The following is a 54,617-nucleotide window of genomic DNA, read 5'->3' as shown; positions in this document are numbered from 1 at the left end:
ACCAATGCAGTCGTCGAACTCCTCGCGAAGGAGCTCAACCACCAGGGCGGCGTGTTCTGCCCCAGCCCCAAGGCCGACATGAAGCTCTGGAACAGCCACCCGAAGGTCTACCTCGACGTGGCGCGCACCGGCGAAGCCAAGTGCCCGTACTGCGGCACGGTGTACCGCCTGAAGGCGGGCGAGACCGTGTCCAGCCGTCACTGAGCGGCCAGGCGGAAAAAAGAAACCGGCCCGGCCCTTGCGGCCGGTTTTTTCGTTTCAGCTTGGCCGGGCCCTCGGCCACAGGCCGCGCCACGGATCGGGGTCCTGCGATTCCTGCGCCAGCCGCAGGTAGACCATCGCGATCCACAGCACCGCCAGCCCGATCTGCGCGTCGCGCATCGCCGAGTTCACGCTCGACGCGATGAGCGCGATGAGCGTCGCGGCCAGCGCGTAGCGCCCGGCGATGTCGGGCCGGCGCCAGGCCTGCCAGACGGCGACCAGCATGATCGCCAGCAGGCTCAGGATGCCCGGGATGCCGCTTTGCGCGCCCACCCAGAGGAAGTCGTTGTGCGGCATGTTGGAGTCGGCGAACAGCGCCGGGCCGCGCTTGTGCCATTGGTCGGTCCAGCCGCCGATGCCCCAGCCCGCGACGGGCTGGTCGGCGATCATGGCGCCGGTGTCGCGGTACATGTAGTAGCGGATGATCCAGCTGCCGTGGAACACGGCGCCGGTCTGCGCCTTCTCGAGCTCCTCGATGCCGGTCTCGACCTTCTGCTGCAGCTGCGGCAACTGGTACAGGCTTGCGCCGATCACCACCGCGCCCAGGATCAGCGCCGCCGACAGCGCTTTCAGGTGGTTCTTCCACTGGTGCAGGCAGACCACCGGAATCACCAGCAGCAGCGCGAGCACCGAGGTGCGCGACGTGAGCGGCAGCGCGACGACGGCGCCCAGCCCGAGCACGAGCGCGAAGGCCGCCAGTGCGCGCAGGGGCCGGTGCCCCGTGATCTGCGACAGCCCATAGACCGCGGCGCTGGCTGCGACGATGCTGAAGAGCAGCGCGTTGCTGATCGACTTGTTGCCCACTTCCATCACCACGCCGCGCAGCGCGCCCGGCACCGGAAAGCCCAGGCTGTAGTGCAGCACGATGAGCACGATGTTGAGCGCCGCGATCAAGAGGAAGCCGCGCAGCGCCCACAGCGCCTCTTCGCGCGTGAGCGCCATCGCCATCAGGAAGGTGAAGGCGATGCGCAGCCCGTGGAACAGGTTGGAGGGGGTCTCGGGGTAGTGCGGCCGCACGGCCAGCACGATGAAGGTCCACGCCACGTAGGCGACCACCGGCCACCACAGCGGGTTGGCGCGCAGCCGCGCATAGCGCTCGCGCAAGCCGCCGCCCACCAGCAGGGCAAGCAGCAGCACGATGGCCGACAGGTAGGTGACGCCGACCGGCATGAACACCACCAGCCCCCAGAACATGGCCGCGGGCCGAACGATGTGCGATCTCTGCATAGGGGCGGGATTTTAGGTGCGGCCCCTCGGCCGAACCTGACTTGCCCCTGCGCACCCGAAGGCGCTCAGTGCGCTGCGGCGGCAGGGCCTTTGGCCGGCAGGCGGATCACGAAGCTAGCGCCCCCGCCCGGCCGGTCTTCGCACTGCACCGATCCGCCGTGGCGCTCGGCGATCGACTTCACCAGCGCCAGCCCCAGGCCGACGCCGCCGTTGCGCTCGCTGGCGCCCGGCAGGCGGTAGAAGGGTTCGAAGATGCGTTCGCGCAGCGTTGCCGGCACGCCCGGCCCGCGGTCGTTGACGCGCACCGTGGCGTAGCCGCCGGCGCTGCCGAGTTCGACGCTGATCTCGCCGGCGCCGTAGCGGCGGGCGTTCTCGAGCAGGTTGCGGATCGCGCGGCGCAGCAGGCGCGACACGCCTGGCACGGTGAGTGTGGCGTTGTCGGTGCCTTCGGCCAGGTCGAGCTCGGCGTTCACCTGCGCGCATTCTTCGGCGGCCAGGCCGGTCAGATCGACGGCTTCGATGGTGCCCATGTCGGCCTCGCTGGCGTCGAGCCGGCTGGCCAAGAGGATCTCGTCGATGAGCTGGTCGAGTTCGCCGATGTTGCGCGAGATTTCCTCGCGCGCCGCCGGGCTGGGCTGGTCGCCCATGAGTTCCAGGCCCATGCGGATGCGGGTGAGCGGCGAGCGCAGCTCGTGCGAGGCGTTCGCCAGCAGCGACTTGTGGGAACGCACGAGCTGCTCGATGCGTTCGGCGGAGGCATTGAATCGCTTGGAGAGATCGGCCACTTCGTCTTGTCCTTCCTCGATCACGCGCGCCGAGAGGTCGCCCTCGCCCCAGCGCTGCACGCCGCGCTGCAGGGTCTCGAGCCGCTGGGTGATGCGCCGCACGATCGGGTAGACGCCCAGCGCCACCGCCACGCCCACCAGCGCAATCATCCAGCCCAGCCCGAACGGGGTGCGCCAGGGCGCGAAGCCGCCGGTGCCGGTGGGGCGCTCGCGCGGCGCCACGCGCAATGTCATGTCGCGGCCGTCGCTCAGCTGCACGTCGAACTCCAGGCCCTGGCCGGGCACGCGCATGGCCTTGCCGGTGCCGATGGTGCGGTCTTCGTTGTCGAGCACGACCACCTCGCGCGGCACGGGCGCCAGGCGCTCGCGCTCGGCCTCGGCGGCCACGCGCACGATCCAGTTGGCCATCAGCGTGAGGATGACCACGCCGCCGACCACCGCGAGCCAGATGCGGACGTAGAGGTGGCGGCGGTAGAGGCTGCGCAGCATCGCGGGGCGGTCCGGGTCAGTCTTGCTGCTTGGCGAACACGTAGCCCACGCCGCGCACGGTGAGGATGCGCTTGGGGTTCTTCGCGTCGACCTCGATGGCGGCGCGGATGCGGCCCATGTGCACGTCGATCGAGCGGTCGAAGGCCTCGAGCTCGCGGCCGCGCACGGCTTCCATGATCTGGTCGCGCGTGAGCACGCGGCCCGCGCGCTCGGCCATCGCCACCAGCAGGTCGAACTGGTAGGAGGTGAGGTCGGCCAGCGTGCCGGCCACCGACACGGTGCGCGCGTTGCGGTCGATCTCCAGCGTGCCGAAGCGCATCACCGTGGAGGCTTCGGCCTCGGTGGCGTTCTCGCTTCGCCGGCGCAGCACGGCGCGGATGCGCGCCAGCAGCTCGCGCGGCTCGAAGGGCTTGGGCAGGTAGTCGTCGGCGCCGATCTCCAGGCCGATGATGCGGTCCATCGGGTCGCCCTTGGCCGTGAGCATCAGCACCGACACCTTGGCCAGCGGGCCGGGCAGGGCGCGGATGCGGCGGCAGACCTCGAGCCCGTCGGTGTCGGGCAGCATCAGGTCGAGGATCACCAGGTCGGGCGCGTGCTGCTGCAGCTGCTCCAGGCCGGTGGCGCCGTCGCCGGCGTGGTTGAAGGCGAAACCCGACTGCGTCAGGTACTCGCCCACCATCTGCGCCAGGCGGGCGTCGTCTTCGATCATCAGGAGTTGGGGGGTGCTCATGCGCTTCATGGTCGTTCACCGGGAGCAAGCGGGCTTGAACGCTCCGTAAAGTTGGGTAAACGCAGCATCGCCCTGTCAACCTGGATCGCTGCGAAAAACATAGCGCCTCGCCCAGGTTGCGTGGGCGCCATGCGGCAATGATGACGTACCGGGGCGCGGTTGCGTGTGTCAACACGCACCGCCGCCCCCGGGCGCAGGCCGGTCAGCCCGCGGCCTGCAGGCGCAGCCGCAGGGCCAGCGCGGCCGACAGCGGCAGGTCGATGGGCGCGTCGGCGCTGCCCGGGGCCTGGGCCAGCGCCTCGAACAGGGGCAGGGCGTCGGCCATCGGGTTGATGTCGTTCAGCGTGGCGGCGGCGGCCGAGCGCGGCGCGGTCGCCGTGCCGGCGGCATCGCCGACCAGCGACCAGTCGAGGCTGGCCACCGTGCGGGCCGTGCGTTCGGGCGCGATCACCAGCGCCACGGCCAGCAGGCCGCGGCTGTCGGTCACCGAGGCCAGCGCGCCGACCGTGGGGGCGTCGTAGCCCACCAGCAGCACCGGCGTCTGGTCGGCCGCGCACTGCACGGCCGCTTCGAGCAGGCCGGCGGCAAAGCTGTGGCCGTAGGCCGAGACGGCGTTGCTGGCCGCCATGCAGCCGGTGCCGATGGTCCAGTAGCCCACGGCCGCGTTGTGCACCGAGTTGTGGAACTTGGTGGGCGACAGCATCTTCGGGTCGCCCGCGAGCGTGCTGCACATGTAGTCGTTGATCGACAGGTCGCCGTGCGCCGACGTGAACACGCAGGGCACGTCGGCCGCGGGCCGGTCGGCGCCCGCGATGGCCGCGGCGGCCACTTCGAGCGCCAGTGCCACGGTGTCGGGTGCGCGGCGGCGCTCGGCCGGGGCCAGCACCTGCGGCGAGGGCCGCTTGGCGGGCGGATCGGCCAGCGCGCCTTCGCCGCGGAAGGCCGCGCGCGCGGCGTCCCAGCCGGGCAGCGTGGGGGTCCAGAAGGCGGGGCCTTCGATGTAGAGCGTCGGAGGCGTGTTCATGCGGTCACCGCCTTGCCGAAGACCAGCGCGCAGTTGTTGCCGCCGAAGCCGAAGGAGTTGGACAGCGCGTAGCGCACCTCGCCCTTCGCAGGTTCGAGCTTGATCTGCGGGCCGAAGCCTTCGTCCAGCGTGCGTGTGTTGACCGTGCCCGGCATCAGGCCGCGCTCGATTGCCAGCAGACAGACCACGGCCTCGACGATGCCCGCGGCGCCCAGCGTGTGGCCCATGAAGCCCTTGGTCGAGCTGGCGTGCGTGCGCGCCGGGAAGCGGCGCGCCACCAGCGCGCCCTCGACCTCGTCGTTCTTCTGGCTCGCCGTGCCGTGCATGTTGATGTAGTCGATGGCGTCGGCCGACAGGCCCGCGCGCGCCAGCGCGTCGTCGAGTGCGCGCTCGGCGCCCAGGCCCTCGGGGTGTGGCGTCGACATGTGGTGTGCGTCGCTCGCCTCGCCGTAGCCCAGCAGCTGCGTGGCGCTTTCGCCCGCCTGCACGCGCTCGACCAGCGCGAAGCCGGCTGCCTCACCCAGGCTGATGCCCTTGCGTTCGGCGTCGAAGGGCCGGCAGGGCTCGGTGGAGACCAGCTCCAGCGAGTTGAAACCGAACAGCACGCTGCCGCACAGCGTGTCGGCGCCGCCGACCACGGCCGCGTCGGCCAGGCCCAGGCGGATCAGGCGCTCGGCCGAGGCGAACACCTTGGCGCTGGACGAGCAGGCGGTGGAAATCGTCTCGCTCGGGCCGTCGATGCCCAGCACCTGCTGCACGAACATGGCCAGCGAATGCGGCGTGTGGACGGCCGCGCGGCGCTGGTCCGGCGGAAAGTTGCCGTCGGCGTCGAGCTGCGTGTAGGCCAGCTCGGTCTCGCCGATGCTGGCCGTGGAGGTGCCGAGCACCAGCGCGATGCGCGTGGCACCGTACTTCTGGCGCGCGGCGGCTACGGCCTCGAGGAAGCCGTCGGCCTGCAGGCCCAGCCAGGCCAGCCGGTTGTTGCGGCAGTCCCAGAACGCGGCCGATTCGGGCAGGCGGACGTCTTCCAGGCCGTCGACACGGCCGATCCAGGTCGGCAGCGGCGCCTCGCCGAAATCGTTGGCGCGCAGGCCGCTGCGCGAGTGCGCGAGTGCGTCGGCGTGCGCTTCCTTGCCGACGCCGACGGCCGAGGTGGCCGTGTAGGCACTGATTTGAAGGGGAGAAATTCGGGACGGCACGATGGATGTGGGGGCAGGCGACAGGCGAAAGGGCGTCGGCGACAGAAGAAAAAGCGGGAAAGCGCAATTTTCACGCAATGAATGTCGCAGCCTACCAGCGTTGCGTATCAGGTTGCGTCGGCTGTTTCCTATAGATGACAGCTCCGGCGCAGGCCCTATTGACGCTCGCCGTCGCCTGTGCGGGCCGCCATGCGCGAGGCCAGCGCCACCAGCAGCAGCACCGGCACGCCCAGCAGCGCGGTGGCGGTGAAGAAGGTGCTGTAGCCGTAGGCGTCGACAAACGCGCCCGAATAACCGGCGATGAACTTCGGCAGCAGCAGCATCAGCGAGCTGAACAGCGCGTACTGCGTGGCCGAGTAGCTGATGTTGGTCAGGCTCGACAGGTAGGCGATGAAGGCCGCCGAGGCGATGCCGCCGGCCAGGTTGTCGGCCGAGACCACCGCGATCAGCGCCGTCAGGTCGTGCCCGCGCGTGGCCAGCCAGGCGAACAGCAGGTTGCTCGCGGCGCTCAGCACGGCGCCCAGCATCAGCACCCGCATCACGCCCAGGCGCATCGACAGCACGCCGCCCACGAAGGCGCCCACCAGCGTCATGATCACGCCGTAGATCTTGCTGACCGTGGCCACCTGGTCCTTGGTGAAGCCCATGTCCACATAGAAGGGGTTGGCCATGATGCCCATCACCACGTCGCTGATGCGGTAGATGGCGATCAGCGCGAGGATCAGCGCGGCTTGCCACTTGTAGCGGCGGATGAAGTCGGCAAAAGGCTCGATCAGCACGCTTCGCAGCCATTCGCCCGCGTTCTTCGCCTTCGGCAGCACGCGCCGCACCGGTTCGGGCGACAGCAGCACCGTGAGCACGCCGACCGCCATCGAGGCCGCCATGACGAGGTAGGCCGTCTTCCAGGCGCCGTTCTGGTAGGCCGCCGCGCCGGTGACGGCCACGGCGGGCGCCACCTCGGCCCAGGCCGCGACCCACAGCACGCCGGCGCCGGCCCAGATCATCGCGAGCCGGTAGCCCGTTTGATAAGCGGCGGCCAGCGCGGCCTGCTTGCGCGTCTCGGCCGATTCGATGCGGAAGGCGTCCAGCGCGATGTCCTGCGTGGCCGAGCCGAAGGCCACCAGCAGCGCGCACCAGATCAGCGGCTGCAGCCCCAGGCGCGGGTCGTTCATCGCCATGCCGATCAGCCCGACGATCACCATGCCCTGCGCCAGCAGCAGCCAGCCGCGCCGGCGCCCGAGCAGCGTGGTCAGCGGCGGCAGCGGCAGCCGGTCGACCAGCGGCGCCCAGACCCACTTGAAGCCATAGGCCAGCCCGACCCAGCTCAGGTAGCCGATGGTGGTGCGGTCGATGCCCGCCTCGCGCAGCCGGAAACTCAGCGTGCCCAGCACCAGCAGCAGCGGCAGGCCGGCCGAGAAGCCCAGCGCGAGCATGCGCAGGGTGGCGGGTTCGAGGTAGACCTTGAGCGCGTCGCGCCAGGGCAGCGCGGCGCTCGCGGGGGCTTGGGTGGGTTCGGCGGGCGGTGCGGACATGAGTGGGGGATTGTCCATGAGCTATGGAGGACATCGGCGCGCCCGCTCGTCTCCATTTGTTCCTATCATCCGGGCACCTATGTGCACACGATGCGAACGCCCCCTTTCCGCCCTCTCCGAAGCCTCGGCCTGGAACCCGCGCCGGGCCTTCCTGCTGGCCGCCGCCGGTGCGGCGCTGAGCGCGCCGGCGCTGGCGCAGGTCAATGTCGGCAATGCCTCGGTGGCGCGCAACCTCGTGCCCGCCGACCAGATCGAGGCGGCCGGCGTGCAGCAGTACGGCCAGCTGCTCGAACAGGCGCGCGCCAAGGGCGCACTGGCCGGTGACGGCAACCCGCAGCTGCAGCGCCTGCGCACCATCGCGCAGCGGCTCATTCCCTTCGCCCTGCCGTGGAACACCCGCGCCCGCGAGTGGAAGTGGGAGGTGAACCTCATCGGCAGCAAGCAGATCAACGCCTTCTGCATGCCCGGCGGCAAGATCGCCTTCTTCACCGGCATCCTCGAGCAGCTCAAGCTGAGCGACGACGAGGTCGCGATGGTCATGGGCCATGAAATGGCGCACGCGCTGCGCGAACACGCCCGCGCGCGCATGGCCAAGAGCGTCGGTACCGGCGCGGCGCTGTCCATCGGCGCGCAGCTGCTGGGGCTCGGCCAGGTCGGCGACCTCGCGGCGCGCGCCGGCACCCAGCTCATCACCCTGAAGTTCAGCCGCAGCGACGAGACCGACGCCGACCTCGTGGGCCTGGAGCTCGCTGCGCGCGCGGGCTACGACCCGCAGGCCTCGGTGTCGCTGTGGAAGAAGATGGCCACCGCCTCCAAGAACCAGGGCGGCCTGAGCTTCTTGTCGACCCACCCGAGCGGGCCGGACCGCATCGCCAAGCTCGAGGCGAACGTGCCGAAGGTCGAAAACCTGTACCGGGCGGCTGCGCGCAAGTAGCCGGCTGCTCGCCCCCGGCTCCGCTCAGTCGGCGGTGATGTTTCCCTTCTTCACCACCGTCGCCCAGCGCTGCGCATCCTTCTGGATCAGCGCGCCGAACGCCGTCGGCGTCGAGCTGGCGGGCACCATGCCCTGCGACTCGAAGGACTTCGCCACCTCGGGCGACTTCAGCACCGCGGCGATCTCCGTGTTCAGCCGCGCCACCACGTTGGCCGGCGTGCCCTTGGGCGCGAGCACGCCGTACCACATGTCGACGTTGTCGGCGGTCACGCCGGCCTCGGCCAGGGTGGGCACGTCGGGCAGCTGCGGCAGGCGGTGGCTGCTGCCGGTGGCGAGCGCCTTGAGCTTGCCGGCCTGGATGTGCTGCAGCGCCACGTGCACCGGCAGGAACATCGCGTCGATGCGCCCGCCGAGCAGGTCGGTGACGGCGCCGGCCGTGCCCTTGTAGGGCACGTGCAGCAGGTCGGTGCCGGTGCCCTGCATCAGCAGCGCCATCGACAGGTGGTGCGGCGTGCCGACACCGGGCGTGGCGTAGGTCAGCTTGCCGGGGTTGGCCTTGGCGGTGGCCACCAGCTGCGCGAGCGAGCCGGCCTTCTGCGTGGCCGGGTTGGTCACCAGCAGCAGCGTGCCCCACGAGGTCTGCGACACCGGCGTGAAGTCGGCCACCGGGTCGTAGGCGAGCGACTTGTACAGGCCCTTGTTCATCACCAGCGTGTTGACCTGCACCAGCAGCGTGTAGCCGTCGGGCTTGGCGCGCGCCACCTTCTCGCTGCCGATGTTGCCGCTCGCGCCGGCCAGGTTCTCCACGATCACCGGCTGCCCGAGCACGGCGGGCAGACGGGCCGAGAGCTGGCGTGCGATCAGGTCGATGCCGGTGCCGGGCGTGTAGGGCACCACCAGCGTCACCGGCTGGTCGGGCCAGGCATGGGCCGCGGCGGCGCTGGCCGCAACCAGCAGGGCGGCGAAGGTCCGGGTCAGAAATTTCATCGTGTCTTGTCTCCGTCTTGATCTGTGAATTGGCCGGCGCTCAGAGGTACGACGCGCGCGCCTTCAGCGCCGCCGGGTCGTAGCCGGCCACGCGCTTGTAGTGGTCGGAGATCGCCTGCAGCTCCTGCTGCGTGACGATCTCGTCGAGGTTCTCGACGCGCTGGCCGCCCGAACGCTCGAACACCTCGCGCAGGATGGTGTCGGGCGGGTTGCTGCGGTTGGTCAGCACCACGTCGGTGGTGGCCTTCACGCGCACGCGGTCGTAGGCCTCGAGCGCCGCGATGCCCACGCCTTCGCGCTTCATCGCACCGGCGAGAAAGCGTGCGTCGATGATCGCCTGGCCCGCGCCGTTGGAGCCGCGCGGCACCATCGGGTGCGCGGCATCGCCCAGCAGCGTGAGGCGTCCGTGGCTCCAGCGCGGCAGCGGGTCCTGGTCGACCATCGGGTACTCCAGGATGGTGTCGGAGGCCAGGATCAGCGCGGGCACGTCGAGCCAGTCGAAGTGCCAGTCGGCGAAGGCGGGCAGGAAGTCCTCTAGGCGGCCGGCGCGGCTCCAGTCGCGCATCGCGGGCTGGGGCGCGTGGATCTCGGCCACCCAGTTCACGAGCTGGCGGCCCTGGTCGTCGATGTCGTTGCGGATCGGGTAGATCACCATCTTGCCGACGGTGAGCCAGCCCGCGCGCACCATGCTGCCGCCCGAGAGAAAGGGCTTCCAGGCCGCCGTGCCTCGCCACATGTTGATGCCCGAATAGCGCGGCGCACCTTCGTTCGGATACAGCTGCTTGCGCAGTGCCGAGTGGATGCCGTCGCAGCCCACCGCGACCGCGCCGCGCACCGGCGTGCGGCCGTCGGCAAAGTGCACCGTCACGCCGTCGGCATCCTGTTCGACGCCGGTGCAGCGGTGGCCGCACTGCACGCTGTCGGGCCCCAGGCGCTTGCGCGTTTCGTTCAGCAGCACGGTCTGCAGGTCGCCGCGGTGGATCGAGTACTGCGGCCAGTCGTAGCCCGCGTGCTGGCCGGCGGGCTCGCGGAATACCAGCTGGCCGTGCTCGGTGAAGAAGACCGCCTCCTGCGTGCGCACGCCCACCGCGTCGAGCGCGTCGAGCAGGCCCAGCTCGGAGAGCTCGCGCACCGCATGCGGCAGCAGGTTGATGCCCACGCCGAGCGGGCGCAGCGCGGGCACGGCCTCGTACACGCGGCAGGCGATGCCGGCTTGGTGCAGGCTCAGGGCGAGGGTCAGGCCGCCGATGCCGGCGCCGAGAATGATGACTTCGTTAGGTGCGGTGCTCATGGGGTCCGTATTGGGACCGCAAACGAGACATATGGGAAATTTAGATGTGATATGGATTTATCATGAATCCTTATGAACCTGACCACGCGCCAGATGCGCGCCTTCCTGCAGGTGGCGCGCATCGGCAACTTCACCCGCGCGGCGGAGCAGGCGCACATCACCCAGGCCGGCCTGAGCATCCTGATCCGCGAGATGGAGAAGCAGCTCGGCTGCCGCCTGTTCGACCGCACCACGCGCATGGTGAGCCTCACGCCGGCCGGCCGGCGGCTGCTGCCGGTGGTGGAGCGGCTCGTCACCGACCTCGATGACGTGGCCGCCGAACTCGGCGCCGAGGGCGATGCGGCGCGCCAGACGCTGCGCATCGCGGCCACGCCGCTGGTGTCCTCGCACCTGCTGCCCTGGGTGTTCGCGAGCTTTCGCCAGGCGCATCCGCAGGTCGTGCTGCGCCTCTTCGACGCCGACCTGCGCGATGTGGAAGCGATGGTGGCCGCGGGCGAGGCCGACCTCGGCCTGGGCTTCTTCTTCAAGGCCGCGGCGGGGCTCGACCGCACGCCCGTGGGGCGCTTCGAGCTGATGCGCGTCACGCAGGCCGTGGCCGACGGCGAACCGGTCGGCACCGCGCCCTGGTCCGCGCTGCGCGGCGCCACGCTGATCGGCCTGCCGCCCGGCAACCCGATCCAGAAGGTCATCGAGCGCCAGCTCGGCGAGATCGGACTGGCCGACGCGCAACGGCCCGCCTTCAACTTCTTCGGCACGCTGATCTCGATGGTCGAGGCCGGCTTCGGCACCGCCGTGATGCCCACCTTCGCGCTCGCGGCCTGCCGCCGTCACCGCGTGAAGACCGACGTGCTGCTGAAGCCGCGCGTGGGCATGGACTTCTTTCGCCTGACCAAGCGCGGCACGCACGAGACCGAGGCGATGCGCGCCTTCAGCGAGACGCTGGCGAAGGCCTTGCCGGCGCTTTCTCGGTAGCCCTCAGACCATCGCGTTGTCGCCGCCCGGGATCTCGTGCGCCTTGATCTGGCGGCGCGTGAGCTTGTAGAGCGTGGACGACAGGAAGCCGTCCTGGTGGGTGTTCTTGGTCACGTTCACCACGAACTCGTCCTCGGGCGCCACGGCCTGCGCGCCCATGATCCAGCGCACGCTCTCGCGGTAGTTGTAGAGCACCTTGTCGCTGGCGTCGGCCAGCAGGGTCGACAGCGTGGCCATGGCGATGGCGTCGCCGTTGGTCGCGTGCTCGCGCACGAAGTCCAGGTGGCGGTGGCGCACGGGGATGTCGGACAGGTCGCTGATGAACATCAACGCGCCCTCGGTGGCGTCGTCGTGGCCCAGTTCGCGGGCCTTCAGCATGGCCTCGACCGCCTGCGCCTGCAGCGCGGGGCGCTGCGCCGCGGGCGTGGCGTCTTCCCAGGCCATGTCGTGGCAGAGGTAGCCCAGCTTGTAGGCCGCGACGCTGTTGCCGGCTTCGGCCGCCTGGCCGTAGCAGTGCATCGCCTGCTGCCGGTCCTTGGTGCCGTGCTCGCCGCCCGCGTGGAAGATGCCGAGCGTGAGCAGGCATGAGGTGTCGCCGGCGGCCAGCCCCATCTCCAGGATCTCGAAGGCTTCCTGGTTGCGAGGCACGCGCCACAGCGCGCGGGCCAGGTCGTCCCAGTTCTCGGTGCCGGCGTTGCGTTCGCGCGCGGCCGCCAGCCAGGCGTTGCCGGTCGCCGCGTTGGGCACGAAGCCGAAGGCGCCCTTCAGGCTGCAGTAGCCGTGCAGGATCAGCGCGGTGTTGCATTCGTAGGCGTTGGCACTGTTGCAGATGGCCTGGCCCAGCCAGTGGCCGCCGGGGTCCTGCTCCAGGGCGACGTGCACGGCCATGTTCATGGCGTAGTCGTCGTCGATGGGATGGTGGCTCTCGGCCTCGCGCAGGCAGGCCAGCGCTTCGGCGTGCTGGTCGAGCATGTAGTGGCTCACGGCCAGCCAGCGCAGGGTTTCCCAGCGGTGGTAAGGGTAGAGCGCCTCCTGGGCGCGCTGGCGCGTGGCGGCCATGCGCTGCTGGGCTTCGGCCGGGTCCTCGTCCTTGTCGACGCTGTTGCCCTGGTAGTCGTCGCGCCAGATCTCGTGGCGCAGCCGGTCTTTCTCGACCTCGCTCAGGTGGGCGCAGGCGGGCGAGGCGATGAAGGCGCGCACGCGCTCGTGGCTGCCGCCCCAGCGCGGCTGCTGGAACCAGACGCACTGGCGCATGAAGAAGAACAGCCGCGGGTGCACGTGCAGCGTGGCGTGGATCCAGTAGGACGTGCCGCTGATCACCTTGCGGCCCTGCACGGGCGAGGGCAGGGCGGTGGGCGCGGCCTCGGGGCAGGCGACGCGCTCGTCGTGCGCGAGGCCGGAGCGCGCGAGCTGCGTCAGCAGTTCTTCGCGTGTGGCCGCATCGTCGTCCAGCGAAAAGTCGTGCTGCAGCGGCTTGTCGGGCCAGCGGCCGCTGCGCACCAGCTCGGTCAGCCAGTCGGGTTCGTTGAAGGCCGAGGTGCTCTGCAGCAGCAGGGCGCAGGCGGTCCACATCGTGGGCGCGAGCGTGAGGGCCCGCAGGGCGGCCGCGGCGCAGCGCGTGGCGCAGGCATGGGCGCATTCCCAGCCGAGCGCCGTGACCGTGCTGGCCCAGCCCGAGCCGCGGTACTCGTAGGCCCAGTGGTACCAGTAGTGCGCTTCGCACAGCCAGGCGTGGGCCGATTGCGGGTTGGCGGCCTGCCACGCGGCCAGGCGGGCCAGCCCTTCGGCGCCGTCGGCGGTGCAGCCGGCCAGGTCGTCGGGCAAGGCGCCGTAGTAGCGCTCTTCCTCGTCGCGGTCTTGAAAGCTGGCGGCCAGCGCGTCGTCGAGCCGCTGGTCGAGTGCGGCGTAATCGCCGGCGCGCAGCAGGGCGTCGATGTCGCAGAGCTTCCAGCGCGCGGGCGCGGGAGGAATCACGGTCGCTGCGGCGGGGGGCGTGTGTGTGGTCATGGGCGGGGCTCGCGCGTCAGGCCGACGCGGCAGGGGCGAGAGTGACGGGTTGGGGATCGAAGATGCGGTAGCGCTTCCAGGGCAGCGTGAGCCAGTTGCCCTGGGTGTTCTGCAGGTGCTCCTGCACTTCCAGCGTGGCGCGCGACGAGGCGGGGCCGTCCTGGCTGCTGATGCGCAGCCAGTGCAGCCGGGCCCGCGCATAGGCGTGGCCGAAGTCTTCCCAGCTCTCGAAGCTGTCCTGCGCGCGCTGCGCATTGAGGAACAGCACCAGCCAGGCCTGCGACTCGGGCACCCAGCCCAGCAGCGCGATGCAGCGCACCAGGAAGGCGGTGCGCGCGCAGTCGAAGGCCAGCGCGTCGCGCACCTGGCCTTCGGCCGCGAGCTGTTCGTAGAAATTGGCGTGGGTGCGGCCGAGCCCGCCGACCCAGCCGACCAGCGCGGCCTGCATCTGCGTGGCGATGTCGCGCTCGGGCAGGTCGGCGGCCATGTTCATTTCGCGCAGCACCTGCTTGGCCAGCCGCTGGCGCTGCTCGGCGGGCACCTCGAGCGCCAGCGTGTCGCTGTCGCAGCGCAGGCCGTTGCGCAGCAGCAGGATGTCGCCGAGCGCCAGCGCCCAGCGGCGGCGGTTGGGCACCACCTTGCCGGCGTCGGCCTTGGCCTGCGCCGCGCGCACTGCAAGGTCGGCGTTGGCCTTTTCCATGTGGCCGATCGCCGTGCCCGAGCCGCGCACGACGATGCGGAATGCCGTGCGCACGACGAACCACGCGATGCGCACCGCCAGGTACAGCAGGCCCAGGAACACAACGATGACGATGGCCTGCGTCATGGCAATGCCGCTCCCAGCGGCGGCGCGCACACGGCGGCGCTCAGCGAGATGCCTTCGATCTCCAGCATCGCGGCGGGCGCCTGCGTGGGGGCCGCCTGCAGCGACGGCGGCAGCCGGTTCGCGGGCAGCGTCAGCCGGGCGGCGGCAGCCACCGCCACGTCCATCTGGCGCAGCCGCGCCAGCTCGTGCGGCGCGATGCGCAGCAGCAGCCATTGCAGCGCCGGCGGCGGCTGCTCGAAGTGCTCGATCAGGTGGAAGTTGCCACTCATCACGCTGAGCAGGAAGTCGGGGCTCTGAACGTCGGTGACGAACTTCCATTCGCCCCGGGCGGCGTCCGAGGCCTCGGGCTCGAACACCAGGCCCATGCCCTCGCAGTCGCTGTGGCGCTCGCCGCGCGGCGGCAGCGTGCGCAGGAACTGCAGCACGTCGTCCGCGTACTTGCGGATCGGGTGGCGGTTCTGCTTGCCCTTGATCTGGTCGACGCGCAGCCCGTCGGCGTGCACTTCGAGGCTGATGGTCACGTGCGGCAGGTTGCCCGCGCTGCGCAGCGTGAACAGGCGCAGCCGGCCGCTCTGCGCGGCGCTGGCGTACTGCTCGCCATAGCCGCCATTGAGCTTCTTGATGTTGGCGAACTGGCCCAGGCAGTGCTGCATGTGGAACGACTCGTAGGCCATCTCCTCGCGCAACGCCGCATGGCTGCCGATGAATTCGAAGATCACGCCGTTGGGCGTGCGCAGCACTTCCTTCAGCGCCAGGCCGCTGCTGGGCACCCAGCCCTTGTTGCGCTTGGCCTGCATGCGCTGGTGCTCCTGCTCCCACAGGGCCATGGCCATGAAGCAGGTGATGCGCTGCAGCTTCTGTTCGAGCCGCGTGCCGCGCCGCGAACGCAGGAACTCGACCAGCATGCGTTCGCGGTCGACCAGCAGCAGGTGGTCGGGATCGAGGTAGTAGAAAGTTTTCGGAGCGGCTTCGGCGGCGGGCGATTCGGCCTTGTTGCCCTTGGACTTTTCCTTGTCCTGTGCGGGCGCCGCGTTCACCGCGGCAGGCGCACGCGGCTGCAGCTGCTTCGCCAGCCACTCGGGCAGCGGCTTGTCGGGCCCGGCCGCGGCCAGGTAGTCGGCGGGCGACTGCACCGGCAGCACGTTGCCGAAGCTGCCGATGGCCCAGCGGAAGAAGTGGTTCAGCAGCCAGGCCGCCATGTCGGCGTCGTCGCCGCGCTCGGCGCTGCGGCGCGCGATCGCGGCCTTCACCTCGGGCGCGTTCACCACGTCGCGCGGCAGGTACACCGCCGTCGCCGCGGCCGTGGGCGGCGAGGACGGGTTCGTGGACGGAGACGGAGACGGGATCGGCATCGACGGGCGGGCGACTTACAGCGTGAAGTCGTACTCCACCGTGATCGGCGCGTGGTCGCTGAACTTGACCGTCTTGTAGATCGCCTCGGTGCGCGCCAGTGCGCCCATGGCCGGGGTCGCGAGGTGGTAGTCCAGCCGCCACCCCACGTTGTTCGCGTAGGCCTGGCCGCGGTTGCTCCACCAGGTGTAGGCGTCGCCTGTGGTGTCGGGCTTGAGGCGGCGGTACACGTCCACCAGGCCGGCGCCTTCGGTGCCGGCGTCGAGCAGGCGCGTCATCCAGGCGCGTTCCTCGGGCAGGAAGCCGCTGTTCTTCTGGTTGCCGCGCCAGTTCTTCAGGTCGATTTCCTGGTGCGCAATGTTGATGTCGCCGCACAGGATGAACTCGCGCTCTTTCTTCAGCGCCAGCAGGTGCGGGAAGAAGCCCTTCAGGAAGCGGAACTTGGCGGCCTGGCGCTCCTCGCCCGAGCTGCCGCTCGGGAAGTAGCAGCTGATGACCGAGAACTTGCGCTTGGGCGTGTCGAAGCGCAGCTCGAGGTAGCGGCCTTCGGCGTCGAATTCGGGATCACCCCAGCCCACCACCACGGCGCTGGGCGCATGCTTCGTGTAGATGGCGGTGCCCGCGTAGCCTTTTTTCTCGGCAAAGTGGAAGTGGCCCTGCAGGCCCGCCATCTGCTCGAAGCGGCCCTCGACATCGCTGGCCTGGACGCGGATCTCCTGCATGCAAATACAATCCGGCGCGAGTTCGGCCACCCAGTCGGCGACGCCCTTGGTGGCCGCCGAGCGCAGGCCATTGAGATTGAGACTGGTCAGTTTGAACACAAGGAATTTCCAATGGCTGTAGACGGTCAGACAAGCAGCGCGGTGGCACAGGACTTCGTCCAGTTCGCGCTCGACGCCGGCGTGCTTCGCTTCGGCGAATTCAAGACCAAGGCCGGTCGCATGAGCCCGTATTTCTTCAATTCGGGCCTCTTCGACGACGGCGCCAAGATCGCGCGGCTCGCCGGATTCTATGCAGACCGCCTGGTCGAAAGCGGCCTCGAGTTCGACATGATCTTCGGCCCCGCCTACAAGGGCATCCCGCTGGGCGCCACCGTGGCTGCCGAGCTGGCCCGGCGTGGGCGCAACTACCCCTTCGCCTACAACCGCAAGGAAGCCAAGGCGCACGGCGAAGGCGGCAATTTGGTGGGCGCGCCGCTGAAGGGCCGCGTGCTGATCGTCGACGACGTGATGTCGGCCGGCACCGCGGTGCGCGAATCGATCGCCGCGATCCAGGCCGCGGGCGCCACGCCGCATGCCGTGGCCATCGCCCTGGACCGGCAGGAAAAAGCCACCGAGAACGGCGTCGACGTGGACCACAGCGCCGTGCAGTACGTGCGCAACCAGCTCGGCCTCGCAGTGGTGCCCATCGCCACGCTGGACGACCTGCTGAGCTACCTCTCGGGCAACGCCGCCGCCGACCTCGGCGCGCACCGCGAGCGCGTGCTGGCCTACCGCACGCGCTACGGCGCCTGAGACGCAGCGCCGATGCGACGCCCCGCGCGCGAACCCTCTTCTGCTGCCGCCGTGGCGTCGCTGTGGCTGGGCCTGGCGGCCCTGTCGTCGTGCGCAACGGCGCTGGCCCAGCCCGCCAAGACGGACGGGCCCGGTGTCGGCATCTACACCTGCGTCGACGCGCGCGGGCGCACGCTCACGGCCGACCGGCCGATCGCCGAGTGCAGCGACCGCGAGCAGCGCGAACTGGGCCCGAGCGGCACGGTGCGCCGCAAGCTGGAGCCGACCTACACGGCGCGCGAGCAGCAGGAGCGCGAGGACCGCGCGCGCGAAGCCGCCATCCAGGCCGCACGGCTCATCGACGAGCGCCGCCGCGAGCGCGCGCTGCTGGTGCGCTACCCCAACGCCACCACGCACGACCGCGAGCGCGTCGAGGCCCTGTCGCAGATCGATGCGGTGATCCAGGCCGCGAAGAAGCGCCTCGTCGAGCTCGCCGACGACCGCAAGAAGATCGACGAGGAGCTCGAGTTCTACAAGCAGGACACGAGCAAGGCGCCCGGCGCCGTGCGCCGCCGCATCGAGGACAACACGCAGAGCGTGGCCGTGCAGAACCGCTTCATCACGGAGCAGGAAGACGAGAAGAAGCGCGTGAATGCGCGCTTCGACGAAGAGCGCGGGCGCCTGAAGACGCTCTGGTCGCCGCAGAACGGCGGCAACCCGCGCTGAACGAACCCGCCGGGGCCGGGCGCCCGCCCCCGGGGCTCGTTCGCGATCAGCCCAGCTTGGCTTTCAGCAGCTCGGTGACCTGCGCAGGGTTGGCCTTGCCCCCGCTGGCCTTCATGACCTGGCCCACGAGGCCGTTGAGCGCCTTTTCCTTGCCGCCGCGGTATTCCTCGACGTTCTTCGCGTTCTTGGCAATCACCTCGTCGAGGATCTTGTCGAGCGCGCCGGCGTCGTTCATCGGCTTCAGGTCCTTGGCTTCGATGATCGCGTCGACATCGCTGCCTTCGCCGCTCCACAGCGCTTCGAACACCTGGCGCGCGGCGTTGTTGGGCAGCGTGCCGTCGGCGATGCGCGTCACCAGCTGCGCGAGCTGCGTGGCCTTCACGGGCGCGGCCTCGATGCCGATCTCGGCGGCGTTCAGGCGGCGTGCCATCTCGCCGGTGATCCAGTTGCTGGCCAGCTTGGGCGCCGCGCCGGCGTTCACCGCGTCGTCGAAGTAGCGGGCCAGCGCCGCACCTTGCGTGAGCTGCGCGGCGTCGTATTCCGACAGGCCGTGGTCGCGCACATAGCGCTCGGCCGTGGCGCGCGGCAGCTCGGGCATGGTGGCGCGCACGCGCTCGATCCACTCGGCGGCCACCACGAGGGGCGGCAGGTCGGGGTCGGGGAAGTAGCGGTAGTCGGCCGCGTCTTCCTTGGTGCGCATGGTGCGCGTCTCGCCGGTGGCGGGGTCGAACAGCACGGTGGCCTGCTCGATGGCGCGGCCCTCTTCGAGCTCGTCGATCTGCGAGTTGATCTCGTAGTCGATCGCCTGCTGCATGAACTTGAAGCTGTTCAGGTTCTTGATCTCGCGGCGCGTGCCGAGCTTCTCGCCGGGCTTGCGCACCGACACGTTGGCGTCGCAGCGAAAGCTGCCTTCCTGCATGTTGCCGTCGCAGATGCCGATCCACGTGACGATCTTGTGCAGCTCTTTCGCATAGGCCACGGCCTCGGCGGTGGAGCGCATGTCGGGCTCGGTCACGATTTCCAGCAGCGGCGTGCCGGCGCGGTTCAGGTCGATGCCGCTCTGGCCGATGAAGTCTTCGTGCAGCGACTTGCCCGCGTCTTCCTCGAGGTGGGCGCGCACGAGGCGCACGGTCTTCTTTTCTTCACCGAGGAAGAACGACACCGCGCCGCCTTGCACCACCGGAATCTCGAACTGGCTGATCTGGTAGCCCTTGGGCAGGTCGGGGTAGAAGTAGTTCTTGCGTGCGAACACGCTGCGCGGCGCGATGTGCGAGCCCAGCGCCAGGCCCAGCTTGATGGCGCGTTCGACCGCGCCCTTGTTCATCACGGGCAGCGTGCCCGGCAGTGCCAGGTCGACCGCGCAGGCCTGCGTGTTGGGCTCGGCGCCGAAGGCGGTGGAGGCACGGCTGAAGATCTTGCTCGCGGTCGACAGTTGGGCGTGCGTCTCGAAGCCGATGATGACTTCATAGCCGCGCACCAGCGGGCCGGTCGGGCGGCCTTGTTGTTGTGCTTCGAATGTGTTCACGGTCTCGCTCATGTCAGAAGCCCTCCGGCGTGCGCGTGTGCCAGTCGGTGGCTTGCTGGAAGCGGTGCGCTGCGTTGAGCAGCTTCGCTTCGCCGAAGTAGTTGCCGATCAGCTGCAGGCCCACGGGCATGCCGCCGTCGAAGCCCGCGGGCACGCTCATGCCCGGAAGGCCTGCGAGCGATGCGGGCAGCGTGAAGATGTCGGCGAGGTAGTCGGCCACGGGGTCGTCGCCGTGTTCGCCGATCTTCCAGGCGGTGGTCGGCGCGGCGGGGCCGGCGATCACGTCGCACTGCGTCAGCGCCTGCTGGAAGTCGTCCGCGATCATGCGGCGCACCTTCTGCGCCTGCAGGTAGTAGGCGTCGTAGTAGCCGTGCGAGAGCACGTAGGTGCCGATCATGATGCGGCGCTTCACTTCGTCGCCGAAGCCTTCGGCGCGCGTGCGTTCGTACATCTCGGCCAGGTCCTTGTACTGCCTGGCGCGGTGGCCGAACTTGACGCCGTCGAAGCGGCTCAGGTTGCTCGAGGCTTCGGCCGCGGCCAGGATGTAGTACACGGGAATCGACAGCTCGGTGCGCGGCAGCGAGACCTCGACGCGCTTGGCGCCGAGCTTCTCGTACTGCGCGAGCGCCGCATCGATGGCGGCGCGCACGCCGGGCGCCACGCCGTCGCCGAAGAACTCCTTGGGCACGCCGATGCGCAGGCCTTCGAGCGAGTCGTTCAGTGAGCGGCCGAAGTCTTCGGCGGGCTTGTCGAGCGAGGTCGAGTCGCGGTCGAGGTCGGGGCCGCAGAAGGCCGACAGCAGCAGCGCGCAGTCTTCGGCCGAGCGGGCCATCGGGCCGGCCTGGTCGAGGCTCGATGCGAAGGCCACCATGCCGTAGCGCGAGGCGCGGCCATACGTGGGCTTGATGCCGGTGATGCCGCAGAACGAAGCGGGCTGGCGGATCGAGCCGCCGGTGTCGGTGCCGGTGGCCGCGGGGGCCAGGCGTGCCGCGACGGCCGCGGCGCTGGCGCCCGATGAGCCGCCCGGAATGCGTTCGAGGTTCCAGGGGTTGCGCACCGGCACGGCTTGGTCGTGGCCCACGGCGGGCACGGCGACGTTCTCGTTGGCCGAGCCCATCGCGAACTCGTCGCAGCTGAGCTTGCCGAGCGTGACCGCGCCGGCTTCGGCCAGGCGGCGCACCACGGTCGCGTCGAAGGGCGAGCGGTAGCCCGCGAGCATCTTCGAGCCGGCGGTGGTGGCGAAATCGGTGGTGACGAAGATGTCCTTGTGCGCAATGGGCACGCCGGCCAGCGCGGGCGCGTTGCCGGTGGCGATGAGCGCGTCGGCCGCGCGGGCCTGGGCCAGCGTGACTTCTTCGTTGACGTCGACGAAGGTGCCGAGCGATTCGTGGGCCTTCATGCGGCCCAAGAAGGCCTGCGAGGCTTCGACGGCCGAAACCTTGCGGTCGGCCAAGGCCTTCGCCAGCGCGACCACGCTCAATTGGTGCAGTTCACCGCTGCTCATTATTCGATCACCTTCGGCACGAGGAACAGGCCGGCTTCGACGGCCGGGGCGCTCTTCTGGTTGGCTTCGCGGTTGTTCGGCTCGCTCACGACGTCGTCGCGCAGGCGCAGCGTCACGTCTTCGAGCGCGGCCACGGGGTGCGCCAGCGGCTCGACGCCGGTGGTGTCGACCGCGCGCATGCGTTCGACCAGATCGAAGAAGCCGTTGATTTGAGTGAGCATGCGCTCGCTTTCATCTGGGGCAAGCTGCAGCCGCGCCAGCGAGGCGATGCGTGCAATATCGGAAGCGGAAAGAGACATAGATGGCTGACGGGTCGAAAAAACCGGAGGCAATCGCACGCCGAAGAGGGTGCCGACACGGGATTCAGAGGGGATTCGGTTATTATCCCGCCTTTGCCGCAACCCCCGCGAACGCGCCGGCTTTTGCGCCAAAAACGATCAATTCACCCCGTCAAACGACCCAAAAATAGAGCGACGACCTGCCGATGCGCAGGCCGTGCTCAGAGGATTCCGCACATGTTTGGAGCTTTCCGTCGGTACTTCTCCACCGACCTGGCGATCGACCTCGGCACCGCCAACACCCTGATCTTCGCCCGCAACAAGGGCATCGTGCTGGACGAGCCCTCCGTGGTCGCGATCCGCCACGAAGGCGGTCCCCATGGCAAGAAGGTGATCCAGGCCGTCGGCCGCGAAGCCAAGGCCATGCTGGGCAAGGTGCCCGGCAACATCGAGGCCATCCGCCCGATGAAGGACGGCGTCATTGCCGACTTCGTGATCACCGAGCAGATGATCAAGCAGTTCATCAAGATGGTGCACCCGCGCACGCTCCTCACGCCGAGCCCGCGCATCATCATCTGCGTGCCCTGCGGCTCGACCCAGGTCGAGCGCCGCGCCATCAAGGACGCGGCCGAAGCGGCCGGCGCCACCGCCGTCTACCTCATCGAAGAACCCATGGCCGCGGCCATCGGCGCCGGCCTGCCCGTCAGCGAAGCCTCGGGCTCGATGGTGGTCGACATCGGCGGCGGCACCACCGAAGTGGGCGTGATCTCGCTGGGCGGCATGGTCTACAAGGGCTCGGTCCGTGTGGGCGGCGACCGCTTCGACGAAGCCATCATCAACTACATCCGCCGCAACTACGGCATGCTGATCGGCGAGCCGACAGCCGAAGTCATCAAGAAGAACATCGGCTCGGCCTTCCCGGGCTCCGAAGTCAAGGAAATGGAAGTCAAGGGCCGCAACCTGTCCGAAGGCGTGCCGCGCAGCTTCACCATCAGCAGCAACGAAGTGCTGGAAGCCCTGACCGACCCCCTGAACAACATCGTCTCGGCCGTGAAGAACGCGCTGGAACAGACGCCTCCCGAACTGGGCGCCGACATCGCCGAGCGCGGCATGATGCTCACCGGCGGCGGCGCGCTGCTGCGCGACCTCGACCGCCTGCTCGCCGAGGAAACCGGCCTGCCGGTGCTCGTGGCCGAAGATCCGCTGACCTGCGTGGTGCGCGGCTGCGGCATCGCCCTGGAGCGCATGGACCGTCTGGGCAGCATCTTCACGAGCGAGTAAAAGGCGAAAGCCATCATCGGCCGGCCTCTGCTTGCGCAGGCCGGCTTTTTGTTATTTGATGCCGCACCACCGCCGGGTCTGACTACATGCCTCTGGGCACGCTCGATCGCACAGCGCCACCCCTGTTCAACCAGGGGCAATCGGCACTCAGCAAGCTGATCTTCTTCGGCGCGCTCTCGCTCTTCCTCATGGTCGCCGACGCCCGCTTTCACCTCGTGAAGCCGATCCGCTCGGCCATCGGCGCGGTGCTCTACCCGGTGCAGATGGCGGCGCTCAAGCCGGTCATGCTGGTGATGGGCGGCAGCCGCTACTTCGAAGAGCTGCAGACCGCGCAGCGCAACGAAGACGAGGCCCGCAAGGCCCTGATGCTGCAGGCCGAGACCGCCAGCCGCGCCGACACGCTCGCGCAAGACAACGCCCGCCTGCGCGAGCTGCTCGAGCTGCGCCAGACAACCACCACGCCGGGCCGCCCGGCCGAGGTGCTGTACGACGCGGCCGACCCCTACACGCGCAAGATCGTCATCGACCAGGGCCTCGCCCAAGGCGTGGCCGCCGGCTCGCCGGTGATCGACGCGCGCGGCGTGCTGGGGCAGGTGACGCAGGTGCTGCCCTTCACGAGCGAGGTCACGCTGGTGATCGACCGCGACCTGGCCATTCCCGTGCAGAACACCCGCACCGGCGTGCGCAGCGTGGCCTTCGGCGACGCCTCGGCGCACGGCGGCGGCATGGAGCTGCGCTTCATGGCCGCCAACGCCGACCTGCAGGAGGGCGACCTGCTGTCCACCAGCGGTGTCGACGGCATCTACCCGGCCGGCCTGCCGGTGGCGAAGATCGAGCGCATCGAGCGCCGTGCCGACTCGGCCTTCGCGCGCATCTACTGCGTGCCGCTGGCCCGCGTGACCGCGGCGCGCTACGTGCTGGTGCTCGAGCCCTCGGGCGCCCCGGTGGCGCCGCCGCACGTCGAGGCCGCGTCCACCCAGCGCAAGCGCCCCGAAGGCAAGCCGGGCGCCGGCAAGAACGAGAAGAAACCGGCGGGAGCCACGCGATGATCAAGCGCCCCGGCCAGCAGCAGCTCCTGCTGCCCGTCAGCCCCGTCTTCATGTGGACCAGCCTGCTCGTGGCACTGCTGGTCAACATGATCCCCATCGGCCGCGCCGCCTGGATGCCCGACCTGCTGGCGCTGGTGATCGTGTTCTGGGGCGTGCACCAGCCCGCGCGCGTGGGCATCGGCGCGGCCTTCATGTTCGGCCTGCTCATGGACGTGCACCAGTCGTCGATGCTGGGCCAGCATGCGCTGTCCTACACCACGCTGGGCTTCTTCGCGATCATGATCCACCGGCGCCTGCTGTGGTACCCGGTGCTCTCGCAGGCGCTGCAGGTGCTGCCGCTGTTTGCGTTGTCGCAGTTCATCGAGGTGATCACGCGCATGATCGGCGGCGGCGTGTTCCCGGGCTGGGGCGTGCTGGTCTCGCCGGCGCTCGAGGCGGCGCTGTGGCCGCTGGCCACCGCGCTGCTGCTGGCGCCCCAGCGCCGCACGCCCGAACCCGACGAGAACCGCCCCCTCTAGTCATGGTGCCCCCCGGCTTTTCACTTCGCTTCGCTGCGTGTAACTCCACCCCCCGAGGGGGAGGCGCGGCCCGCCTTGGGGCGGCCCGGCGGCGGCCGCCCGTCGCATTTGCCATCGCACCTGCGCACGCCTAAGCTTCCTGACGCCATGACCGAAATCCGCAACGTTGCCGCCGACCTGGCGCGCTTCAAGCGCCGCGTGATCGTCATCGGCCTGGCGGTGCTGTTCGCCTTCAGCCTGCTGGGCTCGCGGCTGGTCTACCTGCAGGTCGTGCGCCATGCCGACCTGGCCGAGCAGGCCGAGAGCAACCGCACGGCCGTGGTGCCGGTGGTGCCGAACCGGGGGCTCATCCTCGACCGCAACGGCATCGTGCTGGCCTCCAACTACTCGGCCTACACGTTGGAGATCACGCCCTCGAAGGTCGGCGACGTCGAGGAGACCATCAACAGCCTGACCAGCGTGCTCGAGGTGTCGCCGCGCGACCGCCGCCGCTTCAAGCGCCTGCGCGAAGACTCGCGCAGCTTCGACTCCATTCCGATCCGCACCCGCCTGAGCGACGAGGAAGTGGCGCGCTTCGCGGCGCAGCGCTACCGCTTCCCGGGCGTGGAGATCAAGGCGCGCCTGTTCCGCAACTACCCGCAGGGCGAGCTGGCCTCGCACGTGCTGGGCTACATCGGCCGCATCAACCAGCGCGAAAAAACCGCGATGGAAGACTGGGACGAGGAAGACCAGGCCAACTACAAAGGCACCGACTACATCGGCAAGCTGGGCATCGAGCAGAGCTACGAGAAGATGCTGCACGGCCAGACCGGCGTCGAGCAGATGGAAACCTCCGCCGGCGGGCGCGCCGTGCGCCGGCTCGCGAGCCACCCGGCCACGCCGGGCAACACCGTCATGCTGTCGCTGGACATCAAGCTGCAGAAGCTGGTGGAAGACATGTACGGCGACCGGCGCGGTGCGCTCGTGGCCATCGACCCGAAGACCGGCGAGGTGCTGGCCTTCGTGAGCAAGCCCACATTCGACCCCAACCTCTTCGTCGAGGGCATCGACACCGAGAGCTGGCAGGCGCTCACCGAATCGATCGACAAGCCGCTGCTCAACCGCGCGCTGCGCGGCACCTACCCGCCGGGCTCCACCTACAAGCCCTTCATGGCGCTGGCGGCGCTGCAGACCGGCAAGCGTGCCGCGAGCGTGGTGGTGAACGACCCCGGCTACTTCAACTTCGGCGGCCACCGCTTCGGCAGCCCCGAGGGCTACCTGGGCGGCGTCGACATGCGCCGCTCGATCCAGGTGTCGAGCAACATCTACTACTACTCGCTGGCCAACGAGATGGGCGTGGACCTGATCCACGACTTCATGAAGCCGATGGGCTTCGGCCAGATCACCGGCATCGACCTGGGTGGCGAGGTGCGCGGCGTGCTGCCCAGCACCGAGTGGAAGCGCAACGCCTACAAGCGGCCCGAGCAGAAGAAGTGGTACGCGGGCGAGACCATCTCGCTGGGCATCGGCCAGGGCTACAACGCCTTCACCATGCTGCAGCTGGCGCAGGCCACGGCCATCGTGGCCGACGGCGGCATGAAGCACCGGCCGCACCTGGCGCTGGCGATGCGCAACACAGTCAGCGGGCAGGTCGTGCCGCTGCCCCAGCCGCCGGCCGAGAACCTGGGCTACACGGCGGCCAACGTGGCGGTGATCCGCGAGGGCCTGACCAGCGTGGTCACCAGCGGCACCGCGCGCGGCGTGTTCGCGGGCGCGGGCTACCAAGCGGCCGGCAAGACCGGCACGGCGCAGGCCGTGACGCAGGCCAAGAACACCAAGTACAACGCGCGCGCGCTCGAAGAACACCAGCGCGACCACGCGCTGTTCATGGCCTACGCACCGGCCAACAACCCGAAGATCGCGCTCGCCGTCATCGTCGAGAACGCCGGCTGGGGCGCGGGCGCTGCGGCGCCTTTGGCGCGCCGCGTGTTCGACTACTGGCTCATGGACCAGTACCCGAGCGAGGCCGACATGGCCGCCGTGCGCATCGGCCGCGCGGGCGCGCCGATGGGCAAGCCGCGCGTGGCCAGCGAGGTGGCCTGGCCCGCGGCGGCCGCGGTGCCGGCACCGGCGGGCGCGGCATCGTCGGCAGCGCCGACGCCCTGACAGGCGCGCCCTCTGGGCGCACCGCAGCTCAGGCCAGGATCAGACCAGGATCAGACCACCGTCCCGGCGACTTCACCCAGGCCGATGCGCACCGCGCCTTCGCGCTCGCACCAGCCGCGCATCACCAGCGTGTCGCCGTCTTCCAGGAAGGTGCGCTTCTCGCCGTTCGGCAGCGTGATGGGCTGCTTGCCGCCCAGCGTGAGTTCCATCAGCGAGCCGGCCTGGTCGGGCTGCGGGCCCGACAGCGTGCCCGAGCCCAGCAGGTCGCCGGGCTGCAGGTTGCAGCCGTTCACCGTGTGGTGCGTGATGAGCTGCGCGGCGGTCCAGTAGGCGGCCTCGGTGGTGTTGCCCAGCGTGAGGCGCACGGGCGCGACGCCGTCGGCGCGCATCTTCGCGGTCTGCAGCAGCACTTCGAGCGTGATGTCGAGCGCGCCGCTGGCGCGGTTCGACGGGGCGTCGAGGTAGGGCAGCGGCTGCGGGTCTTCGGCGGGGCGCTCGAACTTCGCGCGGAACGGCGCCAGCGCTTCGGTCGTCACGATCCAGGGCGACAGCGTGCTCGCGAAGTTCTTCGCGAGGAACGGGCCCAGCGGCTGGTATTCCCAGGCCTGCAGGTCGCGCGCCGACCAGTCGTTGAGCAGGGTCACGCCGAACAGGTGGTCTTCGGCGTCGCCGATGGCGATGGGTTCGCCCAGTGCATTGCCGCGGCCCACGAGGAAGCCCAGCTCCAGTTCGTAGTCCAGCCGCTTCGAGGGGCCGAAGCTCGGCGCCACCGCGTCGGGTGCCTTGGTCTGGCCCTGCGGGCGCTTGAAGACTTGGCCGCTCACGCCGATCGACGAGGCGCGGCCGTGGTAGCCGATGGGCACCCACTTGTAGTTGGGCATCAGCGGCTGGTCGGGACGGAACAGCTTGCCGATGGTGGTGGCGTGGTGGATGCCCGTGTAGAAGTCGGTGTAGTCGCCGATGCGGCAGGGCACGGTCATCTCGGCCTGGTCCTGCGCCAGCAGCGCCTTCGACCACGCGGCCTGCTGTCCGCTGCCTTCGGCCAGGCCGGTGGAGATCGCGGCGCGCAGCGCCTGGCGGTCTTTCACCGAGGCGTTCATCAGCACGTTCATGTCGTCGGTGTCGATGAGTCCGGTGGCGCGCAGGTCGAGGATCTGGTCGCCGATGGCCACGCCGATGCGGAAGGCCTCGCTGCTGCCGGCCGTGCGGAAGCGGCCGAAGGGCAGGTTCTGGATCGGGAAGTCGGTGCCGGCCACGTTGGCGGCGGCGACCCAGCTGCGCAGCTTCGGGTCGTGGGTGGCGTTGAGTGCGGTCATGGAGGTCTTTCGGTTCTTGAATCGGATCAGTCTGCGGTCATGCCGGCCTTCTTGGCCACATCGCCCAGGCGCTTGTATTCGGTGTCGGTGAGCGTGGTGAGCTCCTGCGCGCTCGAGCCGCGCGGCGAGAAGCCGGCCTGCTGCAGCTTGGCTTTCACGTCGGGCATCGCGAGTGCTTCGACGAACGCTTCGTTCAGCGCCTTCACGATCGGTGCCGGCAGCTTCGCTGGCCCGTACACGCCGAACCATGGCTCCAGCGCATAGCCCTTGAGGCCCGCTTCGGCCATCGTCGGCACGTCGGGCAGCGAGGGCGAGCGCGTGGCGCCCGCCACCGCCAGCGCGCGCAGCTTGCCGGCCTGGATGTGCGGCAGCGACGCCGGCAGGTTGTCGAACATCACGCCGATGGTGTTGCCCAGCATGTCGGTGATGGCCGGGCCGCTGCCCTTGTAGGCGACGTGCGTGAGCTCGGTGCCGGTCATCTGCGCGAACATCACGCCGGCCAGGTTCATCGAGGTGCCCGCGCCCGCGGTGGCGTAGGGCAGGCCGGGGTTCTTCTTCGCGGCGGCGATGAGCTCGGGCACGGTCTTGATGGTCGAGGTGGCGGGCACTTCGAGCACGATGGTCGACATGCCCAGCAGGCTGATGGCCGTGAAGTCCTTGCGCGGGTCGAAGGCCATCGACTTGTAGATGTGCGGGTTCAGCGCGTTGGTCGAGATGGCGCCGAAGCCGATCGTGTAGCCGTCGGGCGCGGCCTTGGCCACGGCGTCCATGCCGATGTTGCCGCCCGCGCCGCCGCGGTTGTCGATGAGCACCGGCTGGCCCAGCTTCTCCGACACCTTCTGGCCCACGGTGCGCGCCACCAGGTCGGTGGTGCCGCCGGCCGTGTAGGGCACGATGAACTTGATGGGCTTGGACGGAAAGTCGGCCGCGTGCGCCAGCAGGGGCGCGGCCAGCAGCGCGAGGGCCGCAGCGCGGCGGGTGAGGGTGAGAGCGTGCGTCATGCCTTGAACTGGTCCTTCAAGCCGGCCCAGCAGTCGGTGTAGTCGGTGTCGAGCGCCGGGCTTTGCAGCGCGAAGTTCGTCGGGATGAAACGGTAGCGGCTCTCGAACATGAAGGCCAGCGTGTTGTCCAGCTTGTGCGGCTTGAGGTCGGCATGCGTGGCCTTGTCGAAGGCTTCCTCGTCGGGGCCGTGCGGCACCATGCAGTTGTGCAGGCTCGCACCGCCGGGCTTGAAGCCGCCCGGCTTGGCGTCGTACTCGCCCAGCACCAGGCCCATGAATTCGCTCATGAGGTTGCGGTGGAACCATGGCGGACGGAAGGTGTTTTCCATCACCATCCAGCGCGGCGGGAAGATCACGAAGTCGCAGTTGGCCGTGCCGGGCGTGTCGCTGGGCGAGGTCAGCACGGTGAAGATCGAGGGATCGGGATGGTCGAAGCTGATCGAGCCGATGACCATGAAGTTGGCCGTGTCGTACTTCACCGGCGCGAGGTTGCCGTGCCAGGCGACCACGTTGAAGGGCGACTGCTTCGTCGGCGCGGTCCAGAAGCGGCCGCCGAATTTCTTCACCAGCTCGTAGGCGCCGCCGTCTGCCTCGAAGGCCGCCACGGGCGCCTGGAAATCGCGCGCGTTGGCCAGACCGTTCGAGCCGATGGGGCCGAGCTCGGGCAGGCGGAAGTGCGCGCCGTAGTTCTCGCACACGTAGCCGCGCGAGAGGCCGTCGGGCAAAGCCACCTTGAAGGCCATGCCGCGTGGCAGCACCACGATTTCGCCGGGCTTGACGTCGAGCACGCCCAGTTCGGTCGTGACGACGAGGCGGCCCTGTTGGGGCATCACCAGCATCTCGCCGTCGGCGTTGACGAAGGCGCGCTTGTCCATCGAACGGCCCGCCATGTACATCAGCGAGCCGATGCCGACCTGCGACTCGGCGTCGCCGTTGGCGGCCAGCGTGTGCATGCCGTCGATGAAGTCGACGTCGGCCGCGCCGTCCAGCGGCAGCGGGCCCCAGCGCATCGGCTCGGGCGGCAGCGCGATCTCGCGGTCGGCGCCGGTGGTCCAGTGCGCCTGTGCGTAGGGCTGGTAGCGGCCCGACACCACCGAGGGCTGGCGGCGGTACAGCCAGGTGCGGCGGTTCTCGTGGCGCGGCGCCGTGAAGGCGGTGCCCGAGAGCAGCTCGGTGTACAGGTCGAAGGGGCCGCGCTGCGGGTTGTTGCGGCCTTGGGGCAGCGCACCGGGCACGGCCTCGGAGGCGTACTCGTTGCCGAAGCCGCTCTGGTAGCGCCGTTCGGAGGCGGGTGTTGCTTGGGTCATGGGCTTGTCTTTCGAAAGTCGCGATGAGGTGAGAACGTGCGGCCGTTCAGCCGGCGCGCGCCGCGTCGAAGGCTTCGCGCAGCACGGCCAGCGAGCCGACGTGGTTGGCCAGCACGAGCACGAGCCGTGCGTTGAAGGCGTGGCTTTCTTCGGTGGAAAGCCCCTGGTGGGCCTCGATGAGCGCCTCGTAGAAATCGTCGGGCGCTTCGAGGTTCGGCGTGGTGATCAGTTGCGGTTGCATCGGGGTCATGCCTTTGCCAGTGCGTGGTCGAGGGCCGCGCGAAGGTTCGCTGCCGTGGGCTGCCGCCAGCGCGCGCACACGTGCTGGTCGGGCCGCAGCAGGTAGACGGTGCCGGGCTGCGCGTCGTAGCGCTGCGTGGCGAGTTCGGCGTCGGCGCCGGTGCCTTCCACGCGCACGACGTGCAGCGCGAGGTCGCTGCTTTTCAGCGCCTGCAGGCTGCGCTCGGCGGCGTCGCCGGTGCCGAACACCAGCGCGGTGAAGCGCGCCACATGGCATTCGCGCAGCAGCCAGCCGGTGCTGCCGTCGGCGCGCCGCACGGGCGCGTCGGCCGCGGCGGCGCCGGGCACCATCGCGCCGGCGAAGGTGTCGGCGTCGGGCGTGTTGAGCGGCGAGTCGCGCAGCACCGTGGCCACCGACAGCCGCCCGCTGTTGACCAGCGAGCGCGCGAAGGCGTGGCGCTTGGTCAGCTCGAGCACCGCGTCGCGGAAGAGGCGGCTCACCTCGCTCTTGGGCGTGATGAAGTCGGTGGCGCGCGTGGAGTTGCGGATGTTCTCGTCGGCCGCGAATTCGCGTTCGCTGGCATAGCTGTCGAGCAGCGCGTCGGGCGCGTCGCCGGCCAGCACGGCCGCGAGCTTCCAGGCGAGGTTGTCGGCGTCCTGCACGCCCGAGTTGGCGCCGCGCGCACCGAAGGGCGACACGCCGTGCGCCGAGTCGCCCGCGAACAGCACGCGGCCGTGGCGGAAGCGCTCCATGCGCTGGCAGGCGAAGGTGTAGACGCTGGCCCAGCCGATCTGGAACTGCACGCCTTCGAAGCCGATGCTGTCCAGCAGCGCGCGCACGCGCGGCGTGATGCGCTCGGGCTTGCGCTCTTCCACCGGGTCGGCGTCCCAGCCGAGCTGGAAGTCGACGCGCCACATGCCGTCGGCCTGCTTGTGCAGCAGCACGCTCTGGCCGGGGTGGAACGAGGGGTCGAACCAGAAGCGGCGCTCGGTGGGCAGCTGCGCGTCCATCGTGATGTCGGCGATCAGGAAGCGGTCGCGGAACACGCGGCCCTTGGCTTCCTGCCCCAGCATCTGGCGCAGGTTGGAGCGCGAGCCGTCGCAGGCGGCGACGTAGCCGGCCTGCAGGCGGTACTCGCCCTCGGGCGTTTCCACGGTCAGCACCGCGCCGTCGTCGCCCTGCTCGATGCCGGTGACCTTGTTGTTCCAGCGCAGGTCGATCAGCGGCAGCGCCGCGGCGCGTTCGACGAGGTAGCCCTCGACGTAGTACTGCTGCAGGTTGATGAAGGCCGGGCGCTCGTGACCGGGCTCGGGCAGCAGGTCGAAGCGGTAGACCTGCTCGTCGTGGAAGAACACCTTGCCGACGTTCCACGACACGCCCTTGTCCACCATGCGGTCGCCGCAGCCGAGGCGGTCGAACACCTCGAGCGTGCGCTTGGCGAAGCAGATCGCGCGCGATCCGCTGGACAGGCTGTTGTCGTTGTCGAGCAGCACCACGGGAACCTGCCGCAGGGCGAGGTCGATGGCGAGCGTGAGGCCCACCGGGCCGGCGCCCACGACCACCACGGGGTGGTGGGCGGGCGCGGCGGCGTCCTGGTCGGCGTGGCGGGTGTAGTCGAAGCGCAGGCTTTGATAGTCGATCACGTGATGTCTCCGTGTCCTTGTCGTTTCCGTCGCCTTCCCCGCGCGGGGGAAGGTCGCGGCGTGATCAGCCTTCCAGGGCCTTCCACATGTCGATGTCGCGCTGGGCCGTCCACACGCGCGGGTCGGCGTGGCCCGAGGCCTCGTCGTAGGCGCGGCTCACGTCGAAGGGCATGCAGTGGTCGAAGATGACCCACTGCTGGTACTTGGGCTGCAGCTTCGCGTAGGTTTCCTTGTAGACCGCGTTCAGGTCGCGCCCGGCCTTCACGCCTTCCTGCACGCTGGCGTACACGTCGGAGATGAAGGCGCGCGTGCCGTTCAGGCCCTCGGCCACGGCTTCGGGCGTGGTCAGCGCGGCGCCGCGGCCCGGCACCAGGGCCAGGGGCTTCAGGGCGGCGATGTTGTCCAGCGTCTGCGGCCAGTCCTGGAAGTAGGCGTCGCCGGCGTACGGCGTGGCGCCGAACTCGACCAGGTCGCCCGACAGCAGCGCGCGCTCCTGGGGCAGCCAGACGACCGTGTCGCCCTTGGTGTGGCCGCGGCCCAGCTGCAGCAGTTGCACTTCGAGCTTGCCCAGCCACAGCGTCATCTTGCCGGTGAAGGTCATGGTGGGCCAGGTCAGGCCCGGGGGCACGGTCTCGACGTTCTGGAACAGGCGCGGGAAGCGGCCGATTTCGCTGGCCTTGTCTTCCTCGCCGCGCTCCACGATCAGGTCGCGCGTGTCCTGGCTGGCCAGGATGTGTTCGGCGCCGTAGCCCGCCGCGCCCAGCACGCGCACTGCGTGGTAGTGGGTGAGCACCACGTACTTGATGGGCTTGTCGGTCACTTCGCGGATGCGGCGCACCACGTCGGCGGCCATGGCGGGCGTGGCCTGGGTGTCGGCCACCAGCACGCAGTCGTCGCCGATGATGATCCCGGTGTTGGGGTCGCCCTCGGCCGTGTAGGCCCAGGCGTGCTCCGAGATCTGGCTGAAGGTGATCTTCTTTTCTTCCAGGTCGGCCTGGCTGGCGAATTTCTTGGCTTGGCTCATCGTGTGTCTCCGGTGGGGTGGTTTTGGGATTCGCCTGATTCGTTTAAGGCGAACGAGTTTGCAGATAACGAATGCGCGGAGTGTAAGCCCGAGATCAGTTCATGTCTAATGCCTTCTTCATGAACGAACAACCAGACGGCAAGGCGGCCATGGCAGCGACTGACACCGACCGCGCCCAGCGCGGCATCCAGAGCATCGAAGTCGGCGGGCAGCTGCTGCGCGCGCTGGTGCACCACGGCCGCCCGATGGCGCTCAAAGACCTTGCCCGCGAAGCGGACATGACGGCCGCCAAGGCCCACCCGTACATGGTGAGCTTCGGCCGGCTGGGCCTCATCGAGCAGGACCGCGCCAGCGGCCACTATCTGCTCGGCCCGCTGGCCTTGCAACTGGGGCTGATCAGCCTGCAGCAGGCCGACCCGGTGCACATCGCCACGCCGCTGATCGGCCAGCTCGCGCAGCAGATCGGCCACACCGTGGCGCTGGCCGTGTGGGGCGCGCGCGGCGCGACCATCGTGCGCACGGCCGAGTCGCCCTCGCCGGTGCACGTGAACATGCGCCACGGCACGGTGTTCTCGCTCACCAACACGGCCTCGGGCCGCGTCTTTGCCGCCTACCTCGACCCGGCGGTGGTGCGCGCGCAGCTCGAGGACGAGCGCCAGCGCCAGAAGCAGCGCAAGGGCGCCGCCGAGCCCGCGCCGCCGGCCGGCATGCCGCCGGTGCAGCCGCTGCCCTCGTGGAGCGACTTCGAACGCCAGTGCCAGGAAGTGCGCGACCACGGCATCAGCCGCTCCGACGGCGAGGTGATCGAGGGCGTGAGCGCCATGGCCGCGCCCGTGTTCGACCACACCGGCGCCATCGTGCTGGCCGTGACCGCCATCGGCCCGGCCGGCATCTTCCACACCGCCTGGGACGGCGAGATCGCGCGCGCGCTCAAGGCCTGCGCGGGCACGGTGTCGCAGCGCCTGGGGGCGAGCGCCACCGGCGCCGTGGTTCCCTCCGTCTCCGATCGATGACCCTGTTTTCTTCCGCCTTGTCTTCTTTCTCTTCTTCCGACGACCTCGCGCTGCGCATCGACCGCACCGTGGCGCTGCTGCGCGGTGCGCGGCGCATCGTGGTCTTCTCGGGCGCGGGCTTGTCCAAGGCCTCGGGCATCCCGACCTACCGCGACGCCGACGGCCTGTGGATGAGCCAGAACGCGCTCAAGTTCTCGCATGCCGACGACCTCGCGCGCGACCCGGGCGGCTTCACGAAGTTCTGGGCCCAGCGCCTGGCGCTGATCGAGACCGCGTCGCCCAACCCCGGACATCTCGCGCTCGCGCAACTGCAGCGGCTGCGCCCTGCGACCCGGCTCATCACGCAGAACGTCGACGGCCTGCTCGGCAAGGCCGGCGGGCAGGACGTGCTGGAGTTGCACGGCTCGCTGCGCCGCTGGCGCTGCGACCACTGCGGCAACCGCAGCGGCCCGTGGCCCTTTCACCGCTGCCTGCGCTGCGGCTCGCACGCGCGGCCCGACGTGGTCATGTTCGGCGAGATGCTGAACGCCGGCGTGCTGCTCGACGCGCAGGTGGCGGCGCAGGAGTCCGACCTGTTCCTGGTGGTCGGCAGCACCACCATCGTCTACCCGGCGGCCGAGCTGCCCAAGCTGGCGATGGCGCGCGGTGCGCGGCTGGTCACGCTGAACATCGAGCCATTGCCGCATCTGGACGATGCGGCGGCGGTGGTGTTGCGGGGGGCGTCGGAAGACCTGCTGCCGAAGTTGGTTGCCGGCATGGCCGGCGACTGAAGCGCTAGCCGGCCCGCATCTTCTCGCGCAGCACGCGCCAGCGCGCGAGGCTCTCGGCGGGCCAGTAGTCCTTGCGGTCGTAATACTCGTGCACCGCCGGCGCGCTAGGCGGCAGCACCACCCACGGCTGCTTGGACATCGTGAAGATGTGCAGGTCCGGCGGCAACCGGTCGGGCGTGTCGAGCGTGCCCACGCGGATGAAGCTCACGGCGTCGCCGGCGCCTGCGTAGTGGCTCCACAGCGCGACGTGGCAGGCGGGGCAGCGCGCGTATTTCTGGCCGCGCCCGCTGGCCGAGGGCGTGAGCACCAGATCGACCGCGCCCTGCAGCACCTGCACATGCTCGGGTTCGATGAGCGCATTGAGCGCGAAGGACGAGCCCGTCTCGCGCTGGCACCAGCGGCAGTGGCAGCAGTGCACGAAGAGCGGTGGGGCGTTCAGGCGGTAGCGCACCTGCCGGCAGGTGCAGCCGCCTTCCAGCGGCACGAAGGCGTCGGCCATGGCGGTGGTCGACGGGCGCTCAGCCCTTCTTGCCACCCAGCAGCACCAGCGCGCCGCCCACCACGATCGCCGCCACGCCGGCCCAGGCCGGGATGTTGATGGTCTGTTTTTCCTTCACCGAGAACTCCAGCGGACCCAGCTTGGCCTGGTGGGTTTCCTTGGTGAAGCTGAAGCCGCCCAGGCCGAGCCCGGCGATGCCGGCCACGACCAGCAGGATGCCGACGATGCGCGTTGCGTTCATGGGACGGATCTCCTCAGGGTTGGTTGGAATGAAAAGCCGTTCAGCGCCGTGGCGCCGCCGCACGCGGCTGCGGCGGCTCCTGCTGCTGCAGCTGGTCGACCCATTGCACGACCTCGGCCATGGCCGCGTCGCTCGCCGCGATGAGCGCCTTCACGCCGCCGGGCGCGTCGGCGCTGGCGGCGGGACGGCGCACGGTGAAGGTCCGCTGGCCCATCACGCGGTCGCCGCCGGTGGCGGTGCGGACCAGCGTGGCGCGCAGGCGCACCAGGCCCGTGCTGCTGGCGGGCGCGTCGAAGTAGTGGCTGAACTCGTCGAGCGAAATGCGCAGCGTGTCGGGCACGATGCCCTCGGTGCGCGCGAGCGTTGCGCTTTCTTCGGGGCCGAGCACGGTGCGGCGCTCGGCCAGCGTGTCGCGCAGCCGCTGGCGCAGCAGTTGCGCGGGCGGCAGGCTCCAGCGCGACTGGCCGTAGGGGCGCAGTTCATTGGCGTCGGCGTAGCCCAGGCGGTACAGGATCTGCGTGCCGTCCAGGCGCGTGTTGCTGTCGAACTCCGCGAGGGACAGCGCCGGCAGCGCGGTGGCCGGCGCGGAAGCGGTGGCAGGTGCAGCGGCCGAAAGGCCGGGGCCGAAGTCGTACAGCGTGGCGCGCGCCGGCTTGTCGGGCAGCATGCCGCAGCCGGCGACCAGCAGCGCACAGCCGAGGCTGGCGAGGGCTGGGAGGGTGTTCTTCATGCGCATGGTTGGTCTGCTCCCGGTCAGTGGCGTGCGGCGGGTGCAACGAAGCCGGGCTCGCCTGGGCCCGCGGCCGCGCCGCCGTTGCCGAACAGCAGCGATTGCGGGTTGTCGTTGATGCTGTCGGCCGCGCGGCCCAGGCGGCGCACCGCGTGGGCGGTGTCGTCGGCCACGCGGTTCACGCGCGGCAGGGTGGCGGCGTTGAACGAGTCGACCGCCTGCGCCAGCGCCTTGGTGCCCTCGCTCAGGCGCTCGACCGGGCCGTCGGGTGCGTTGAGCCGGCCCACGGTGGAGTTGAAGTTGTTGGCCACGCGCGAGACGTCGCCGGCGGCTTTCTTCACCGTCGACAGCGTCTCGGGCATGGCGGCCAGGGTCGGGTTCAGGCCGGTCTTGACGGTGTTGTCGAGCTGCTTGAGCAGCGTGTTGGCGCTGGCCGAGGCGGCCGCGATGTTTTCCAGCGCGTCGGCCACGCGCTTCTGGTTGGCATCGGCCAGCAGCGCGTTGGCGCGCTTGGTCACTTCTTCCACCTGGTCGATGATTTCCTCGCCGCGGTCCTGCAGCTTCGCGAGCATCGAGGGCTTGAGCGGAATGCGCGGCGGGTTGTCGTTGTTCGGCTTGAGCGCGACGGTCGATTCGCCCTCGTCGTCCAGCGCGATGAAGGCCAGGCCGGTCACGCCCTGGTAGCTCAGCGTGGCGAAGCTGGAGGTGGTGAGCGGCACGCGCTCGTCGACCGTGATGCGCACGCGCACGTTGCCCTTGGTCTTGGGGTCGAAGTCGATCGAGGTCACCTTGCCGACCGAGATGCCGCGGTAGCGCACCTGGGCCTGCGGCTGCAGGCCGCTCACGGCGTCGCGGGTGGAGAGTTCGTAGACGTTGCGCACGGTGTTGTCGCGCGTGAACCAGACCACCAGCGCGACGAGCGCGGCGATCAGGCCGAGCACGAAGGCGCCGGCGGCGAGGGCATGGGCCTTGTTTTCCATGAGGGGACCTACCTTTCTTCAGCGCGCGCGGCCTCGGGCTGCGGCGCGGGTGGTGCTTTGCCGGCGGCGGGCTTGTCGTGCAGCGCCTCCAGGGCGCGCTGGCCGCGCCCGCCGAGAAAGTATTCGTGGATGAAGGGATGCGGATAGGCGATGACTTCGCGCGCCGTGCCGCTCACGATCACCTTCTGGTCGGCCAGCACCGCGATGCGGGTGCTCAGGTCGAACAGGGTGTCCAGGTCGTGCGTGACCATCACGACCGTCAGGCCCAGCTCGCGGTGCAGGCCGCGCAGCAGGTCGCAGAAACTGTCGGAGGCTTCGGGGTCGAGGCCGGCCGTGGGCTCGTCGAGCAGCAGCAGCGGCGGGTCCATGATGAGCGCGCGCGCGAGCGCCACGCGCTTGATCATGCCGCCCGACAGGTCCGACGGGCTCTTGTTCGCATGCTGCGGCTCCAGCCCCACCATCTGCAGCTTCACGAGCGCGGCGTTGCGGATCAGCTCGTCGGGCAGGAGTTTGAGTTCGCGCAGCGGAAAGGCGATGTTCTCCAGCACGCTGAAGGCCGAGAACAGCGCGCCATGCTGGAACAGCATGCCCACGTTGGCCGCGCCGGCTGCGCTGAGTTCGCCCGGCGCCCGGCCCAGCACCTCGACCGCGCCCTTCGTGGGTTTCTGCAGCCCGAGGATCTGCCGCAGCAGCACCGTCTTGCCGGTGCCCGAGCCGCCGACCAGCGACAGCACCTCGCCGCGGTCGAGGTGCAGGTCGAGGTCGCGGTGCACCACCTGTTCGCCATCGGGGCTCTTGAACACGGTCCAGAGCTTGCGGATGTCGACCACGGTGCTCGACGGGGATGTCGCGGCGGCGTTCATCCGCGGAATCCTATGCCCTTGAAGAGCACTGCGAAGAGCGCGTCGACCAGGATCACCGCGGTGATCGAGGTCACGACCGACGACGTGGTGCCGCGCCCCAGGCTCTCGGTGTTGGGCTTGACCTTCATGCCGAAGTAGCAGCCGATCAGCGCGATCAGCACGCCGAACACCGCCGACTTGGCCAGGGCCAGCCAGAGGTTGGAGATGGGCACCGCGCGCGGCAAGGCCGACAGGAAATACGACGGCGAAATGCCCAGCGCCGCATCGGCCGCGAGCATGCCGCCGGCCAGCGCCGCCATCGAGGTCCACAGGCTGATCAGCGGCATTGCGATGGCCAGCGCCAGCACGCGCGGCATCACGAGACGGAAGCCGTGCGGGATGCCCATCACGCGCATCGCGTCGAGCTCCTCGGTGACGCGCATCACGCCGATCTGCGCCGTGATCGCCGAGCCCGAGCGGCCCGCGATCAGCACGGCGGCCAGCACCGGCCCGAGCTCGCGGATCAGCGACAGCCCGAGGATGTTCACCACGAAGGCCTCGGCGCCGTAGTTGCGCAGCTGCTGCGAGATCAGGTAGGCCAGCACCACGCCGATCAAGAGGCCGACCAGCGCCGTGATGTGCAGCGCCGTGGCGCCGAACTGATAGAGGTGGCCCGAGAAGTCGCGCCACGGCGCGCGGTGCGGCGCGCGCGCCAGCGTGCACAGGTCGAGCGCGAGCTGGCCGATGAGGCCGACGAAGTCGCGCAGCACGACCATCGCGCGCGGGCCGTGGTGGGCCAGTGCGTGCAGCCGGTCGCTCAGCGATTTGGGCGGCTCGTCGGGCGTGGCCACCGTGAACTTCGCCACCTGGTCGAGCACCGCCTGGTGCTGCGGCGACAGCTCGATCGTGGCCGGCCAAGCCTGGCGCCAGTGTTCCCACAGCAGCTGGGCGCCGATGTGGTCGAGCTGGCCGATGGGGCGCAGGTCCCAGGCCCGGTCGTCCGCGGGCGGCAGCGCCGCGAGGTCCCTGGCCAACGCCTCCCAGGCCGGGCGCGTCGACATCGCCAGCGTGGTCCAGCAACCGCTGGCCACGGCCCAGGTGCGGCCGTCCACGTCCTGCGTCTGCGCGCGCGGCGGCGCGAAGGCGTCGTCGGTGGCGGGGGCGTCAGCGGGCGACGGGGTGGGCGACATGGGCAAAGGTGCGGGACAAAACGTAAACAAAGGTCCAAGCGAGAGCGCGCATCGTAACCGCGTGCATCCGGGGCTTGTGTGCGTCTGGCCCTTCGTTTGCGTAGGGCCAGACGCCGTTTTTTTCAGCCAATCTTCAGCTCCAGGCCCGGGCCAGCGCATCCCAGGCGCTGGCGATCACGGGCTCGTCGCGCCGCGCGGCCAGCGAGACGAAACGCAGCGCGCAATCCAGCCGCACGCGGTCGGCCAGCACGAGGCCGTGGGCCTGGCTTTCGCGGATGGCGATCGAGTCGCGCACCAGGCTCAGGCCCACGCCCGACTTCAGCAGGTCGAGCATCGAGGCTTCCTGGTCGACCAGCGCCACGCGCCGGGGTGCCAGGCCGAGCGGGCCGAACACACGTTCCAGCAAACGGTGGTGCGCCGACTCGGGCGGCGTGGCGAGCCAGGGCAGGGCGGCCAGCGCCTTCCAGTCGCGGCCCAGCACCTGCGGGCCCCAGCCGGCCGGTGCGACCACGCGGTAGCTGAAGCGGGTGAGCGTGCGCACCGCCAGCGGCGCCGGCGCGGCGGCGTCGGATTCATCGCCCGGGTCGAGGTGAAAGCCCACGTCGAGCTCGCCGCGCAGCACCTGCGCCAGCACGCTGCCGCTCATGCCGTGGCGCAGTTCGGTCTCGATCTGCGGCGCGGCCTCGACCAGTTCGCGCAGGAACACGCCCAGCCGCGTGAACTCGGGGTCGAGGATGGTGCCGATGCGCAGCGCACCGCGCACCGTGACCTGCAGGTTGCGCGCGGCCTGCTGCAGGTCGCCCACGGCCGCCAGCACGCGCTCGGCCTGCGGCAGCATGGCCGCGCCGTCGGCCGTGAGCGCCAGCCCGTGCGGCGTGCGGGTGAACAGCACCAGCCCGGTTTCTTCCGCGAAACGCTTGAGCTGCAGGCTCACCGCAGGCTGCGTCAGGTGCAGCTTCTCGGCGGCGCGCGAGACGTTGCCCTCGCGCCCCGCCAGGATGAAGGCGCGCAGAATCTGGAGGTCCATCGATGACGTGGTCATATAAGACTGATTTATAGCGCCATCGACGCGAATTCATTGGCTTTCTCTTCGTGGATTGGGCCAAATTGCCTTCAGGAGACCCGCACATGTCCATCAGCACCCGAAATATCGATCACCACATCGCCGGCGCCCCCGTCGCCAACACCTCCGGCCGCACGCAGGATGTGACCAACCCCGCCACCGGTGCCGTCACCGGCAAGGTCGGCCTGGCCGACGCCGCGCAGGTGGGGGCCGCCGTGGCCGCCGCGCAGGCCGCGTTCCCGGCCTGGGCCGACACGCCGCCGATCCGCCGGGCGCGCGTGATGTTCAAGTTCCTGGAGCTGCTCAACCAGCACAAGGACGAGCTCGCCCACCTCATCACCGCCGAGCACGGCAAGGTCTTCACCGACGCGCAGGGCGAGGTGAGCCGCGGCATCGACATCGTCGAGTTCGCCTGCGGCATTCCGCAGCTGCTCAAGGGCGACTTCACCGACCAGGTGAGCACCGGCATCGACAACTGGACCTTGCGCCAGCCGCTGGGCGTGGTCGCGGGCATCACGCCCTTCAACTTTCCGGTGATGGTGCCGATGTGGATGTTCCCGGTGGCCATTGCCGCGGGCAACACCTTCGTGCTCAAGCCCAGCCCGACCGACCCGAGCCCGTCGCTGCTGATGGCCGAGCTGCTCAAGAAGGCCGGCCTGCCCGACGGCGTGTTCAACGTGGTGCAGGGCGACAAGGCCGCGGTCGACGCGCTGCTGGAGCACCCCGACGTCAAGGCGATCAGCTTCGTGGGCTCCACGCCCATCGCCAACTACATCTACGAAACCGGCGCGCGCCACGGCAAGCGCGTGCAGGCCCTGGGCGGCGCGAAGAACCACATGGTCGTCATGCCCGACGCCGACATCGACCAGGCCGTGGACGCCCTCATCGGCGCCGGCTACGGCTCGGCCGGCGAGCGCTGCATGGCGATCAGCGTCGCGGTGCTGGTGGGCGACGTGGCCGACCGGCTGCTGCCCAAGCTCATCGAGCGCACGAAGACGCTGAAGGTACTCGATGGCGAGAACCTCGCGGCCGAGATGGGCCCGATCGTCACGCGCGCCGCGCACGAGCGCATCACCGGCTACATCGCGCAGGGCGAGAAGGAAGGCGCGAAGCTGCTGGTCGACGGCCGCAGCTTCGACGGCAACAAGGCTGGCGAAGGCTGCGGCGATGGCTTCTGGATGGGCGGCACGCTGTTCGACCACGTCACGCCCGAGATGCGCATCTACAAGGAAGAGATCTTCGGCCCCGTGCTGGGCTGCCTGCGCGTCGCGACCTTCAAGGAAGCCGTCGACCTCATCAACGCCCACGAGTTCGGCAACGGCGTGAGCTGCTTCACGCGCGACGGCAACGTGGCGCGCGAGTTCGGCCGCCGCATCCAGGTCGGCATGGTCGGCATCAACGTGCCGATCCCGGTGCCGATGGCCTGGCATGGTTTCGGTGGCTGGAAGAAGAGCCTGTTCGGCGACATGCACGCGTATGGCGAAGAGGGCGTGCGTTTCTATACGAAGCAGAAGTCGATCATGCAGCGCTGGCCGGAGAGCATCGGCAAGGGCGCGGAATTCGTGATGCCCACCGCGAAGTAAAAAGGGGCGCCGCACGCGCGGCGCTGCTTCCATTCGAAGAACAACGAGAGACAAAAAGCCAGCCGCCATGAGCGACACCACCTTCGACTACATCATCATCGGCGCCGGCACCGCCGGCTCGCTCATCGCCAACCGCCTGAGCGCAGACAAGACCAAGCGCGTGCTGCTCATCGAGGCCGGCCGCAAGGACGACTACCACTGGATCCACATTCCGGTGGGCTACCTGTACTGCATCGGCAACCCGCGCACCGACTGGCTCTACAACACCGAGCCCGACGCGGGCCTCAACGGCCGCACGCTGCGCTATCCGCGCGGCAAGACGCTGGGCGGCTGCTCGAGCATCAACGGCATGATCTACATGCGCGGCCAGTCGCGCGACTACGAGCACTGGGCTGAACTCACGGGCGACGAGGGCTGGCGCTGGGAAAACGTGCTGCCGGCCTTTCGCAAGCACGAAGACTTCTACCTCGGCGCCGACGAGATGCACGGCGCGGGCGGCGAGTGGCGTGTCGAGAAACAGCGGCTGCGCTGGGACATCCTCGACGCCTTTGCCGATGCGGCCGTGCAGGCCGGCGTGCCGCACACCGCCGACTTCAACCGCGGCAGCAACGAAGGCGTGGGCTACTTCCAGGTCAATCAGAAGAACGGCTGGCGCTGGAACACCGCCAAGGCCTTCCTGCGGCCCACCTGCTACGGCCGCCCCAACTTCGAACTGTGGACCGGCGCGCAGGTGTCGCGCCTGCTGTTCGAGACGCTGCCCGACGGCACCAAGCGCTGCACCGGGGCGCAGGTGTGGGACGGCTCCGAGATGACCACCGCGCATGCCGAGTGCGAGGTGATCCTGAGCGCGGGCGCCATCGGCTCGCCGCAGATCCTGCAGCTGTCGGGCGTCGGTCCGGCCGAGCTGCTGCGCCAGCACGGCATCGACGTGGCGCTGGACGCGCCCGGCGTCGGCGCCAACCTGCAGGACCACCTGCAGATCCGCGCGGTCTACAAGATCGAGGGCGCGCCCACGCTCAACGTGCTGGCCTCGTCGCTGGTCGGCAAGGCGAAGATCGGCCTCGAATACCTGCTCAAGCGCAGCGGCCCGATGAGCATGGCGCCGTCGCAGCTCGGCGCGTTCACGCGCAGCTCGCCCGACCGCGCGTGGCCCAACATCCAGTACCACGTGCAGCCGCTGTCGCTCGACGCCTTCGGCGAGCCGCTGCACAGCTTCCCTGCCTTCACCGCGAGCGTGTGCAACCTGAACCCGACGAGCCGGGGCTCGGTGCGCATCAAGAGCGCGCGTTTCGAAGACGCGCCCGCCATCGCGCCCAACTACCTGAGCACCGAGGAAGACCGCAAGGTCGCGGCCGATTCGCTGCGCGTGACGCGCCGCATCGCGCAGCAGCCCGCGCTCGCGAAGTACAAGCCGCAGGAGTGGAAGCCCGGCGTGCAGTACCAGACCGACGAAGACCTCGCGCGGCTGGCCGGCGACATCGCCACCACCATCTTCCACCCGGTCGGCACCACCAAGATGGGCGCCGACGGCGACCCGATGGCGGTGCTCGATGCGCGCCTGCGCGTGCGCGGGGTGCACGGCCTGCGCGTGGTCGATGCGGGCGCGATGCCCACCATCACGAGCGGCAACACCAACAGCCCGACGCTGATGATGGCGGAGAAGGCGGCGGGCTGGATCCTGGAAGACAACCGCAACCGCTGAGCCGGCTCAGCGGCGCGGCTTGGCGCCGCGCTGGGTGTCCGCCGCCAGGCGCGCCTTCGCGCCTTCGAGCATGAGGTCCACGCCGACCTCGAACATCGCGTCGAGGCCGGCCTTGCGGTAGCTGGCGAAGGCCTCGGCCAGCAGCGGGCGCGAGGCCGCGGCGGCATCGAGCGCCTGCTGCCGAACTTCCGCATCGGGCGGTGCCGCCTGCTCCTCCAGCCCACGGCGCAGGGCTGGCCGGCGCCGTGCGCTATCTGCTGTGCCTGCCGGTGATGCTGCGCAGGTCGCCTGCGGCGGGTGGCTAACTGTCGAAGAACGCCAGCTTGCGTGCCCGCGGCAGCGCCTTGAGCGCGATCTCCGCCCGCAGCGCGGCGCCCTTGTCGGGGTACTGGCGCGCCGCCAGCACGCGCTGCGGTGGACGCGCGCGCGTGAACTTGGCGCCCAGCCCGAAGACATGCTGGAAGAAGCGCTGCTCCACGTCGAGCGCGATGCCCGCGTAGTACACGCCGCCTTCGCATTCCAGCAGGTAGAGCCAATAGGGTGGGGGCGGCGAGGGATCGGGCGGTTTTCGGGGCACGCGCGCATTGTGCGGGCAGGCGCTTATCGTGCGTCGAACGAAGGTGTCACCACGAAGTTCATTCGCAAAACGCACCAAGTCCTTCCAATTTTTCGCTAGGCAAGGGCGCGGGTTTCGCACATATTGGCCCGTTCCTGCTGTCGCATTTCTTCTTCTGTCCTTCCTTCTCCCTGGAGCGTCCATGCCAGAAGCCCAGACCCCCGTGTCCCTTCCCGCCGAGGTCGACCAACTGCTGCATCGCCTGGGCGTGCCCCGCACCGCCCACACCCGCGGCGAGCTCACGGTGCGCTCGCCGGTCAGCGGCGAGGTGATCGCGCAGGTGCCGCAGACCACGGCCGTGGAAGCCACCGGCGCCATCGGCCGCGCGCACGAGGCCTTCAAGGCCTGGCGCCTGGTGCCGGCGCCGCGTCGCGGCGAGCTGGTGCGCCTGCTGGGCGAAGAGCTGCGTGCCGCCAAGCGCGACCTGGGCCGCCTCGTCACGCTGGAGGCCGGCAAGATCCCGTCCGAGGGCGCGGGCGAGGTGCAGGAAATGATCGACATCTGCGACTTCGCGGTCGGCCTCTCGCGCCAGCTCTACGGCCTCACGCTGGCCACCGAACGCGCCGAGCACCGGATGATGGAAACCTGGCATCCGCTGGGCGTGTGCGGCGTGATCTCGGCCTTCAACTTTCCCGTGGCCGTGTGGTCGTGGAACGCGGCGCTCGCGCTGGTGTGCGGCGATCCGGTGGTGTGGAAGCCGTCCGAGAAGACGCCGCTCACCGCGCTGGCCGTGCACGCCATCGCGCAACGCGCCATCGAACGCTTCGGCGACGCGCCCGAAGGCCTGCTCGGCCTGCTGCTGGGGCCGCGCGACATCGGCGAGGTGCTGGTCGACGATTCCCGCGTGCCGATCCTCTCGGCCACCGGCTCCACGGCGATGGGCCGGCAGGTCGGCCCGAAGCTGGCGGCGCGCTTCGCCCGCGCGATCCTCGAACTGGGCGGGAACAACGCCGCCATCGTCACGCCCTCGGCCGACCTCGATCTCACGCTGCGCGGCATCGCCTTCGCAGCGATGGGCACGGCGGGCCAGCGCTGCACCACGCTGCGGCGCCTGTTCGTGCACGAGAGCGTGTACGACCAGCTGGTGCCAAAGCTCGTGAAGGTCTACGGCAACGTGCAGGTGGGCGACCCGCGCGAGGCCGGCACGCTGGTCGGTCCGCTGATCGACCGCGCGGCCTTCGACGGCATGCAGAAGGCCCTGAACGAAAGCCGCGAGACCGGCGCCACGGTGCACGGCGGCCAGCGCGTCGAGGGCATCGGCACGCAGGACGCGTTCTATGTGCGCCCCGCGCTGGTGGAGCTGACGTCGCACGCCGGGCCGGTGCTGCGCGAGACCTTTGCGCCCATCCTCTACGTGGTGAGCTACAGCTCGCTCGACGAAGCCATCGAATGGCACAACGCGGTGGGCGCGGGCCTGTCGTCGTCGATCTTCACGCTCAATGTGCGCGAGGCCGAGCGCTTCATGTCCAGCGCCGGTTCCGACTGCGGCATCGCCAACGTCAACATCGGCCCGAGCGGCGCCGAGATCGGCGGCGCCTTCGGTGGCGAGAAGGAAACCGGCGGCGGGCGCGAAGCGGGCTCGGACAGCTGGAAGGCCTACATGCGCCGCGCGACCAACACCATCAACTACTCGACGGCATTGCCCTTGGCTCAAGGCGTGACCTTCGATATCGGCGACTGAACAACCCCGGCCCGTGGTGCCTGCCGCGCGGCATTTCGCCGCAGCGGCCAGGCAGCGGCCGTACCTATCCCCCCAGAAAAACCACCAGGAGACAGCAAAGATGAAGATGCAACTGAAGACCCTCGCCACCGCCGCGCTGCTTGCGCTCGCCTTCGGCACCACCGCCACCGCGCAGCAGGCGCCCACGGGCGGCACGCTCGACAAGATCAAGACCAGCGGCAAGGTCGTGCTCGGCGTGCGCGAAGCTTCGCCGCCCATGGCCTACATGCTGGGCGCGGGCGAGAAGTACGTGGGCTACCACGTCGAGCTCTGTGAGCGCGTGCTGAAGGACATCACGCCCAACGCCAAGCTCGAATACATGGCCGTGACCGCGCAGAACACCATCCCGCTGGTGCAGAACGGCACGCTGGACATCGGCTGCGGCCCCACCACCAACAACACCGCGCGCCAGCAGCAGGTGGCCTTCGCGCTCACCACGTACGTGAGCGAGGTGCGCATGGCGACCAAGGTCGACTCGGGCATCACCACGCTCGACCAGCTCGCAGGCCGCAACGTGTCGGCCTCGACCGGCACCACCGCCGTGCAGCTGCTGCGCAAGCGCGAGCGCGCACAGAACGTCTCGTACAACACGATGCTCGGCAAGGACCACCTGGAAAGCTTCCTGCTCATGGAGTCGGGCCGCGCCGATGCCTTCGTGCTCGACGACAACCTGCTCGCCGGGATCATCGCGAACTCGAAGAACCCCACGGCCTACCGCATCACCGGCGAGGCGCTGGGCTCCGAGCCGATCGCGCTGCTGTTCCGCAAGGACGACCCGGCCTTCAAGGCGGCGGTGGACGATTCGCTGCGCAAGCTCATGAAGAGCGGCGAGCTCGAGAAGATCTACACCAAGTGGTTCGTGGCCGCGATCCCGCCGAAGAACACCAGCCTCAACCTGCCGATGAGCCCTGCGCTCAAGCAGCTCGTGCTCGAACCCAACGACAAGCCGCTGGAGGCCTACGCGAAGTGACAGACGCCGCCGTGTTCTCGCCGGCGCAACGCGTGCGCGCCATCCACGTCTCGGAGATCCTGCGCATCACCGACCACGCGCAGGCGCTCAAGCGCGCCGGCCGCCCGGTGATCGTGCTGGGCGCGGGCGAGCCCGACTTCGACACGCCCGAGAACATCCGGCATGCGGCCTTGCAGGCCATTGCGCGCGGCGACACGCGCTACACGGTGCTCGACGGCAGCCCGGCGATGAAGGCGGCCGTGCAGCTGAAGTTCAAGCGCGACAACGCGCTGGACTTCGCACTTGACGAGATCAGCGTGAGCGCGGGCGCCAAGCAGGTGATCTTCAATGCACTGATGGCGAGCCTGAACCCGGGCGACGAAGTGATCCTGCCTGCGCCGTACTGGACCTCGTACGCGGACATCGTGCAGATCTGCGGCGGCGTGCCGGTGTCGGTGGCGTGCGGCGAGGAGAACGGCTTTCGCCTGACCGCGACGCAGCTGCAGGCGGTCATCACGCCGCGCACGCGCTGGCTGTTTCTCAACTCGCCATCGAACCCGAGCGGCGCGGCCTACAGCGCGGCGCAGCTGAAGCCGATCACCGACGTGCTGCTCGATCACCCCCACGTCTGGGTGCTGGCGGACGACATCTACGAACACATCCTTTACGACGGCCTCGCGTTCGCAACGCCGGTGGCCGTGGAGCCGCGGCTGCGCGAACGCACGTTGACGGTGAACGGTGTGTCAAAGGCCTACGCGATGACCGGCTGGCGCGTCGGCTACGGCGCCGGGCCGCGCGCGTTGATCGCGGCCATGGCCGTGGTGCAGAGCCAGTCGACCTCGTGCCCGTCGTCCGTGAGCCAGGCCGCGGCGATCGAGGCGCTCACCGGCCCGCAGGGCATCGTGGCCGAGCGCTGCGCATCCTTTCAACAGCGCCGCGATGTCGTCGTGGCCGCGCTCAACCGCACGCCAAGCCTGCATTGCCGCGTGCCCGAGGGCGCCTTCTACACCTTCGCAAGTTGCGCCGGCGTGCTCGGCAAGCGCACGGCCAGCGGCGCGCTGCTGCAGACCGACAGCGACTTCTGCCGCTACCTGCTGCAGGATTTCGAGGTGGCGGTGGTGCCGGGCAGCGTCTTCGGGCTCGCACCGTATTTCCGCATCTCGTATGCGACGTCGATGGCGCAACTCGAAGAGGCGTGCGCGCGCATCGCCGCCGCCTGCGCCGCGCTCTCCTGACCTCTCCTCTTCATTCCACTGGAACCCTCATGACTTCCTCCCGCACCGGCGGCCAGATCCTGGTCGACCAGCTCATCACCCATGGCGTCCAGCAGCTCTTCTGCGTGCCCGGCGAAAGCTTCCTGGCCGTGCTCGACGCGCTGCACGACGCATCGATCGACGTGACGGTGTGTCGGCAGGAAGGCGGCGCGACGATGATGGCCGAGGCGCAGGGCAAGCTCACGGGCCAGCCCGGCATCTGCTTCGTCACGCGCGGCCCCGGCGCCACCAATGCGGCGGCGGGCGTGCACATCGCGCACCAGGACTCGACGCCGCTGCTGCTGTTCGTCGGCCAGGTCGCGCGCGATGCGATGGGCCGCGAAGCCTTCCAGGAGCTGGACTACAGCGCGGTCTTCGGCACGATGGCCAAGTGGGTGGTGCAGATCGACGACCCGGCGCGCGTGCCCGAACTGGTGTCGCGCGCCTTCCATGTCGCGACCTCGGGTCGGCCCGGCCCAGTGGTGATCGCGCTGCCCGAAGACATGCTCACCGAAGCCGCCGTGGTGGCCGATGCGCTGCCGTATGCCGTCACCGAAACGCATCCGGGCGCAGCGCAGATCGCCGAGCTGCAGCAGCGCCTGTCGCAGGCGCAGCGGCCCGTCGTCATCCTGGGCGGCAGCCGCTGGTCCGAAGCCGCGACGCAGCAGTTCGCGCAGTTCGCCGAGGCGTATTTGCTGCCCGTGTACTGCTCGTTCCGTCGCCAGATGCTGATGTCCGCCGAGCACCCCTGCTACGCGGGCGACCTGGGGCTCGGCGCCAACCCGCGCATGCTGGCGCGCATCCGCGATGCGGACCTCGTGCTGCTGGTCGGCGGGCGCTTGTCGGAAGTGCCGTCGCAAGGCTATGAGCTGTTCGCGATCCCGCAGCCGAAGCAGGCGCTGGTGCACGTGCACGCCGATGCCGACGAGCTCGGCAAGCTCTACCGCCCGACACAGGGCATCCACGCCACGCCGCAGGCGTTCGCCGAAGCGGTGTCCGCATTGCGTCCGGCGTCACCGCCCGTGTGGCAGGCCGAGACGAAGACGGCGCGCGAAGACTTCCTGCGCTGGAGCGACCCGGCCGCGATCCGCATTCCCGGCCCGCTGCAGATGGGCGAGGTCATGCAGCACCTGCGCGAGGTGCTGCCGGCCGACACCATCTTCTGCAACGGCGCGGGCAACTTCGCGACCTGGGTGCATCGCTTCTGGCCGTTCCGCGCGTTCGCGAGCCAGCTCGCGCCGACCAGCGGTTCGATGGGTTACGGCCTGCCGGCCGGCGTCGGCGCCAAGCGCCTGTGGCCCGAGCGCGAGGTGGTCGTGTTCGCGGGCGACGGCGATTTCATGATGCACGGCCAGGAGTTCGCCACTGCCGTGCAATACGGTCTGCCGATCCTCGTGGTGCTGCTGGACAACGGCATGTACGGCACGATCCGCATGCACCAGGAAAAGCACTACCCCGGCCGCATCAGCGCCACGCAGCTGAAGAACCCCGACTTCCGCGGCTACGCCGAGGTGTTCGGCGGGCACGGCGAGCGCGTGACCACGACGGAAGAATTCGGCCCCGCACTGGCGCGTGCGCGCGCCAGCGGCAAGCCGGCGATCCTGCATTGCCTGCTGGACCCGGAGGCGATCACGCCCGCGAGCACGCTGGAATCGATCCGCAAGGCGGCGCTGGCGGCGAACTGAGGCGTCGTCAGCGCAGCCCGCCGACGTAGCGCGGCGGCGGCGTGGGCGGCAGGCCGTCGGGCTGGCGCGCCGCCAGGCGCGCGGCGCGGGCCAGCGGTTCCATGGCCTGCTCCAGCCGCGTGGCGAGCTGGTCGAGTTCGTCGTCCTTGGTCTCGGCGGCGTGCTGGCGCGTCATGCGCACGATCTCGGCGGCGTACTCGGCGTTGGTGGCCATCCATTCGGTGTCGGTCACGCGCCCGTGCTTTCGCCGCAGTGCCACGTGAAGGCGTGCTGCAAGCGCGATGCGTTCGCTTTCGGACATGGATGGCATGGCGTCTCCCTCGGGTGGTCAGGCTCCCAGGTGTTCACGATGCTGAGCAAGATCAAGGCCCACCAGTTCGCTCTCGGGGTCGACGCGCAATCCGACCAGCACATGCACCAGGAACAGCACGATGGCCGTGCCCGCCGCGCTGTAGATCGCCACGCTGGCGACCGCGATCGCCTGTGTCAGCACATTGCCCGCCGCGCCCGAGATGCGCGGGTCGGCGAACACGCCGGTGAGCAGCGCGCCCACGATGCCGCCGATGCCGTGCACGCCGAACACGTCGAGCGAGTCGTCCGCACCGAGCAGGTGCTTCAGGCCCGTGGCGCCCCAGTAGCAGGCCAGCCCGGCGATGGCGCCGATGGCCAGCGCCGACAGCGGCGTGACGAAGCCGGCCGCCGGCGTGATCGCCACCAGCCCGGCCACGAGGCCGGAGCACAGGCCCAAGAGCGAGGGGCTGCGGCGCACGATCCATTCGCCGACCATCCAACTCATGGCGCCGGCCGCCGCCGCGATGTGCGTCACCAGCATGGCCAGGCCCGCCCGCCCGTCGGCCGCCACCGCCGAGCCCGCATTGAAGCCGAACCAGCCCACCCACAGCAGGCCCGCGCCCGTCATGGTGAGCGCCAGGCTGTAGGGCTCGAAGGCCTCGCGCCCGTAGCCCCGGCGCGGCCCGAGCGCATAGGCGCACACCAGCCCCGCGATGCCCGCGTTGACGTGCACCACCGAGCCGCCCGCGAAGTCGAGCGCGCCCATCTGCGCGAGCCAGCCGCCCGGCTCCCACACCCAGTGCGCGACCGGTGCGTACACGAGCACGCTCCACAGCAGCGCGAACCACAGCAGCGCCGAGAAGCGCATGCGCTCGACAAAAGCGCCGAGCACCAGCGCGGTGGTGATGATCGCGAAGCTCAGCTGGAACATGGCGTAGACCGATTCCGGCACGTTCGGCGCCACGTGGCTCACGGCCACCTGGCCGGCCTCCTTCAGGTACTCGAAACCTGAAAAACCGATGCGCGAGAGCTTGCCCAGCCAGGGCCAGCCGGGGGTGAAGGCCAGCGAGTAGCCGAGCGCGAACCAGGTCAGCGAGACCACCGCGGCGATCGCCACCACCCCGGCCATGGTGGCCAGCACGTTCTTGCGTCGCACCATGCCGGCATAGAAGAGCGCGATGCCGGGCAGCGTCATCAGCAGCACCAGCGCGGTCGAGGTCATCATCCAGGCGGTGTCGGCCGCGTTCAGGGAGGCTTGGGGTGCCAGCAGGGCCATGACCGTTTCTTCTTGGAGTGGTGGACAAGAGGCCTGTGTGCACGAGTCATGCCATCTTGTTAACTGACTGAAACACTTTGGTTTCCCAACCGGAGGGTCGAAGTAACACGAAGCGGGTAATTCCTAATGCACCGGGGGGGTGCGCGCTTGCACAATCTGCGCACTCGCGACGGGCCCTGCTCGTACTGCCGAGGGTCCGAGGAGACAAGCTTCCGATCGATCAACAAGAACATTCTTCAAAGGCTCCGTACGAGATGCCTGTCTGATATTTGAAAAGCGCCGCTGGTCGGCGCTTTTTTTTGCCTGTTCGCGGCGCGGACGCGGGCGCTTTCCTCCAAGCCAAACAAGCCTCCTGGCCAGCCGGTACCGGCCACCACAGCTATCGTTTCGATAGCGATTCCGGTGAGACAATCGCCCGCATGGAAATGCTGGTGGTCACGGGCGCCTCACTGCTCGCGGGTTTTATCGATGCGATCGTGGGCGGCGGCGGGTTGATCCTGGTGCCGGCCCTTTTTGCGGTGTTCCCGGGCGCGCCGCCGGCCACGCTGCTGGGCACCAACAAGAGCGCGTCGATCTGGGGCACCGCGGCCTCGGCGGCCCAGTTCAGCCAGCGCGTGCAGATGCGCTGGAGCGCCATGTGGCCGGCCGCGCTGCTGGGTTTCGGCGGCTCGATGCTCGGCGCCTGGACCGTCACGGTCTTTCCGGGCGACTTCCTGCGCCGGGCGCTGCCGGTCATCCTGCTGGGCGTGCTGATCTACACGCTGGCGCGCAAGGACATGGGCCGGCTGCACGCGCCGCGCTTCAGCGGCCGTGCCGAGACGCTGGCGGCCAGCACCATCGGCCTGACCATCGGTTTCTACGACGGCTTCTTCGGGCCGGGCACGGGCAGCTTCCTGGTGTTCCTGTTCGTGCGCTGGATGGGCTACGACTTCCTCAACGCCTCGGCCTCGGCCAAGGTCATCAACACCCTGACCAACGCCGCCGCGCTGATCCTGCTGGCCGCCAAGGGCCACGTCTGGTGGCACTACGGGCTGGTGATGGCCGTGGCCAACGTGGCCGGCAGCCTGGTCGGTACGCGCGTGGCGCTGAAGCACGGGGCGGGTTTCGTGCGGATCGTGTTCATCGTGGTGGTGAGTGCGTTGATCCTGAAGACGGCCTACGACGCGTTCCTGAAATAAAAAAGCCCCTGGAGCAACAGGCTCGCCCCCAGTCTTCGCGCACTTCGTGTCGCTTCGCCAACCCCCTACCGGGGGCAACACCAGCGGCCCGGCAAAGCCGGTTCCGCGGTGTTCCTGGAAGGAGCCTCCAGCTCAATCCTCAACGAAGGCTTCTTCGCGCTTCGCTTTGATCGCGGGCAACAGCACGATGGCCAGCAGCAAGGCTGCAGCGATCAGCAGGCCCGCCGACAGCGGCCGCGTGACGAACACGCTCCACGCACCGCGCGACAGCAGCAGCGCGCGCCGCAGGTTCTCTTCCATCATCGGCCCGAGGATGAAGCCCAGCAGCAGCGGGGCCGGCTCGGTGCGCAGCTTCAGGAACAGGTAGCCGATGAAGCCGAAGATCGCGACCATCCACACGTCGAAGGTGTTGTTGTTGGTCGAGTACACGCCGATCGCGCAGAACAGCACGATGGCGGGGAACAGGAACTTGTAAGGCACCGTCAGCAGCTTGATCCACATGCCGATCAGCGGCAGGTTCAGGATGATCAGCATCGCGTTGCCGATCCACATCGAGGCGATCAGGCCCCAGAAGAGCTCGGGGTTGCTGGTCATCACCTGCGGGCCCGGCTGGATGTTGTGGATCGTCATCGCGCCCACCATCAGCGCCATCACGGCGTTGGGCGGGATGCCCAGCGTCAGCAGCGGAATGAAGGAGGTCTGCGCGCCGGCGTTGTTGGCCGACTCGGGCGAGGCCACGCCGCGGATGTTGCCCTTGCCGAAGGGCACTTCGCCCGGGCGCATCTTGATCTTCTTCTCCAGCGCATAGGCCGCGAAGGCCGCCAGCAGCGCACCGCCGCCGGGCAGGATGCCCAGGGCCGAGCCCAGCGCCGTGCCGCGCAGCACGGCGGGCGTCATGCGCTTGAAGTCCTCCTTGGTGGGCCACAGGCCCTTCACCTTGTGCGTGAACACCTCGCGCTCGTCATCGGGCTGCGAGAGGTTGCCGATGATTTCGCCGTAGCCGAACACGCCCATGGCGATCACCACGAAGCCGATGCCGTCGGTGAGCTCTGGGATGTCGAAGCTGAAGCGCGCGACGCCCGAATTCACGTCGGTGCCCACGATGCCCAGCAGCAGGCCCAGCACGATCATCGCCACCGCCTTGAGCAGCGAGCCCGAGGCCAGCACGACCGCGCCGATCAGGCCCAGCACCATCAGCGAGAAGTACTCGGCCGGGCCGAACTTGAAGGCCAGCTCGGTCAGCGGCGGCGCGAAGGCGGCCAGGATCAAGGTGCCGACGCAGCCCGCGAAGAACGAGCCCAGGCCGGCCGCGGCCAGTGCGGGGCCTGCGCGGCCCTGCCTTGCCATCTGGTAGCCGTCGATGCAGGTGACCACCGAGGACGACTCCCCGGGCAGGTTCACCAGGATGGCCGTGGTCGAGCCGCCGTACTGGGCGCCGTAGTAGATGCCGGCCAGCATGATCAGCGCCGACACGGGCGGCAGCGCGTAGGTGGCGGGCAGCAGCATCGCGATCGTCGCGACCGGGCCGATGCCCGGCAGCACGCCGATCAGCGTGCCCAGGATGCAGCCGACCAGGCAGTACAGCAGGTTGGTGAGGGTGAAGGCGACGCCGAAGCCGGTCGCCAGGTTGTGGAACAGTTCCATGGCGGTGTGCTCCTCAACCCGAAATGAACGTGGGCCAGACCTGGATCTGCAGCTTGAGCGCCCAGATGAAGGCCACATAGCTGCCGGCTGCCAGGATGGTCGCCAGCACCAGCACGTCGCGCAGCTTGAAGTGCTCGCCGGCCATGCTCGAGATGATGGTCAGCGCGTAGATCGCGATGATCATGCCCATCGCCGGCAGCCCGACGCTGGGCAGGCCGCCCAGCAGCACGCCGAAGGCCAGGTTGGCGCCGAGCACGAAGGCCAGCGGCTTCCAGGCCCATTTGCCGATCTTGTCGCCGTCGGCGCTCTCGACCACCATGGCCTGGAACACGATCAGCGCGCCCAGCAGCGCCAGCAGGATGCCCAGCATCAGCGGGAAGTACCCCGGCCCCATGCGGGCGCCGTCGCCGATGGTGTAGGTGGTGGCACCGATGGCGAACGCGCCACCGACGGCGGCGAACATGACTCCTGAGAAGAAGTCCGCCTGTCTCTTGATTTGCATTGTCTCGACCCTCTGTTTTCGAAGGGACGAGGGTCGTCGCCAGCGGCTGACCGTCGGCTGACCAGCGCGGTACGGACAAATGCTTACAGGGAAAGTACGGGACTGGCTCTCCCCCAGGCTTCGCGCACTTCGTGTCGCTGCGCCAACCCCCTTCCGGGGGCAACACCAACGGCCCGGCGAAGCCGGTTCCGTGGTGTTCCACGAAGGGGCGGGAGTGAGGGGGAG

General features: G+C 69.5%; 51 protein-coding genes (1 of these 51 running past the window's edge). 18 read left to right on the top strand and 33 right to left on the bottom strand.

The window, feature by feature from the left end; all coding sequences use genetic code 11:
* Positions 1–204 carry the 3' portion of a zinc-finger domain-containing protein gene (locus AC07Y4_RS18315; RefSeq protein ID WP_007836801.1) on the top strand. Its footprint begins 6 nt before the window's first position, so 204 of the gene's 210 nt are visible here — the last part of the coding sequence; its start codon lies off the left edge, out of view; it ends in the stop codon at positions 202–204.
* Positions 205–258: 54 nt separating this feature from the next.
* Here AC07Y4_RS18315 and AC07Y4_RS18310 read toward each other — a convergent pair whose 3' ends face one another.
* The 6 genes from AC07Y4_RS18310 to AC07Y4_RS18285 form a co-directional block, all read right to left on the bottom strand.
* Positions 259–1,488, bottom strand: coding sequence for an O-antigen ligase family protein (locus tag AC07Y4_RS18310; protein ID WP_487848850.1), 1,230 nt, complete (start codon positions 1,486–1,488; stop codon positions 259–261).
* A gap of 65 nt (positions 1,489–1,553) precedes the next feature.
* A complete protein-coding gene (locus AC07Y4_RS18305; RefSeq protein ID WP_307696497.1) occupies positions 1,554–2,762 on the bottom strand; it encodes an ATP-binding protein in 1,209 nt (402 codons plus the stop codon).
* Positions 2,763–2,778: 16 nt separating this feature from the next.
* Positions 2,779–3,501, bottom strand: coding sequence for a response regulator (locus tag AC07Y4_RS18300; RefSeq protein ID WP_487848849.1), 723 nt, complete (start codon positions 3,499–3,501; stop codon positions 2,779–2,781).
* A 193-nt stretch (positions 3,502–3,694) separates the two neighbouring features.
* Positions 3,695–4,516, bottom strand: coding sequence for a beta-ketoacyl synthase chain length factor (locus AC07Y4_RS18295; protein ID WP_487848848.1), 822 nt, complete (start codon positions 4,514–4,516; stop codon positions 3,695–3,697).
* On the bottom strand, positions 4,513–5,715 hold the full coding sequence (locus AC07Y4_RS18290) for a beta-ketoacyl-[acyl-carrier-protein] synthase family protein (RefSeq protein ID WP_487848847.1): 1,203 nt from the start codon (positions 5,713–5,715) through the stop codon (positions 4,513–4,515). The genes AC07Y4_RS18295 and AC07Y4_RS18290 overlap by 4 nt, the downstream gene beginning before the upstream one ends.
* Positions 5,716–5,870: 155 nt before the next feature.
* Positions 5,871–7,265: an AmpG family muropeptide MFS transporter gene (locus AC07Y4_RS18285; protein WP_095743216.1), complete on the bottom strand. Its 1,395-nt coding sequence runs from the start codon at positions 7,263–7,265 to the stop codon at positions 5,871–5,873.
* A gap of 61 nt (positions 7,266–7,326) precedes the next feature.
* Here AC07Y4_RS18285 and AC07Y4_RS18280 point away from each other — a divergent pair, with 61 nt between their 5' ends.
* Complete coding sequence (locus AC07Y4_RS18280) at positions 7,327–8,181, top strand: M48 family metallopeptidase (RefSeq protein ID WP_070063492.1); 855 nt, start codon at positions 7,327–7,329, stop codon at positions 8,179–8,181.
* Between the two features lie 24 nt (positions 8,182–8,205).
* Here the strand turns inward: AC07Y4_RS18280 and AC07Y4_RS18275 are convergent, their stop codons facing one another.
* Both AC07Y4_RS18275 and AC07Y4_RS18270 read right to left on the bottom strand, forming a co-directional pair.
* Positions 8,206–9,168, bottom strand: a complete 963-nt coding sequence (locus AC07Y4_RS18275) for a tripartite tricarboxylate transporter substrate binding protein (RefSeq protein WP_487848846.1) — start codon at positions 9,166–9,168, stop codon at positions 8,206–8,208.
* A 40-nt stretch (positions 9,169–9,208) separates the two neighbouring features.
* On the bottom strand, positions 9,209–10,459 hold the full coding sequence (locus AC07Y4_RS18270) for a flavin-dependent oxidoreductase (protein WP_487848845.1): 1,251 nt from the start codon (positions 10,457–10,459) through the stop codon (positions 9,209–9,211).
* Positions 10,460–10,531: 72 nt separating this feature from the next.
* Here AC07Y4_RS18270 and AC07Y4_RS18265 point away from each other — a divergent pair, with 72 nt between their 5' ends.
* Entirely contained in the window at positions 10,532–11,431 is a 900-nt protein-coding gene (locus AC07Y4_RS18265; RefSeq protein ID WP_487848844.1) for a LysR family transcriptional regulator, read from the top strand.
* Between the two features lie 3 nt (positions 11,432–11,434).
* On the opposite strand, the gene AC07Y4_RS18260 is transcribed toward AC07Y4_RS18265, so the two are convergent.
* Genes AC07Y4_RS18260 through AC07Y4_RS18245 form a run of 4 tightly spaced genes read right to left on the bottom strand, consistent with a single transcriptional unit; the run spans position 11,435 to position 16,435 of the window.
* Positions 11,435–13,438 carry a DUF4034 domain-containing protein gene (locus tag AC07Y4_RS18260; RefSeq protein WP_487848843.1) on the bottom strand — a complete coding sequence of 668 codons (2,004 nt, stop codon included), beginning with the start codon at positions 13,436–13,438 and terminating at the stop codon, positions 11,435–11,437.
* A gap of 16 nt (positions 13,439–13,454) precedes the next feature.
* Positions 13,455–14,264 carry a DUF1266 domain-containing protein gene (locus tag AC07Y4_RS18255; protein ID WP_487848842.1) on the bottom strand — a complete coding sequence of 270 codons (810 nt, stop codon included), beginning with the start codon at positions 14,262–14,264 and terminating at the stop codon, positions 13,455–13,457.
* Positions 14,261–15,616: a hypothetical protein gene (locus tag AC07Y4_RS18250; protein WP_487848841.1), complete on the bottom strand. Its 1,356-nt coding sequence runs from the start codon at positions 15,614–15,616 to the stop codon at positions 14,261–14,263. Before AC07Y4_RS18250 ends, AC07Y4_RS18255 begins: the two co-directional genes overlap by 4 nt.
* 15 nt (positions 15,617–15,631) lie before the next feature.
* On the bottom strand, positions 15,632–16,435 hold the full coding sequence (locus AC07Y4_RS18245) for an exodeoxyribonuclease III (protein ID WP_062472711.1): 804 nt from the start codon (positions 16,433–16,435) through the stop codon (positions 15,632–15,634).
* A gap of 12 nt (positions 16,436–16,447) precedes the next feature.
* Here AC07Y4_RS18245 and pyrE point away from each other — a divergent pair, with 12 nt between their 5' ends.
* Both pyrE and AC07Y4_RS18235 read left to right on the top strand, forming a co-directional pair.
* Entirely contained in the window at positions 16,448–17,128 is a 681-nt protein-coding gene (gene pyrE / locus AC07Y4_RS18240) for an orotate phosphoribosyltransferase (protein WP_056583914.1), read from the top strand.
* A gap of 12 nt (positions 17,129–17,140) precedes the next feature.
* Positions 17,141–17,833: a DUF4124 domain-containing protein gene (locus tag AC07Y4_RS18235; protein WP_487848840.1), complete on the top strand. Its 693-nt coding sequence runs from the start codon at positions 17,141–17,143 to the stop codon at positions 17,831–17,833.
* A gap of 46 nt (positions 17,834–17,879) precedes the next feature.
* On the opposite strand, the gene gatB is transcribed toward AC07Y4_RS18235, so the two are convergent.
* The 3 genes from gatB to gatC are packed head-to-tail and all read right to left on the bottom strand — an operon-like array spanning position 17,880 to position 21,161.
* On the bottom strand, positions 17,880–19,370 hold the full coding sequence (gene gatB, locus AC07Y4_RS18230; RefSeq protein WP_495274883.1) for an Asp-tRNA(Asn)/Glu-tRNA(Gln) amidotransferase subunit GatB: 1,491 nt from the start codon (positions 19,368–19,370) through the stop codon (positions 17,880–17,882).
* Position 19,371: 1 nt separating this feature from the next.
* Positions 19,372–20,862 carry an Asp-tRNA(Asn)/Glu-tRNA(Gln) amidotransferase subunit GatA gene (gene gatA / locus AC07Y4_RS18225; RefSeq protein ID WP_487848839.1) on the bottom strand — a complete coding sequence of 497 codons (1,491 nt, stop codon included), beginning with the start codon at positions 20,860–20,862 and terminating at the stop codon, positions 19,372–19,374.
* Positions 20,862–21,161: an Asp-tRNA(Asn)/Glu-tRNA(Gln) amidotransferase subunit GatC gene (gatC, locus tag AC07Y4_RS18220; protein WP_056583926.1), complete on the bottom strand. Its 300-nt coding sequence runs from the start codon at positions 21,159–21,161 to the stop codon at positions 20,862–20,864. Before gatC ends, gatA begins: the two co-directional genes overlap by 1 nt.
* A gap of 216 nt (positions 21,162–21,377) precedes the next feature.
* Between gatC and AC07Y4_RS18215 the strand changes: the two genes are divergently transcribed.
* From AC07Y4_RS18215 to mrdA, 4 genes are all read left to right on the top strand, one after another.
* On the top strand, positions 21,378–22,421 hold the full coding sequence (locus tag AC07Y4_RS18215) for a rod shape-determining protein (RefSeq protein WP_056583929.1): 1,044 nt from the start codon (positions 21,378–21,380) through the stop codon (positions 22,419–22,421).
* Positions 22,422–22,507: 86 nt separating this feature from the next.
* Complete coding sequence (gene mreC / locus AC07Y4_RS18210) at positions 22,508–23,470, top strand: rod shape-determining protein MreC (RefSeq protein ID WP_095743224.1); 963 nt, start codon at positions 22,508–22,510, stop codon at positions 23,468–23,470.
* A complete protein-coding gene (gene mreD, locus AC07Y4_RS18205; RefSeq protein ID WP_062472721.1) occupies positions 23,467–23,988 on the top strand; it encodes a rod shape-determining protein MreD in 522 nt (173 codons plus the stop codon). Before mreC ends, mreD begins: the two co-directional genes overlap by 4 nt.
* Before the next feature lie 147 nt (positions 23,989–24,135).
* The gene (mrdA, locus tag AC07Y4_RS18200) at positions 24,136–26,133 is read left to right on the top strand and encodes a penicillin-binding protein 2 (RefSeq protein WP_062472723.1); all 1,998 of its coding nucleotides are present in this window, start codon (positions 24,136–24,138) and stop codon (positions 26,131–26,133) included.
* Between the two features lie 50 nt (positions 26,134–26,183).
* On the opposite strand, the gene fahA is transcribed toward mrdA, so the two are convergent.
* The 6 genes from fahA to AC07Y4_RS18170 all read right to left on the bottom strand — a co-directional run bounded on the left by fahA (position 26,184) and on the right by AC07Y4_RS18170 (position 32,665).
* Entirely contained in the window at positions 26,184–27,449 is a 1,266-nt protein-coding gene (fahA, locus tag AC07Y4_RS18195; RefSeq protein WP_487848838.1) for a fumarylacetoacetase, read from the bottom strand.
* A 26-nt stretch (positions 27,450–27,475) separates the two neighbouring features.
* On the bottom strand, positions 27,476–28,450 hold the full coding sequence (locus AC07Y4_RS18190) for a Bug family tripartite tricarboxylate transporter substrate binding protein (RefSeq protein ID WP_487848837.1): 975 nt from the start codon (positions 28,448–28,450) through the stop codon (positions 27,476–27,478).
* Positions 28,447–29,757 (bottom strand): homogentisate 1,2-dioxygenase, encoded by a 1,311-nt coding sequence (gene hmgA / locus AC07Y4_RS18185; RefSeq protein ID WP_487848836.1) that lies wholly within the window; start codon positions 29,755–29,757, stop codon positions 28,447–28,449. Before hmgA ends, AC07Y4_RS18190 begins: the two co-directional genes overlap by 4 nt.
* A 46-nt stretch (positions 29,758–29,803) precedes the next feature.
* Complete coding sequence (locus AC07Y4_RS18180; RefSeq protein WP_062472729.1) at positions 29,804–29,998, bottom strand: DUF2783 domain-containing protein; 195 nt, start codon at positions 29,996–29,998, stop codon at positions 29,804–29,806.
* Between the two features lie 5 nt (positions 29,999–30,003).
* Entirely contained in the window at positions 30,004–31,641 is a 1,638-nt protein-coding gene (locus AC07Y4_RS18175) for an FAD-dependent oxidoreductase (RefSeq protein WP_487848835.1), read from the bottom strand.
* A gap of 64 nt (positions 31,642–31,705) precedes the next feature.
* Positions 31,706–32,665, bottom strand: a complete 960-nt coding sequence (locus tag AC07Y4_RS18170) for an MBL fold metallo-hydrolase (RefSeq protein WP_062472733.1) — start codon at positions 32,663–32,665, stop codon at positions 31,706–31,708.
* Between the two features lie 149 nt (positions 32,666–32,814).
* Here AC07Y4_RS18170 and AC07Y4_RS18165 point away from each other — a divergent pair, with 149 nt between their 5' ends.
* Positions 32,815–33,678, top strand: coding sequence for an IclR family transcriptional regulator (locus tag AC07Y4_RS18165; protein WP_062472735.1), 864 nt, complete (start codon positions 32,815–32,817; stop codon positions 33,676–33,678).
* A complete protein-coding gene (locus AC07Y4_RS18160; protein WP_487848834.1) occupies positions 33,675–34,448 on the top strand; it encodes an SIR2 family NAD-dependent protein deacylase in 774 nt (257 codons plus the stop codon). The genes AC07Y4_RS18165 and AC07Y4_RS18160 overlap by 4 nt, the downstream gene beginning before the upstream one ends.
* Positions 34,449–34,452: 4 nt before the next feature.
* On the opposite strand, the gene AC07Y4_RS18155 is transcribed toward AC07Y4_RS18160, so the two are convergent.
* The 7 genes from AC07Y4_RS18155 to AC07Y4_RS18125 form a co-directional block, all read right to left on the bottom strand.
* On the bottom strand, positions 34,453–34,947 hold the full coding sequence (locus AC07Y4_RS18155) for a GFA family protein (protein WP_487848833.1): 495 nt from the start codon (positions 34,945–34,947) through the stop codon (positions 34,453–34,455).
* A gap of 19 nt (positions 34,948–34,966) precedes the next feature.
* Complete coding sequence (locus AC07Y4_RS18150; RefSeq protein ID WP_070063477.1) at positions 34,967–35,188, bottom strand: hypothetical protein; 222 nt, start codon at positions 35,186–35,188, stop codon at positions 34,967–34,969.
* A 40-nt stretch (positions 35,189–35,228) separates the two neighbouring features.
* A complete protein-coding gene (locus AC07Y4_RS18145) occupies positions 35,229–35,918 on the bottom strand; it encodes an ABC-type transport auxiliary lipoprotein family protein (RefSeq protein ID WP_487848832.1) in 690 nt (229 codons plus the stop codon).
* A 23-nt stretch (positions 35,919–35,941) separates the two neighbouring features.
* Positions 35,942–36,898 carry an MlaD family protein gene (locus AC07Y4_RS18140; protein WP_369630928.1) on the bottom strand — a complete coding sequence of 319 codons (957 nt, stop codon included), beginning with the start codon at positions 36,896–36,898 and terminating at the stop codon, positions 35,942–35,944.
* 8 nt (positions 36,899–36,906) lie between these two features.
* Positions 36,907–37,761, bottom strand: coding sequence for an ABC transporter ATP-binding protein (locus AC07Y4_RS18135; RefSeq protein WP_095743233.1), 855 nt, complete (start codon positions 37,759–37,761; stop codon positions 36,907–36,909).
* The gene (locus tag AC07Y4_RS18130; protein WP_139703979.1) at positions 37,758–38,930 is read right to left on the bottom strand and encodes an MlaE family ABC transporter permease; all 1,173 of its coding nucleotides are present in this window, start codon (positions 38,928–38,930) and stop codon (positions 37,758–37,760) included. Before AC07Y4_RS18130 ends, AC07Y4_RS18135 begins: the two co-directional genes overlap by 4 nt.
* A gap of 133 nt (positions 38,931–39,063) precedes the next feature.
* Positions 39,064–39,972, bottom strand: coding sequence for a LysR family transcriptional regulator (locus AC07Y4_RS18125; protein ID WP_495274882.1), 909 nt, complete (start codon positions 39,970–39,972; stop codon positions 39,064–39,066).
* A gap of 86 nt (positions 39,973–40,058) precedes the next feature.
* Here AC07Y4_RS18125 and AC07Y4_RS18120 point away from each other — a divergent pair, with 86 nt between their 5' ends.
* Entirely contained in the window at positions 40,059–41,576 is a 1,518-nt protein-coding gene (locus AC07Y4_RS18120; protein ID WP_487848830.1) for a CoA-acylating methylmalonate-semialdehyde dehydrogenase, read from the top strand.
* Positions 41,577–41,643: 67 nt separating this feature from the next.
* Positions 41,644–43,278 carry a GMC family oxidoreductase gene (locus tag AC07Y4_RS18115; RefSeq protein WP_062472757.1) on the top strand — a complete coding sequence of 545 codons (1,635 nt, stop codon included), beginning with the start codon at positions 41,644–41,646 and terminating at the stop codon, positions 43,276–43,278.
* Positions 43,279–43,579: 301 nt separating this feature from the next.
* Here AC07Y4_RS18115 and AC07Y4_RS18110 read toward each other — a convergent pair whose 3' ends face one another.
* Positions 43,580–43,855 carry a GIY-YIG nuclease family protein gene (locus tag AC07Y4_RS18110; RefSeq protein WP_062472759.1) on the bottom strand — a complete coding sequence of 92 codons (276 nt, stop codon included), beginning with the start codon at positions 43,853–43,855 and terminating at the stop codon, positions 43,580–43,582.
* A 181-nt stretch (positions 43,856–44,036) separates the two neighbouring features.
* On the opposite strand from AC07Y4_RS18110, the gene amaB reads away from it, so the two are divergent.
* The 4 genes from amaB to AC07Y4_RS18090 all read left to right on the top strand — a co-directional run bounded on the left by amaB (position 44,037) and on the right by AC07Y4_RS18090 (position 49,501).
* Complete coding sequence (gene amaB / locus AC07Y4_RS18105) at positions 44,037–45,575, top strand: L-piperidine-6-carboxylate dehydrogenase (RefSeq protein ID WP_495274881.1); 1,539 nt, start codon at positions 44,037–44,039, stop codon at positions 45,573–45,575.
* A gap of 100 nt (positions 45,576–45,675) precedes the next feature.
* Complete coding sequence (locus AC07Y4_RS18100; RefSeq protein WP_487848828.1) at positions 45,676–46,584, top strand: amino acid ABC transporter substrate-binding protein; 909 nt, start codon at positions 45,676–45,678, stop codon at positions 46,582–46,584.
* A complete protein-coding gene (locus tag AC07Y4_RS18095) occupies positions 46,581–47,798 on the top strand; it encodes a pyridoxal phosphate-dependent aminotransferase (RefSeq protein ID WP_487848827.1) in 1,218 nt (405 codons plus the stop codon). The genes AC07Y4_RS18100 and AC07Y4_RS18095 overlap by 4 nt, the downstream gene beginning before the upstream one ends.
* A 29-nt stretch (positions 47,799–47,827) precedes the next feature.
* Positions 47,828–49,501, top strand: coding sequence for a thiamine pyrophosphate-binding protein (locus tag AC07Y4_RS18090; RefSeq protein ID WP_487848826.1), 1,674 nt, complete (start codon positions 47,828–47,830; stop codon positions 49,499–49,501).
* Between the two features lie 7 nt (positions 49,502–49,508).
* On the opposite strand, the gene AC07Y4_RS18085 is transcribed toward AC07Y4_RS18090, so the two are convergent.
* Both AC07Y4_RS18085 and AC07Y4_RS18080 read right to left on the bottom strand, forming a co-directional pair.
* Entirely contained in the window at positions 49,509–49,811 is a 303-nt protein-coding gene (locus tag AC07Y4_RS18085) for a hypothetical protein (RefSeq protein ID WP_082818034.1), read from the bottom strand.
* Positions 49,812–49,829: 18 nt separating this feature from the next.
* Positions 49,830–51,068: an ammonium transporter gene (locus AC07Y4_RS18080; RefSeq protein ID WP_307589442.1), complete on the bottom strand. Its 1,239-nt coding sequence runs from the start codon at positions 51,066–51,068 to the stop codon at positions 49,830–49,832.
* A gap of 419 nt (positions 51,069–51,487) precedes the next feature.
* On the opposite strand from AC07Y4_RS18080, the gene AC07Y4_RS18075 reads away from it, so the two are divergent.
* Positions 51,488–52,246, top strand: coding sequence for a sulfite exporter TauE/SafE family protein (locus AC07Y4_RS18075; protein WP_487848825.1), 759 nt, complete (start codon positions 51,488–51,490; stop codon positions 52,244–52,246).
* Positions 52,247–52,378: 132 nt separating this feature from the next.
* On the opposite strand, the gene AC07Y4_RS18070 is transcribed toward AC07Y4_RS18075, so the two are convergent.
* Both AC07Y4_RS18070 and AC07Y4_RS18065 read right to left on the bottom strand, forming a co-directional pair.
* Entirely contained in the window at positions 52,379–53,890 is a 1,512-nt protein-coding gene (locus AC07Y4_RS18070) for a tripartite tricarboxylate transporter permease (protein ID WP_487848824.1), read from the bottom strand.
* Between the two features lie 13 nt (positions 53,891–53,903).
* Positions 53,904–54,392, bottom strand: coding sequence for a tripartite tricarboxylate transporter TctB family protein (locus tag AC07Y4_RS18065; RefSeq protein ID WP_487848823.1), 489 nt, complete (start codon positions 54,390–54,392; stop codon positions 53,904–53,906).
* Between the last annotated feature and the right edge of the window lie 225 nt (positions 54,393–54,617).

It is taken from the genome of Variovorax sp. GW460-12-1-14-LB1 (assembly GCF_059423605.1).
This window is presented reverse-complemented; position numbering and strand designations above follow the sequence as displayed.

What these genes read in the sequence shown, in the direction of transcription:
- AC07Y4_RS18310 (WP_487848850.1), bottom strand. Translation starts at nt 1,488, where the DNA reads ATGCAGAGATCGCACATCGTTCGGCCCGCGGCCATGTTCTGGGGGCTG.
- AC07Y4_RS18305 (WP_307696497.1), bottom strand. Translation starts at nt 2,762, where the DNA reads ATGCTGCGCAGCCTCTACCGCCGCCACCTCTACGTCCGCATCTGGCTC.
- AC07Y4_RS18300 (WP_487848849.1), bottom strand. Translation starts at nt 3,501, where the DNA reads ATGAAGCGCATGAGCACCCCCCAACTCCTGATGATCGAAGACGACGCC.
- AC07Y4_RS18295 (WP_487848848.1), bottom strand. Translation starts at nt 4,516, where the DNA reads ATGAACACGCCTCCGACGCTCTACATCGAAGGCCCCGCCTTCTGGACC.
- AC07Y4_RS18285 (WP_095743216.1), bottom strand. Translation starts at nt 7,265, where the DNA reads ATGGACAATCCCCCACTCATGTCCGCACCGCCCGCCGAACCCACCCAA.
- AC07Y4_RS18280 (WP_070063492.1), top strand. Translation starts at nt 7,327, where the DNA reads ATGTGCACACGATGCGAACGCCCCCTTTCCGCCCTCTCCGAAGCCTCG.
- AC07Y4_RS18275 (WP_487848846.1), bottom strand. Translation starts at nt 9,168, where the DNA reads ATGAAATTTCTGACCCGGACCTTCGCCGCCCTGCTGGTTGCGGCCAGC.
- AC07Y4_RS18270 (WP_487848845.1), bottom strand. Translation starts at nt 10,459, where the DNA reads ATGAGCACCGCACCTAACGAAGTCATCATTCTCGGCGCCGGCATCGGC.
- AC07Y4_RS18265 (WP_487848844.1), top strand. Translation starts at nt 10,532, where the DNA reads ATGAACCTGACCACGCGCCAGATGCGCGCCTTCCTGCAGGTGGCGCGC.
- AC07Y4_RS18260 (WP_487848843.1), bottom strand. Translation starts at nt 13,438, where the DNA reads ATGACCACACACACGCCCCCCGCCGCAGCGACCGTGATTCCTCCCGCG.
- AC07Y4_RS18255 (WP_487848842.1), bottom strand. Translation starts at nt 14,264, where the DNA reads ATGACGCAGGCCATCGTCATCGTTGTGTTCCTGGGCCTGCTGTACCTG.
- AC07Y4_RS18250 (WP_487848841.1), bottom strand. Translation starts at nt 15,616, where the DNA reads ATGCCGATCCCGTCTCCGTCTCCGTCCACGAACCCGTCCTCGCCGCCC.
- pyrE (WP_056583914.1), top strand. Translation starts at nt 16,448, where the DNA reads ATGGCTGTAGACGGTCAGACAAGCAGCGCGGTGGCACAGGACTTCGTC.
- AC07Y4_RS18235 (WP_487848840.1), top strand. Translation starts at nt 17,141, where the DNA reads ATGCGACGCCCCGCGCGCGAACCCTCTTCTGCTGCCGCCGTGGCGTCG.
- gatB (WP_495274883.1), bottom strand. Translation starts at nt 19,370, where the DNA reads ATGAGCGAGACCGTGAACACATTCGAAGCACAACAACAAGGCCGCCCG.
- gatA (WP_487848839.1), bottom strand. Translation starts at nt 20,862, where the DNA reads ATGAGCAGCGGTGAACTGCACCAATTGAGCGTGGTCGCGCTGGCGAAG.
- gatC (WP_056583926.1), bottom strand. Translation starts at nt 21,161, where the DNA reads ATGTCTCTTTCCGCTTCCGATATTGCACGCATCGCCTCGCTGGCGCGG.
- AC07Y4_RS18215 (WP_056583929.1), top strand. Translation starts at nt 21,378, where the DNA reads ATGTTTGGAGCTTTCCGTCGGTACTTCTCCACCGACCTGGCGATCGAC.
- mreC (WP_095743224.1), top strand. Translation starts at nt 22,508, where the DNA reads ATGCCTCTGGGCACGCTCGATCGCACAGCGCCACCCCTGTTCAACCAG.
- mreD (WP_062472721.1), top strand. Translation starts at nt 23,467, where the DNA reads ATGATCAAGCGCCCCGGCCAGCAGCAGCTCCTGCTGCCCGTCAGCCCC.
- mrdA (WP_062472723.1), top strand. Translation starts at nt 24,136, where the DNA reads ATGACCGAAATCCGCAACGTTGCCGCCGACCTGGCGCGCTTCAAGCGC.
- fahA (WP_487848838.1), bottom strand. Translation starts at nt 27,449, where the DNA reads ATGACCGCACTCAACGCCACCCACGACCCGAAGCTGCGCAGCTGGGTC.
- AC07Y4_RS18190 (WP_487848837.1), bottom strand. Translation starts at nt 28,450, where the DNA reads ATGACGCACGCTCTCACCCTCACCCGCCGCGCTGCGGCCCTCGCGCTG.
- hmgA (WP_487848836.1), bottom strand. Translation starts at nt 29,757, where the DNA reads ATGACCCAAGCAACACCCGCCTCCGAACGGCGCTACCAGAGCGGCTTC.
- AC07Y4_RS18180 (WP_062472729.1), bottom strand. Translation starts at nt 29,998, where the DNA reads ATGCAACCGCAACTGATCACCACGCCGAACCTCGAAGCGCCCGACGAT.
- AC07Y4_RS18170 (WP_062472733.1), bottom strand. Translation starts at nt 32,665, where the DNA reads ATGAGCCAAGCCAAGAAATTCGCCAGCCAGGCCGACCTGGAAGAAAAG.
- AC07Y4_RS18165 (WP_062472735.1), top strand. Translation starts at nt 32,815, where the DNA reads ATGGCAGCGACTGACACCGACCGCGCCCAGCGCGGCATCCAGAGCATC.
- AC07Y4_RS18160 (WP_487848834.1), top strand. Translation starts at nt 33,675, where the DNA reads ATGACCCTGTTTTCTTCCGCCTTGTCTTCTTTCTCTTCTTCCGACGAC.
- AC07Y4_RS18155 (WP_487848833.1), bottom strand. Translation starts at nt 34,947, where the DNA reads ATGGCCGACGCCTTCGTGCCGCTGGAAGGCGGCTGCACCTGCCGGCAG.
- AC07Y4_RS18150 (WP_070063477.1), bottom strand. Translation starts at nt 35,188, where the DNA reads ATGAACGCAACGCGCATCGTCGGCATCCTGCTGGTCGTGGCCGGCATC.
- AC07Y4_RS18145 (WP_487848832.1), bottom strand. Translation starts at nt 35,918, where the DNA reads ATGAAGAACACCCTCCCAGCCCTCGCCAGCCTCGGCTGTGCGCTGCTG.
- AC07Y4_RS18140 (WP_369630928.1), bottom strand. Translation starts at nt 36,898, where the DNA reads ATGGAAAACAAGGCCCATGCCCTCGCCGCCGGCGCCTTCGTGCTCGGC.
- AC07Y4_RS18135 (WP_095743233.1), bottom strand. Translation starts at nt 37,761, where the DNA reads ATGAACGCCGCCGCGACATCCCCGTCGAGCACCGTGGTCGACATCCGC.
- AC07Y4_RS18130 (WP_139703979.1), bottom strand. Translation starts at nt 38,930, where the DNA reads ATGTCGCCCACCCCGTCGCCCGCTGACGCCCCCGCCACCGACGACGCC.
- AC07Y4_RS18125 (WP_495274882.1), bottom strand. Translation starts at nt 39,972, where the DNA reads ATGACCACGTCATCGATGGACCTCCAGATTCTGCGCGCCTTCATCCTG.
- AC07Y4_RS18120 (WP_487848830.1), top strand. Translation starts at nt 40,059, where the DNA reads ATGTCCATCAGCACCCGAAATATCGATCACCACATCGCCGGCGCCCCC.
- AC07Y4_RS18115 (WP_062472757.1), top strand. Translation starts at nt 41,644, where the DNA reads ATGAGCGACACCACCTTCGACTACATCATCATCGGCGCCGGCACCGCC.
- amaB (WP_495274881.1), top strand. Translation starts at nt 44,037, where the DNA reads ATGCCAGAAGCCCAGACCCCCGTGTCCCTTCCCGCCGAGGTCGACCAA.
- AC07Y4_RS18100 (WP_487848828.1), top strand. Translation starts at nt 45,676, where the DNA reads ATGAAGATGCAACTGAAGACCCTCGCCACCGCCGCGCTGCTTGCGCTC.
- AC07Y4_RS18090 (WP_487848826.1), top strand. Translation starts at nt 47,828, where the DNA reads ATGACTTCCTCCCGCACCGGCGGCCAGATCCTGGTCGACCAGCTCATC.
- AC07Y4_RS18085 (WP_082818034.1), bottom strand. Translation starts at nt 49,811, where the DNA reads ATGCCATCCATGTCCGAAAGCGAACGCATCGCGCTTGCAGCACGCCTT.
- AC07Y4_RS18080 (WP_307589442.1), bottom strand. Translation starts at nt 51,068, where the DNA reads ATGGCCCTGCTGGCACCCCAAGCCTCCCTGAACGCGGCCGACACCGCC.
- AC07Y4_RS18075 (WP_487848825.1), top strand. Translation starts at nt 51,488, where the DNA reads ATGGAAATGCTGGTGGTCACGGGCGCCTCACTGCTCGCGGGTTTTATC.
- AC07Y4_RS18070 (WP_487848824.1), bottom strand. Translation starts at nt 53,890, where the DNA reads ATGGAACTGTTCCACAACCTGGCGACCGGCTTCGGCGTCGCCTTCACC.
- AC07Y4_RS18065 (WP_487848823.1), bottom strand. Translation starts at nt 54,392, where the DNA reads ATGCAAATCAAGAGACAGGCGGACTTCTTCTCAGGAGTCATGTTCGCC.